The sequence below is a fragment of the Bacteroides sp. CAG:189 genome (assembly GCF_000432295.1).
GTDB lineage: Bacteria > Bacteroidota > Bacteroidia > Bacteroidales > Bacteroidaceae > Bacteroides > Bacteroides salyersiae.
Map to the genome: position 1 here is coordinate 1 of NZ_HF991126.1, position 57,671 is coordinate 57,671.

Genomic DNA, 57,671 nt, shown 5'->3' on the forward strand with positions numbered 1-57,671 from the left:
AAGTTACCCGGCTTTTTATCTTTACAGATGGGTGACAGTTTTAACCTTAAATGCCATGTCATGGATTTTAAAGTGAAAAGTCAGCTATTGCCATTACTCTTTTCCGGAGGAATGGCAGCTGCGCAGGCACAAACCGTTTTACAGCAAGATACTCATATGTTTAGGGAGGGCGATGTCATTCTTAAACAGGAGGTACAGTATAAGTCTCCGGGGCGAAGCGGAAAAAATGTTGTTTGGGATTTCAGTGAGTTAACTCCGTTGGAAAATGAATATCGGGAATCTTATGACCGAATGGACAGTTTGTTTACCTGTTCTGGAATGAATGCTACTTATCAGTATCGTTTTTCCGGCGATTCATTGCTATGTGTCGGTTATTTTAATCAATTATTACAGGTGCGTCATTTGCTTCCCGAATTAATTATGCATTATCCTTTGACTTATTCGGATTCTATTTGTTCTTTTTATTACGGAGAAGGAAAATATAGTCATACATTGAATTTGGCTGTCTATGGTGAAACAGTCCGTAAAGCGGATGCGGAAGGGATACTGTTTTTGCCTGACGGTGAAGTATTGTCTGATGTCTTGCGTGTCCATGAATCTGTCCGGACAGGACAGCGCATAGCTTCTTCTCCGGCTATATTGAGTTTTGGAGAAACGTCTTCCTATTCGAAAGATTCACTTATTTATCATCTTACTCATGATAGTATTACCTGGCGGGTAGATGCTTATCGGTGGTATGCTCCCGGTTACAGATATCCGGTTTTTGAAACTGTACAGACTTTTGTTTGTGCTTCCGGTATTCCTGTCCGGCATTTTCAACGTTCTTATTATTATCCTGTGGAGGAACAGAAATATTTGTCGGAGGATCGGGTAAACATGGCCGTTCGTGAGACACTTGCCACGCAAGCAGAAAGAGACGAAGAGGAACTTTATACAAAGAAAAAAAGCTTTGGAAAAAAATCGGGAAATTACGCATATAACAGTTATTTCTCTCCAGATGGAGGACTGCTAAAGATAGATATTCTTCTTGATGGTCCAAGCAGTGTGGATTTGTTACTTTGTTCCTTATCGGGCATTTGTTTGTTTCAGAAAACCTTGTCGGAATGTGATGCCGGTATGTATCAGGAAACATTTGATTTAACCTCTTTACCATCAGCAGATTATTTATTATCTGTTATTATTAACGGTGAAGTTAACAGTGAAAAGATATTGAAGAATAGATAACCTGTAAATGTATTATGAAGACATGCATGCTTTTCCTCTTATTTGTTTTTTTATATTGGGGTAATGATATTCAAGGACAGACGCAGGAGATTGTTTTGAAAAACTATACACCTTCTCCGGAAGCGTATTCATTGATGGAGTATTCGGAAATTCCCGTATCTTTATATACCGGAGTCCCGGATATAAGTATTCCTATTTATACTATTCGTGTAGGTAATTATAGTTTGCCCATATCGTTACGTTATCATGCCTCAGGGATTAAAGTGGGGCAGGAAGCCAGTCGGATCGGTTTGGGGTGGAGTATTCATGCTGGTGGAGCTATTTCCCGCTCTGTTCGTGGTTGGGATGATCTTAAGGGGTATTGGACGCAAACGGATACGATTCCGAACGAAGATTCCGAATATATTTGGTATTCGGTATATCATGATCGGAAAGATTACGAACCGGATATTTTTCATTATAATTTTGATGGATTTTCCGGTAAGTTTTATGCGAATAAGGGAGCGGGAAGTTCAAGTATAGTACCCAAATTTCTTCTGGCAGACCCGGAGGGAAATCTTCGTATAGAGTATCAAGGAGATGAAATGGATGGGAGCTTTGTGGTGGTTACTCCTGAAAATGTGAAATACGTTTTCGGTATCCGGGAAACAAAGGAAAGTTATGGAATGGTGTATGGGGAGGCAATTGATGAGCATGTAGGATCATATCCGGGTAAGGCTTCCGCTTTTGAGCCGGATCATTTTGATTCGGAGACACGGACAATATCTTCGTGGCTGCTCACTCGTATCGAGTATCCGACCGGTGATGTCATAACCTTTGAGTATGACATATATTTCGATTCTTATTTAAGTCCTATAAATCATTCGCTGAAGGAACTCAGGATGATATCAGAGGATCTTTTTTCGAATCCGGGTATTACTTGGAATGAATTTCGAACAATGAGACCTGAATCCACGACTTCCGTTTCTATGGAGTTGACGGATTGTGAACCTGTGTTGAGAAGGATTGTGTGGAAAGACGGTTCTTTAGATTTGGTACCCTCGGACGATGTACGTCTGGATATTCGTGTCCCGCGTGGAAATACTTCTGCTAAACGCCCTAAAAGACTGGAAAAGATTCTTCTTTATGCAAAGAATAAATCGGTTCCCAACTTGTCTTACACATTTCACCATTCCTATTTTGAGGGAAGGGGATCAAGTGGAAAAGTTGGAGATAATACGGCAAAGTATCTGACTCACCGTTTAAAATTAGATTCCGTTTCAATACAAGGAACAGGAGAAACAAAACAAAAATATCGCATGGAATATGAGATGTCCGATGCATTGCCCATGAAAAATAGTTTTTGTTGTGATAAATGGGGGTATTATAACGGGTATGATAGTTCTAAAGAGGTATTTCCCTTTGTCCCTTTTGTGGCTCGCAAGGATTACTATCATTACGAAAGAGAATGGAGAACAGAGAATGGGAAACAATATTGTTATATTTATCCAATAAAATCTCAGGTTTGTATTAAGGAAGGAGAAGAACACCTTGCAGGCCCTAAGGATATGCGTGAATCAAATTCACTGTCTCGAACTTGGATGTTGACCGGATTGGTTTCTCCTTTAGAGGGAAGGACGGAGTTTCAATATGAACCTAATCAAGTGTGGTCTCAATATGAATATGAATGGCAAGTGGAAGATTCTGCCCAAGTGGTTACTCTTGTAAAAGATTATAATGAGACTGAAAAAACAGTTAGTTTTGATTTTCCTTTCGATGGGTACATAGATGTAGTTTGTACGTATGACGGTAAGGGAGAGGGATATGGTTATGAAGTGGAAAAAAATACTTGCTTGTTTGAATTGGATATGCCTTCTTTTCATCAATATGGCCTTCCGGAAGGACTTCAGAATACAGGCAGCAAGATACATGAGCAATATACATTTACAACCCGTTTGAAGTGCCTTGAGAAGATGAAAAGCGCCACTATCACAGCGAGGACGGCGGAGTGGGGGCGTCTTACTATTCAGGTGAAACGATATAAAGGCCGTTGGGTAAATCGTGAACCTTTTGTCGGAGGGGTACGTGTTGCGGAAATAAAATCTCCCTTATCTACACGTAAGTTTGTATATCGGGATCGGGCAAGAGGACTTTGTTCGGGACTTCTTCACAGGAATGCTGAATATTCTACGACCGGTATACTTGATGTCGTATCCTCTATAGGGACTAATAATATTGTTGGCCGTTATCAGTTTATTGAATATAATTCGTCGGCGGTTCGTCCTTTAGAGAATCCATACAATAGTTATTTTATGGGATACACGGAGGTGAGTGTGACGAAAGAGGATAAGAGCAAGAGTATTTGTGAGACGAGTAATTTTTATAATTTGGCGGAACCTGCTTTGGTTTACTGGAAAGACCCCAGTATTCCGATGCCGTTAAATGGAAAATTGTCTTGGCAAGGAGTCTTGGCAGATGGGAAAAGTTTATCTGCCAAATCTTATAAATATGACAAACGGATGATTTTTCGGTTGAAAGGTTTGCAGGTTGATGAGAATGGACATGGATATGGATATAATGTAGAAGGTTATCACATTCCTTTGCTGAATTGTAGTGAATCTTATTATAGTCATATTCCTGGCAAAGAGAACAGCCTTTCTTTCAACAAATATACGACTTATGAGTATAATTCTTCTAATTTTTTAGTGAACAAGTCGACGGTTACGCAAACCGGACATCCGAAGGAAGAGCATACGATTCGTTATTTTATTGATTATCCTAACTACAATGACGGTATTTTTCAGCAGAATAATCTGGTAACTGTTCCCATTGAGGAATCTTTCTATACGGATGGAGTTCTGGTCAAGCGGTTGCATCACCTGCATTATAAGGATTCTTATATAAAACCGTGGAAGGAATATGCGCATTATAATAAAGAGGGATATTCGTTTCCACCTGAGTTTACTGGAAATGTGGACCAGAACTTGGGAGTGCCGGAACTTATTTACTCTTCTTACAGTGCTAATGGGCAAGCGGTTTCGGTGCAAACCCGTCAAGGGCGCTCTGTTGTATTGATATGGGGATATCAGGGACAACACATCATAGCCCAAATTGACGGGTCTTCATTAGAGGAGGTGAAGTCTTAGGGGATTGTTCCCGACTTGATTGCTTCTCGTGAGGAGCCGACGGAGGAAGACTGGCGTTTGTTGAATCAGTTGCGGAGCCGGTTGCCTAATGCACAGGTTGTGACAACCCGGTATGAACCATTGGTAGGGATTGTTTCCCAGACTGACGCCCGTGGAGTGACTTACCGTTATACGTATGATGAATTCAACCGGCTGTGCGAAGTGATAGAGACAGGAGAACAGGAACATGTATTACGTAAAACAGAGTACAAATATGCGACGGAGTATTAATCATTCCCTTTTTCTCAGGTGCATTTTGTCTTGCATCTTCATTTCTTTTCTTTCCGATTTTTGTGGACAGTCGAATTATGTCCGTACCTATGTCCCTAAAGAGCCGGTCTCTCCGGGTATTTCCTTGAATGAAAGCAATGCGTTGGTTAGTACAGCCTATTACGATTCGGGTGGACGCTTGGTTCAAACGGTGCACCATGGCATTACGCCCTCTGGAAAAGATATGGCTGATCTTATTGTGTATGATCATGTCGGGCGTTGCCAACGGGAGTGGCAATTATTGCCTTTTGACAGTTCGGACGGTTCTTATAAACAGGCATCTGCATTCGATTCTTCTCCGTATAAAGACCATTACCATGTGGACTATGAATACGAGCCTTCTGTCTGGAATCGTGTTACAGCCGAAATAGGGCGTAATACTCCCGGGCGATCTGTTACAACGGAGTATTTATTGAATGCAGGTTCAACCGGTTTCCTTTGTGTGACTCATTATACCCTTTCTGGTTTTATGGTGACGAGAAACGGAAATTATCCTGACGGTAGTCTTACTTGCGTGAAACGTACAAACGAGGATGGTGAAAGTGATTATGTTTTTACAAATGCTCACGAAAAAGTGGTCTTGGAACGGCATGTCGGTTTGGATTATACATATGACACTTATTTCCTTTATGATCGTTTCGACCAGTTGGTTTGTGTTCTTCCTCCCGCAGTATCTGAGAATTGGGAGTCATCTGCCGGAAGTTATGTGTTGGCTTCCGGTAATCTGCTTGATCACTATGCGTACTTTTATGAATATGACTATTTTAATAATTGTATTTCTTCAAAGCTGCCCGGTGCCGGTTGGTATTATAAAGTTTACGACGGCGACCATCGTATGATTCTCAGTCAAAGCCCCAACCAGCGTTTCCGCAGCGAGTGGAGTTTCTGCAAGTACGATCTTTTGGACCGGATCATTTTGGAAGGCACTGTTCGGAATTCCAACTCACATCATGAGTTGGTGCGTAGCTATATGGATACACTGGTATGTGAATCCTATGATGGTACAGGTACTTTCGGTTATACAAACCGCTTTCCTCTCGGGGAATCTCCTCGTATCACGAAGGTTTCTTACTATGATACGGAATCTTTTCTTTTTTTACCTCTTTTCCATTCTTTGAATGTGGTTCGCCCTCAAGGCACTTATTCCTCTTGTCAATCATTACTGACCGGTTGTTATTTATCATTGAATGATGGAGAGGGTACCGGTGAACTCCAGTCTTTCAGTTACGATAAGCGTAAGCGTCTTATAGGGAGTAGTATCTACAATGCTGTCAGCCGTGCTACTACTTATACTTTTACCGAATATAATGAACTCAACGCTCCTGTCCTCATTAACCGGCGTTTTGTGAGTCCTGACGGAACCTGCCTTTCGGATATGTCTTATCATTATGATAACGGTGGTCGTGAGACGGCTTCTGCTCTTACAGTATCTCTTTCTGACGGTCGGACTAATCAAAGCCGGACTTTCCCTTCCCGTGAGCTTACCTATGACGAATTCTGCCGTCCGGTTTTCGAGCAGATCACTTCTGGCGAACGGATCTCCACGGTCTATCGTACCGACGGTAAATTGGGCGGTTTGGAAAGCGCCCGTTTTTCGCAGACATTGCATTATTCGGATGTGCCTTCTTGTTTTTGGAACGAGTATTTTAACGGGCGCATCTCTGCGGTTTCTATTCGGCAGCTGGACAATAGTTACCGCATGTTTTTGTCTTATGGAGACCGGCAATCCCTGTGCGATATGGCTATGTATACTTATGACGGTACCGGTTATTTACGTTTCAAAGAGAGTATGGGCTATGACATTATGGGAAATATTCGTACTTTGACCCGGCAAACGCCATTGGGAGATGTCAATGTGCTCTCTTTCGAATATACCGGCAATCATTTTAAGTCTTCTTATGACCATAGTTCCTCCCGTTGGCCGGATGCTTATTCTTTTCTTTATCATTCGTGGGAACCGGAGGGGGCTTTTGGTTATGATGATAATGGTAATGAGACTCGGAATCTTGCACAAAATGTGGAGTATGCACATTATAACAACCATAATTTACCGGACAGCGTCTGCTTTCCCGGAGGTAATACATTACTGCTGGATTATCTTTCGGATGGTCGTCGTGTTCGTACGAATACCAAAACTTACCGTACAGCCCTTATTGTCCCTTTGGATGATTTGCAACTTCTATCCGATCCTTCTTCCGAGACGGAGGAGGTGCGGGATGGCGATTTCCTATTTCGTGACGGCCGCCTTTCTAGACTTGAAACTCCCGGAGGATATGTTTCTTTGCGCAATGATACTACAGGTGAGAAGCGAATTCGAGGGTATTATTATATCAAGGATTATTTGGGCAGCGTTCGCTTGACTTGTGATTATGAGACAGGAGAGGTGCTTCAGAGCATGGAATATCTCCCCTCGGGAGCTATTTTCCGTAGAACAGGTTATGATATTCAGAATCGCCGGTTTTGTGGGAAAGAAGAATTGTCAATGCATGGTTTCAACATGTATGATTCCGGTGCTCGTCTGCAATATACACTCGTTCCACGATTCTCAACGATGGATCCTTTGCTGGAAAAGTATTATGATATAAGTCCATATGTTTATTGTGCGAATAATCCGGTAAGGTTTATTGATCCGACAGGCATGATATGGGAAGACCCACAAGAAGCGGAACGGCTAAAAAAGAATATAGATAATAGAATTACTTCTCTTAATAAAGACATAGTTAGAAATCAAGATAAACTTGACAAAGGAGGTTTGAGCGAAAAACAAATCGGTAAACTTGAAAGCAGAATATCAGAAGCCAATAACCGTATATCAAACTTGAATACAAGTAAGGCAGACATTGATCTATTGGGAGCAGATCAAAGCAATGTGTATGCTTTAAGCTCAATTAGTGGTGGAAAACATAAAGTGCGTCAAGGTAGCGATGGAAAGGTTTATATTGAAACTTCTTCGGATGCTCTATCCATACATGAAGTCACGCATGTTCGACAATCATTGGATGCAGGAGGGTTAAGGTTTTCCACTAATGGAGAATTGCTTAATGCAGGAGTCGGTATAAGAAGTGTATCAAATATGGAAATTGAAGCCTATAAAATGCAATACTCCTATGATAGGTCTTTCCCTGGTAGTTTAAGAGGAAGGGGATTACAAGGTATAGATGTACATTCTGTGGGTGGTATAACAAATGACGGAAAACATGTTTATCCGGTTATTTATCAATATTCTATTGACTTGAATAAATTCTTTAAACAGCAAAAAAAATTAATAGGAGGAGGGAAGTAATATGAAAGTACGAGCTTTATTGTTTCTTTGTATTTGTTTTAGCCTTTATGTGTTTGGACAAAAAGATATATCAGGAACTTATTTTAGCAAATCTGGAACAAAAATAGAAATAATAGGAAATAATTTTAATTACATTGAACCTCATATTTATACTCCTGTTTGGTATAATGATACATTGGCAAAATGTACTTTTATGTGGGTTGATGCTAATTTTATTGAATTAAACTCAACTCCACCGAATGTTTTTGGACTTAAAGGATTAAAAGTAGTTCAATTTTCGGATTCTACTATAAATGACAGTATCAAAGTTTCTTTTTTAATACCTTATCAAAGGGGGAATCTTAAAATAAATGTGCATACTAATACTTTTAAAACATTTGATTTAATTTACTCCAAGAGTAGTAGAGAGTTAATGCTACCTAATAATGTTAAATCAATAACATTTTATATTGTACCTGAGCATATAATACCTCATACTTCTGATGGTCTATTTTATGGTATAGTTGGATTTGATCCATTTCAAGAGTATCAAATAGAAAAGAACATTAACCATATTTCGATAGAAATCCCTGCAATAGATGATTCTTTTTTTGAAAAATATTATGTTAAAGGCGATTACGCTAAAATATCGAAAGACACCATTACTTGGAAAGGGGAAGTTTTTATATTCAAAAATCATTAGTGCCCCATTAAAATTGGGACAAATTAAAAATTAAATAAACTTGGCCCATTTGGTCCGAATCGTTCTTTGTCATTTTGAAATTTAGTTTTATCAAAGAGATCTCTCGGATGAGTTTTATCAGTCAATGAGATGCTCAATATTTGCAGTGTTTCGTATGTACTTCTATCCAGTTGTATATCGTGTTGAACGATTGCCACCAAGCAGTAAGTGGGTATTGCAGCATATATCTGTATTCGAACAGCGTTCTCTGTAGTATCCTAAAATATTTTGACTTCAAGGTGCTGCTTGAGCCATTTTGAAAACTGCTCTACCTGCCAGCGATTTTTATAAAGTTCGGCAACTTGAAGAGCAGATATATGCGTGGCATTGGTTATGAAAACGAATTCCCTTTTTTGTTTTTCATCCCAATATTTAATCAGTCTAAGTGGCTCTGAATAATATTATTTAGGATAGAATCCAACCAGAAGTACACTTGCGCTTGAAAGCACATTCTTGGGTAGCCTACGCTTCCATTTGATGGATTTGTATTGGAGGTTCTTTTTTGCTTTGGCAACAAAGTAGGCTTCAATCTGATGAATCTTACATAGCATCTTGAAGTTGTTATAACCGTGATCAAAGATGTAATAAGAACCTGATTCATAAGGATTGTCAATCATAGTTTTAGAATCGTGTACGGATGCTTCCGTGATATGAAAGAAGGCAGGAATCTGTGTTTCTACATCATATAATGTATGCACTTTGATATCCCCTTTCTTCTTGCGGAATTTAGCCCACTAAAAGACTGAAAGACACAAGTTAATAGTTGTCGAATCGAAAGCATAAACGTTGCCACCAAGTTTGAAAATATGATTAACACGCTTTTGTCGTGTTTCACTAACCAGGTAGTATGCGTATTCTTCAAAGTATGATAGTCTCTATCTTGATTTGCTCTTGCTAACGATGACTTTGATATGTTTTTTACCCATTCCTAAATGATAACATTTGGAATGATGAGCTTCAAGAGCAACTATCAAATCTCGCAGACTTTCACGATTAGAAAGTTGACCGAACATCAAAGTAAGTAGTTGATTCCAGCAAGTGAAGTGTTTCACATAACGATTCCCGTGATACTTGTCGACAATGCGTCGAAACTTATCTTCGTTCAAGAATGAGATAAATTGGGAAAACACATATTTCTCTTTATTCATTGCAGTTTTTATTGGGATGCAAAGGTATAAATTGAAATCATCGCGCTTTGAAAACCTCTGTAACTAACTAAATTTCAAATATTTCAAAGAACAATTTTAGATTTTAATGGGATAGCAATGAAAGGAAATATCAAAAAATGTAACGGTAAAGAATTATCGAAATGCGGCAGTAAAACAGGGCTCTACCATCTATTTTGATTTGAATTCCAAATCAACAAGATCAGGCCTCAGACCTCCTGTTATTGGGCTTGCTCATGAATTGGGGCATGCGGATGATTTCTCTCTGTATCCACAAATCGGGCTGATACATGAGGGGATTGGGCAAATAGTGGAATGTTATTCAAGTAAAGCCAAAATATAGAAAAGAAAAATAGGCGATAGTTCATATTTCAAGGCTTTATAAGGTAAAAGAATCTTTGTCTTAGCTACTTGTAAAGTTGGTGCTTTTTATTGGAAATGAGGGGGGAAATAAAGAGAAATATAGATTGTTTTAATTGAGAACTGTCATTTGATACGATTATAATCGAAAAAATAGTATAGTTGCAGGAAATGTTGGATTATGGATAATAAATGAAGTTCATCCGGATAACATACTATATATAATAAGGGATTCTTGGAGTTTGATTTTATCGAGAATTATAAAGAACTGAAAAAGTTATATCTTATGGATGTTTTGTAGTTTGGAAGTATCTCTGATTTAAAATAAAAGGAGTTAGAAAACGAGTCTTTGATGGCAGACTAATGGTTTTCTAACTCCTTTCTTTTGGGGATTTTAAATTATTTATTCATTCATTTTTCTTTCGTTATCAGATAACTTTCTCCAGCTACCGTTTTTATATCATATAGATAAGTTTTGGGCTGCACGGTCGTATTGATTGGAGCATCGGCGGCAATCAGAGGACGACGTATCGGTTGACTTTTCAATAGTGAATTGTCACATTCGGAACGCTTTACCGGTTTTAATGCAATTCCGTTAAGTGATAACGGGGTGGCAGTGCAAATACGTAGAGTTCCTCCTATGGATGAGGTGATACGGGCTGTTTGGAGTTGGTTGTCTTTCCAATTCAGTTCTTCTACTGTAAATCCGCCACGGCAGCGAAGCCCTTTTACGCTTCCTTTCTTCCACACATCGGGTAGTGCGGGTAGCAAATGTACACTACCGGCATGACTCTGTACCAGCATCTCGGAGATTCCTGCCGTACAGCCAAAGTTACCGTCTATCTGGAAAGGAGGATGGGCATCGAACAAGTTGGGATAAGTTCCTCCGTTCTGTCCTTTTTCGTCGGTAGTAGGGTGGAGTTGTTCGGTAATTAGCTTATAAGCATGGTTTCCATCGAGAAGCCGTGCCCAAAAACAGACTTTCCATCCCATAGACCAACCGGTGGAATGGTCTCCGCGACCTTCGAGTGTGCGTTTGGCTGCTTCAAAAAGGATGGGGGTGTTTTGGGTGATCTGGCGTCCCGGATACAATCCCCATAAATGAGATGTGTGGCGATGACGGTCTTTCGGATTATCCCAGTCTTCCATCCACTCTTGTAGCTGTCCCCAGCGTCCCACTTGCATAGGAGCTAAGTTTTGAACGACTGTTTGCAGACTATCCATGAAAGTGGATGATTCGCCCATCAAGGATGCGGCTTCCAATGTGTTATGAAAAAGGTCGCTTACCATTTGGTTATCCATAGTAGCACCTGCCACGACGACAAAATCGCGTTTCCCGTTTACCGACGGACGGTTTTCGGGAGAGTAGGAGGGCGATACTACCAACCAGTTGTTTTGTGGCTCACGTATCAGGAAGTCCAGATAGAATTCGCAGGCACTACGCATCAGTGGATATACTTCGGCAAGGTAATCGCGATTGCCGGAGAACAGGTAACGATCCCATAAATGCTGGCAGAACCAGGCATTACAAGTAGGCCAAATACCATATCCCGGACCGTCTACAGAACCGGTGGAACGCCAGATGTCCGTATTGTGATGAAGTGTCCATCCCCGGCAGCCATACATAGCGGCACTTTGCCGGCCTTGTTCGGCTACCTCCTTTACCAGTTGCAGAAAAGGTTCGTGCATTTCTGTCAGGTTGGTCGGTTCGGCAGGCCAATAGTTCATTTCCACGTTGATATCGGTGGTGTATTTTCCATCCCAAGGGGCACGTAGCTGATAGTTCCAAATACCTTGAAGATTGGCGGCTTGTCCACCGGGTTGGGAACTGCATATTAGCAGATACCGTCCGAATTGGAAATACAGAGCGGCCAGTTGCGGATCAAAAGCCGAAGCGAATTCATGCACCCGTACATCGGTCGGTTTGGCAGCTTGTGCATTGCTGCCCAGATCGAGAGAGACACGATTGAACCACTTACCGTAAGTAGCGCAATGGGCTTCTTTGGCTTTCAGATAATTCTTTCCGGCATTTTTCAGATAAGTTTGAGCGGTTTTCCGGGCGTCGCCTGATATATCTTTATAGTTTATGAAGTTGGTACCTATCGATACATAGATGGTTACACTATTGGCATTACGGACCCGGAGTAATGTGTCCGAAACGGATTCCATGTGTCCGCCGTTCCGTTCGATACGTGTCAGTGCGGTGAACTGCACTTTACCTTCGATGCCTTCGTGGTCATTGGCTTTTCCATCCATTTGAAGCTCTTTCCGGGAGGAGATGCTTTTAGTGATATTCTCTTGGTAAGGCGTACTGTAACGAACTGTGAAAGAGAGTTTCCCTTTTTCCGAGGCCGTCAACCGGATGATCAGTAACTGATCGGGGAAAGAGGTAAATGCTTCCCGGGTATAGGTCACTCCTCCGGCGGTGAAGCGGGTGGTGGTGACAGCTTTTTCAATATCCAACTCACGATAATAATTGGAATAACTGCTGATTCCTTCGAAGTCGAGATGGAGGGAACCTACCGTTTGATACGGCATACCGTTGGCTGTCTGCGAGCAGATATTGGGACCGCAAAGTGCTTGTGCCTCTTTGTTTCGGCCTTCGAAGATCAATTGCCGAATTTGTGGTAAGGCTTCTTTGGCTTTCGGGTTGGTATTGTTGTATGGCGAACCTCCCCATATGGTTTCTTCGTTTAATTGAAATTCTTCATGTATCGGATCACCGTAAACCATAGCTCCTAAACGTCCGTTTCCTAATGGAAGGGATTCCACCCATTGGGTTGCAGGCCGGTCATACCATAGTTTCATTCCAGTTTCCTGGGCTTGTGCACTGTTAGCTGATAAGACAGTGAAACAGGCAATAATCAGTTTTTTCATGTTTTTATTGTATTTGTATTTTTATCGATTGTAAATCCTCGGTTCTGGAACTGCCACCATATAGTACTTCGTATTCTCCCTTCATGGAATGCATGGTATGGGTGCTGTTATCAAACCATTCGAAGGCTGTGTAGGGCAGTTCTATCTTTACATTCAGGCTCTTATCTTTGGCAATTTCCACTCTTTTGAAAGCACGCAACGTTTTTGTCGGTCCTTCTGGGTCATCTTCCCGGCGGAGATATACCTGTACTACTTCTTCACCGTCTCTGCTGCCGGTGTTGCTGACAGGAATGGTAAGCGTCATTTTTTCTCCTGTTGAAATACGCTTTTTATCCGCGCGGGCTTTACCGTAAGTAAAGGTGGTGTAACTGAGTCCGTAACCGAATGGGAAAAGAGGTGCTTCTTTCATATAGCGATAGGTGCGGCCCTGCATGGAGTAATCTTCAAAATCCGGAAGTTGCTCCATATTCTTATAGAAAGTGACGGGAAGCCGTCCCGCAGGATTATAATCTCCGAAAAGTACGTCGGCAACGGCTGTTCCTCCTTCCTGTCCGGGATACCAGGCTTGCAGAATGGCATCACAGTTTTCCGTTTCGGGAGTCAATGCCATGGCCGAACCGGAGAAGTTGACGAATATGACTTTCTTTCCGGCTTTCTTCAGTGCTGCCAATACATTGCGCTGAACGGCGGGAAGTTCGATATCGGTCCGGTCGCCTCCTTTGAATCCGGCGGCGGAAACTTTCATCTCTTCTCCTTCGAGCAATGGAGAGATTCCTCCTGCAAAGATTACGATTTCCGTATCTTTCAACTTTTCAAGTGTTGCATTCATATTCAGAGGAATATCTTCCACCAAGTCGAAATTGAAATAAGCGCCATCCTTTATTTGTTTGAACTCAATGACGATTTCATAGCTTTTTCCGGCTTGGGCCTGTAAAGTATATAAATTTTCCGGGTTTTTGATATTACCGGTCTTGATTACTTCTTCTCCGTTGATATTTACCCGGATATCACCGTTTGTCTGGAAACGGAAAATGGCATTACCCGACTTTTTCGGACGAAATACAGTCTGATAACGGCCGGTAAATCCGGTTAATTCTATCCCTGGGGCAAATGCAGTGGCACCTAAGGTCGTGAAACGAAAAGGAGTAGAAAGCTGAACGGTTGCATCCACTTCTCCTTTAAAGTCCGGATTGTTCCAATAAGTAGCGGTAAAACCTGGTTTTGCATGGTAACTGCACTGGTTGAACAGGCTATTGAAAGTAATATCATCAGTCAGTCCACACACAGGTTCGTAGATGAGCTGCGCAGCCGGTAGTTTGGATCGGAGGGCAGATAGAAGTGTACTTGTATGTGACGGAGTTCCGTTGTAATTTCCCCATTGCATTACAGAATCGTTTGCATTCGGGCCTATTACGGCTACTTTGGCATGTTTGTCGAGTGGCAGTATATTTTCTTTGTTTTGCAGGAGCGTCAGGGTTTCGTGTGCTATTTGCAGAGCCAGGTGACGGTGTTCCGGGCAGTCTACAATACTGTATGGAAGAGCCCATGGATGGGATTCTTCCATTTCTCCCAGTTCAAAACGTGCTTTTAGCAATCGTTTTACGGAAATGTCTATCTGTTCTTCACTGATGATTCCGGCTTTGACGGCATCTGTCAATTTCCGGTAATTGCTGCCGCATTCCAGGTCTGTTCCACTTAAGACGGCATCAGCCGATGCGTGGGCGGCATCCGGATGGGTATTGTGCTTTTGGGCTCCCCAAAAGTCGGAGATGGCGCCACAATCAGAAACCACAATTCCGTTGAATCCCCATTCGTCCCGTAGAATTTGTGTCAACAGGCGGTTACTTCCACAACAGGGATCACCTTCAAAACGATTATAGGCACACATCACCTCCTTCACATCCGCTTCTTGTACTAAGGTTTTGAATGCCGGTAGATAGGTTTCCCATAAATCTCTCGGAGCAATGTTCTCGGCATTGAAGCTGTGACGGTTCCATTCCGGACCGGAATGGACGGCAAAATGTTTGGCGCAAGCATGTAATTTATCGTAACGTGCGCTGTCCGGTCCTTGCAATCCTTTGACTACTGCCACTCCCATGCGGCTGGTCAGATAAGGATCTTCACCATATGTCTCCTGTCCGCGTCCCCATCGTGGATCACGGAAAATGTTGACATTGGGGGTCCACATGGTCAGTCCCTGATAACGCTTGTATTGTCCTTGATCATTGAATGTACGGTTTTTTGCTCTGGCTTCGTCAGATACGGCGGTAAATACTTTCTGAACAAGAGAATCGTTGAAGGAGGCGGCCATACCGATCGTTTGAGGGAAGACCGTGGCCAGTCCGGCACGTGCTACTCCGTGCAGAGCCTCGTTCCACCATTCATAAGGCCGGATACCCAATCGGGGGATACCCGGTGAATTGTTTTGCATGAGCGATATCTTTTCTTCCACAGTCAGACGTTGCAGAAGATCAGTTGCTCTTTGTTCCGGGGTCAGATCCGGATTTTGATAGGGTAATTGGGCCGAAAGGGTAGTTCCCAGTCCGACACCTAACATTAATACGGTTACCTTTTTACATAAAATATGCACAAACGTGTGTTTCATGATTGATTCTTTAATTATGTACGTTATGAATTCAGTTTGCAATAGTACGTACTTTTTGCCGGATATCGGGGGAATATCCGGTAGAAAAAGGGGAAATGCGTTACTATTGCTTCTGTTTGTCTTTATATTCTGTTGGTGTCACTCCCATTTGTTTCTTGAAGCATTTGCTGAAATACTTCGGGTCATTGAAGCCGGTCATATAGGCTACTTGGGATATGTTGAACCTGCCACTGTCGATCAATTGCACTGCGCGTTTGATACGGATATCGCGTATGAAATCTACAGGGGTCAGGCCTACTATTGATTTTAGTTTCCGATAGAATACCGTACGGCTCAGTAGCAGTTTATTGGCAAAGTCGTCTATGGTAAGTTCCGAATTGTCCATTTGTTCCTCCATATATTCCATGACTTGTTGCATAAACTCTTCGTCAAAGGGTGTGATTTGCGGTTGTGACGGTGTCAGCTCCTGTTGCCGGTCGGGGAGTTGCTTTCCTTTTGCCAGATTGGCCAGATAAATCTCCTGCAACATTTGGCGTTGTTGAAGTAGTGAGGTGATCCGGGTTTTCAGGTAAGTGGCACTGAATGGTTTGGTAATGTAGTCGTCGATACCTTGTTCCAGTCCGGCAATGCGATCGTCCAACGATGACTTTGCCGATAACAGAATAATGGGTATATGACAGATATTACGGTTCTCTTTAATGTTTTTCACCATGTCGAGCCCATCCATGACAGGCATCATAACGTCACTGATTATTAAATCGGGTACTTCCTGCAAGGTTTGTTCCAATCCGTCCTGTCCGTTGCCGGCTTCGATTACGATGTATTTATCAGTCAGTATATTATGTAGGAATGTACGTAATTCAGGATTATCTTCCACAATAAGGATGGTGAGGGCGTCCTTATTGTCCGATTGTTGGTTGCTGGTTGGGGAGCTTGCTACCGGTTTCATGTCGAATGTATTCTGATCTGTTGCAATTGCAGCCTGATAACTGTCGGCCAGGATAAATTCCACTTGCGGGTCTTGTTCTAAAATATCACGTCTGGTGGGAAATTGTACGCTGAAACAGCTGCCATTACCGGGCTGGCTGGATACTTCTATTATTCCGTGGTGTAGTTCTACCAACTCCCTGACTAATGATAAACCGATTCCTGACGATGGTTGTAATATGTTATACCTGGCCAGTGTCTCGAATCTTTGGAAAAGAGATTTCTGCTTACCGGGATCGATTCCTATACCTTCGTCTATCACGGATATGGTTACGTTTTCCGTATCGGTAGTGATGCGTACGGTAACTGCTTTCCCCGAAGGGGTGTACTTGAATGCATTGGAGAGCAGATTGAAAAATATTTTCTCAAATTTATCACGATCTATCCATATATATAGCTCTTTGCAATCGGTATCTACTTTGAAGTCAATCTGTTTTTCTTCGGCAACCAATTGGAAGCTGTCTGTTATTTTACGCAGCAGGGCGATAATATCGCTCTCTTCTACCAGTAATTTCATTTTTTTATTCTGTATCTTCCGGAAGTCCAATATCTGGTTTACCAACCGTAGCATGCGTTCTGTGTTTTTATGCACTAAAGTCAGATGTTCGCGCGCTTTGGACGAAAGAGGTTCATTTTCCAGTATTTCTGTTACCGGACTGGCTATCAGTGTAAGTGGTGTTCGCAGTTCATGAGAAATATCGGTAAAGAAACGAAGCTTGATATTTGATAATTGTTGCTCAAGGTCTACCTGATGTCTTAAGCGGTAGATATAGAATAGGATATATACGATGGTACAGGTAAACAGGATAAATAGGACGACATAAAGTCCCCATGCCCAAGCCGTTTCCCAGAAAGTAGGCGATACTTTTACTATTAAAGTACGTGTGTTGTCTACCCATACTCCGTCACTGTTGGTTGAGCGAACTTGAAGCCGGTATTCTCCGGCCGGTAGGTTAATGTAGCTGGCAGAACGGTTATTGTCTGCATCGTTCCATTCATGTTCCAAGCCCTCCAAACGATAAGCGTATTGTATTTCTTCCGGTGCTACATAGTCGAGGGCTGCAAATTGGAAGGTGATATTTCTTTGGGAAGGATTTAACACCAGTTCTTGCAGATCGTCAATCCCCGTAGGAGACGGGCTACCCTGTATCTTTAAACCGGTGAAGACGATAGGGGGGACATAGTCGCTTTTTTTCATATCGGAGGGACTGATTTCAATGAATCCTTTGTCTGTCCCGAATACTAATTGCTGTTTTGCATTTAAGGAGGGAGCTGCTTCGGAGAAGTTGAATTCTTGTTGTAGGAAATTACTTCCATAATTCTCAAACGTTTCCAGTTGCGGGTTGAAGCGGGATAACGTGTTTTCCGACACGATCCATAGGTTCTTTTCCGTGTCTTCGATAGTGGACAGTACAAGATCCGAGGCTAATCCGTCTCTGATGGTATAAGTCTTGAATTCTATGTCGCTATTGAGAAGATTCCGGGAGAGTACCTTGCTGACTCCTCCGGTGAATGTCGATATATATATCGTTTTTCGGCTGTCTGTATAGATGTTGATGACATCATTGCTGCCCAGACTGGATGCTATACCCGGGTTGCGTATATTTTGATGGAATTTGATTTCTTCCGGTTGTTCAAAGTTGTTGGAGAATGTCAACAGTCCTTCTGTTGTGCCTGCAATGATCACTCCTCCGGATACTTCGGTAATGCATCTGACTTTCATGAAATGGCTGGTCGGAAAGTTTTTTAATTCATTGTTGCTGTGTATGAACCGGATTTTACCATCTGTAGATTTAGTCAACAGATTAATTCCTCCGCCAAAACATCCGATCCAAATCCGGTTATGGCTATCCTGGCAGATGGAATAGACACTGTTATTGCTTAAACTGTATTTATTTTCCGGTTGGTTGGTAAATTGCTGTATGGAGAAATGAGTTTCGTCTTTTTTTTCCAGTCGGAATAAGCCTTTCTCTTTACCTCCCATCCAGATAATTCCATCTTTGTCTTCCATAAAGCAGTAAATGTTATCCGGGAATATCACCATATCTTTGCTTATGGTTCCTTGTTGGTTCAAGTATCCCTGTAATTGTCCATCGGGGGCATATATACGGATTGTTCCTTTTTTAGAGGCTACCCAAAGGCGTTTTTGCTTATCTCGCCATAATCCACGTACTTCCAAACCGTAGTCTATAGGAGTATGCTTGTAAGAGTAAGGAAAGAAAGACACCTTTTCTACTCCTCGTATACCAGTAAACCATAGATTTTTTTGTCTGTCCGTATAGTAGAAACGAACATTTGGGGTAAACATGGAGTTAGGATTAGTAGGATCTGTATAAAATGGTTTTAAGTGTTTTTCAGCACGATCATAATAACAGAAATTTCCTTTATGAGGAATCATCCAGAGTACACCTGCTTTATCCTCAAAGATAATATTACGGTTGGGGCGTCCATAGTTTATAATTTCTTTTGAAGGAGTTGCAAGATGTTGCTTTTCACCGGTATTTAAGTTGAGACGTACGATTCCCGGGGTGTTGGAGAATATCCATAATTCACCTTGCTTGTCTTTATAGATAGAATATGCGGTGTTTGAGGTTTGAGTTACTGTTCGTATATCGATCTGTTTGAAACTTTTTTGTTCGACATTGAAGATAACAATTCCTTTGTCTGTGGCAAGAGCTAAATCGTTATTTCCAATATTATGTATTCCGTTGATTACCTGTATATCGTAAGGAATTTCTGCAAATCTTATCTTTTCTGTTTGCATGTCATAAATCGCCAGTTTGCCGGAAGTCGAAGCAAGGAATATCTTCCCTTTCATCTCTTTAATATGATAGAAAGGAAAGTCGCTGTCAGCTTTCTTTTGGCCGATTACCGTTACTCCCTTATCAGTCAATATCCATTCATCTCCTTCAGAATCCTGATAAACACTGAAGATCTGATCTCCTTTTAAAGTCTGGTTGAAAGAATTGTAGAGAGTGATTCCTTTTCTTTCTTTACAAAGTTTTTCGTCTATTCTGAAATTGTATCCTTTGTCGCAGGCCACCCACACGACTCCTTTGGGCAGCACATAAGTTTGGTCTACAATATTGATATGCCGGGTTTCTTCTTCAATGGGGTTCAGAATATCGATAAACTTTTCTTCTTTCGTGTCGAATAAGAAGATATGGCCGTCGTAGGTCTGGCACCAGATATCTCCGGATCGGCTTTCTGCAATGAAGGTGATCCGATTGTTGCTCAACATGCAACCGTCTCCAGGAAAAGCCTTGTAGTTTTTGAATGTATATCCGTCAAATTTGTCCAGACCATTCCAGGTGCTGAACCAGATAAATCCTTTTTTATCTTGTAATATAGTAGTGACTACTCCCTGAGCCAGCCCATTGTTCACCGTAAAATGTTCTATCTGGCAAAGCGGCTGCGCGATAGTTGTAAAAACGGCTATAAGCAGAACGATGACGAGAAAGATTTTTTTCATAGTATCTTGTTTTGTGATTTCGTATCACAAAAATAAGGAAAACACCCTATATAAAATAACAGTATCCTCTTAATAACTTAAAAATACCCTCTTTTGCCCAGTTTTTCCACTGAATCTTCCTCTATGAAGCACGGAAATTCCTCATGTGGAGTAATAAAAGAATGTACTTTTGCCCTTGTAATCAATAAATATTTGTATGTCGATGAAACATTTATTTCTTTGCATGGCATTGTGGTGTTTGACTACTGCCGTGACCCATGCCCGTACTTTTGATATGAAACAGTTGGGAGCCGATCTTACAGGCATAAAACCTTGTACCGATTTAATAAACAGAGCAATTGATGAGGCTTTCGCCGAAGGGGGAGGGACGATCTATTTTCCGGCGGGTACTTATCTGACTGCTACCATACGTATGAAAAGTAATATTACTTTGGATATAGAGTCCGGTGCCACTCTTCGTTTTTCGGATCGCTTTGAAGATTATCTTCCTTTTGTGAAGATTCGCTGGGAGGGAACGGTAATGAATACATTGTCGCCATTAATTTATGCCGACAATGCCGATAACCTGACGATAACCGGAAGAGGTACTCTGGATGGAAACGGGTTCAAATGGTGGGCTTGGGAAGTCGATACCCGTCGGTTGATAAAGGAGAACGGAGGAAAACTGCCTTCTCTGAACAAGCTTCAGCAAATGTGGGTGGACGCTAATAAGGATTTGGAAATCTCTGATTACTACAAACCTTCTTTGGAGCGCCGTATGTTCCGTCCGCCTTTCATTCAGTTCTTTGAATGCAGTAACATCGTAATAGAAAATGTGAAGATTATCAATTCTCCTTTTTGGACCATTAATCCTGCATTCTGTGACAACATAACGGTTCATGGCGTAACGATCAATAACCCTTCAAAGAACCCCAAAGGTCCCAACACAGATGGTATTAACCCGACTTCTTGTAGCAATGTGCGTATCTCTGATTGCTTTATCAGCGTAGGAGATGATTGTATTACCATAAAATCGGGACGTGATGCTGATGGACGTAAATATGGGAAACCTTGTCAGAATCTGACAATCACTAATTGTATCATGCTTTCCGGGCACGGTGGAGTTGTGATTGGTAGTGAGATGTCCGGCGGGGTGAAGAGAGTGGCTATATCCAATTGCGTTTTTGATGGGACAGATGCCGGTATTCGTTTGAAAGCCTCCCGTGGTCGTGGTGGAGTAGTAGAAGATATCCGGGTGGATAATATCGTGATGAAAAATATCGGCCGGAATGCATTTATCTTTGATTTGTTTTATGATAAGCTTTCCAAACCGGAACCGGTGAGCGAACGCACTCCCGTATTCCGTAATATTCATTTGAGTAATATTACAGGTTCGGATGTGAAGCAGATCGGTTATATAAAAGGTATTGAGGAGATGCCGATAAACGAGCTTTCATTCTCAAATATAAATATGGAGGCGGAAAAAGGGTTTAATGTTGAAACAGCAACGAATATCCGTTTCTTCAATGTGGACTTTGCCGTATCCGAAGGGCCGTCGCTCACTTTCAGAGAAAGTAGCGGAATTACATTGGAGGGAGTCCGTTCGAAGAAACCTATTCCCGGACAGGCTGTGATTGAAGTGGATAAAGCGGAGAATGTTCAGATAAATAATTGTTTTCAGATACAATCGGTGAAAGATTTCTTCAGGGTGACGGGGAAATAAGTAATATCGTAATGTGTAAATGTGCCAATTGGCTGCGTAGGGATAAACGTATACCATTGGCACATTCTTTTTTCATTTCTAAGTTATTGTATTGGCATATTGCCGCATTGACACAGTATCCTCTCCATATATCCGTTATTTCCGTTGCGTGTATCGTATTGATGTGCCAGTCCTTCGGCCTGTTTATAGAAATAATCGCGCAGTTCTGCAACCTGATAGGTACATTCTGCATTATAAAGAGGGAATTCTTCGGGTAACCCGAGTTTCACCTCCGGACGTGATTCATATTTCAGTGCTTCCGCCATATCACATCCAAAGCGGTATTTTTTATACTTACTCGTTCTTAAGCTCCAGGGAATACAGCGTTCTACATATTCCCAGCCTCGTTGTGGGTTTGTCATGAAGTAGTATGTGATGAAATTGCCCAGATAGGGTAATAGGTATTCATCCTTTTCACGGCCTGCCAAGGCTTCTTCGGCACGTGCGCACATATCGGCTGCTATTTCTGCTTTTCCCGCTTTTTGCGCATAGTAGGATAGTTTGAGGAAAGCTCTTAAGTTAGCTTCGTAGCAGGTTACTTGTTTGCTGATAAGTGGTTGGGCACGGTGATAGGCTTCATCAAATTTTCCGGTTTCCAAATAGATGTCTAACAGGAAGTTCAGTTCGCAGGCTTCGCACATCATGTCATCCAACTTTTCATTTTGCATCTTGTCGGCATATTCTTTGGCTTTATCGTATTGTCGCATTCTCGTATTTTGTACAGACAATAAGTGATAATAAGAACGTGCGGAATATCCGTTGCGTAGAATACGGGTTTTGAAGTCTTCGGCAATGGCATCTACCTGTACTTTAGGGATTTCCGGAAGATCGAAAGCACAACCCCATATCCATTTGTATTTCCAAAGAATGTCATCTTCCTGAATAAGGTCTTTATTGTTTTCATAATCATCCAGTATACGTGAGAATACGGTGATTTCTTCTTGATCTTCGGAGAGTTGATTTAGTTCGTAAATGAGATCTAAACGCATTTCTACCGCCCATTGTACGTCATCATTTTCATCCGCTATGCGTATGGCTTCTCTGAGTAAAGAAGACTTTTCACGTGGTGAAAGGTTGCCATTCTCTACTTGCAACAGTCTTTTTTGTATTTCAAGTGTGTACTTCATGGGATTACATTAATTTAAGAAGTTGATAAATTCGTTCATTTTGGTAGTCATCAGCTCGCTGAGTGAATGGTTGAAGAGAGTCATTTCCTCACTGTTGACCGGATAACGTCCTTGCAACAAGGCTTGTACATATAGTATATATACGATATGCTGGAAAAGTTTGTTATCTGCTTTTATTTTCAGTAGCGTCTGTACCATTTCATTGTCGGCATTGAATGTCAGTGTAGGTGGTGTCTGCTTTTGAGGGTTGATTGTTCCCAGTACGGCTGCCAACGGGTTATTGGCAGCTTTGGTATTGGTTTCTTTCTCTTCAGCGACGAAGATTACCGGAGTATCTGCCGGAGTGAAATGTTTAAGTTTGCAGATACATCCGAAACGTTTCAATAATTCGCCGGCTTTCTTTTCGAAATCCTTATGTTCTTCGTTGGCTTCTACTTCTGCAAATTGTTCGAGCAAGCGGGCCGGAGAAACTTCTTCCAGTGTCAGTCCGGGAAAGAGACGGGCAGATTTCTTTAATAGTGTTTCATCAAATGTATATGCGGCATTGACGACCAGCCAACCTTGTGCTCCGGCAATACGGCGTACTTGTCGGAAATCTTCAAGATTACGGGTGTAACGGATTACATGATCAGTTGCGCGGATATTTCCGAAGTTTCTCATCCCTTTGCTGGTTTCAAATGGCAGATAATCCATGAAAAGCCGGAGTAACTCATTGTCTTCCGCAGCAATGGCTTTGATATGGAAATAGTGTACATCGAGAATTTTATTGAATATTTCCCGATTGTTACCGACCAGTCCTTTTAAATACTCTTTTATGGCAGTTCCAATCTCTTTTCGGGCATCTTTCAACAGATCATTGCTTACGAAAGATTCGCGGGAAGCAGTGGACTGCAAACCGTCGGCATTGACTAGGCATCTGATAAAAAAGGCCCAGGAAGGTAGAAGATTACAGTCATCTTCACTCAGCAACATACGTTTCAAATAAATTTTATGAGAATTACGTGTTGAGAATTGAGTGCGGAACGGAAGTATGTAAAGTACTCCGTTTACCTTACCGTTTTCTGTATGGATATGAAAGGCGTCTAAAGCGGAAGATTGAAATACTTTGGCTCCGTGTTCGAGTAACTCTTTACGGGATGCTTTCGGATTCAGCCAAACGGGAGAGGGGGTATTAACCAATTCTTCTTCTTGCCGATGCAGATAGATGGGATAGGGCAGTATTTCTCCATAGTTGCGCAGTATCTTTTTGAATGTTTCGTATTCAAAAAGGTGGGCCCATTCTTTTTTCGGAACCAGAATGACACGTGAACCTATCGGCCATTCTTCATTGGGAAGAGTTGTCTGATAAGTACCATCCACTTTACCACACCAGCGAACCGCTTGCTTATCCATTGCCGAGCGACTTTCTACTGTGATTTCATTGGTTACTACAAAACATGATAGTAAACCGATGCCGAAACGGCCGATGTAGTCGTCCGCATCGGGAGTGTCACGTTTGGAACTTTCACCGATGACCGTAAGAAAACGGTATACTTCCTCTTCTTTCAGACCGATGCCGTTATCTTGAAAAACCAGCGAACCATCTTCATTGAGGTATACGTCGATTCGTCCGGCATAATTTTCGTCGATATTTCGTAGTGCGGTGATGGCGTCCACACAATTTTGAAGTAGTTCGCGTACAAACGTGTTGGGGTTGCTGTAAATGTGTTCCGATAGCAGGGCAATCATCCCCTTTAGATTGACCTGGAACAGATTGTTATTTTCGTTCTCCATTGTGAGATGTGTGAATCTTATCGTTTTCGTCTTCCTGTAATTTTCAACGCTTTCTCGTTGCCGTTTTCTGCTGCTTTCTCGAACCATTCCATGGCTATTTCATCGTTTTCTTCTACACCGTTACCGCTTAGGTAGGCATTACCGAGTTCGAATTGCGCTTTGTCACTATTCATTTCTGCGGCTTTCAACAGCCATTGCAATCCGGTTTCCGCATCGGGTGTGCAACCCTCTCCGTACATTAACATTTTTCCTAAGTAGTAGTAAGCGTGAACACTTTCCCGACCGGCTGCATCATTGAACCAGCGAAATGCTTCCTGTAGGTTTTGCTTGACACCTACACCGTTATAGTAGCAGAGCCCCGTGCGATACATGCTCATTGTGTTACCGTTATTTGCGGCGAGGGTATAATATTTGAATGCTTCCGTCTCATTTTCTTCCACTCCGATACCCATTTCGTAACAAATGCCTATTCCTTCACTGTAGAATTCTTGTTCTGCTGCTTGTTTGAAATAGACGAATGCTTTTTCGGATTCGTTGAGTTTGTCGTAATCGTACAGATAGTATTCTCCCAACCGGAGCATAGCCATAGGACTGTTATTGGCAACTGCCTTTTCATACCATTCCACTGCTTGCTTGTTGTCTTCCATGCATGGGCCATATCCGTAGAAATAATAGTCTCCCATTTTGAATTGGGCATATGCATAGTTTGTTTCGGCTGCTCGGGTCATATATTCTACGGCTTTGTGTGGATTTTCTTCTACTCCGTATCCGTTTTCATAAGCCAATCCCAATTCTGTAATACAACGGGATTCATTATTCTCTTCTCCTTTGTGATACCATTCGAGTGCTTTGTCGGGGTCTTCCTCTACTCCGACAGCGTTTTTGTAGCAACGGCCAACTGCAAACATCGCATCTGTATCTCCCGCCTCGGCAGCTTTTAGATACCATGCAAATCCCTCTTCGGGTTTGGCTTCGCCCAAGATACCTTCACTTAAATAAAAGCCTGTGCGATACATGCCATAAGGATATTCCTGTTCTGCGGCTTTGCTGAACAGTTCGAAGGCCTGTTCGTAATTCCGTTCGTTTTCTTGAAGAAAGCCCAACTCCACCATTGCATAGGCAGAACCCTGTGCAGCAGCTTTCTCGTAATATTCTTTAGACTTGGCTTCGTCTGTCACTCCGGCATATCCATTAGCCAGATAGAGGGCTGCACGGCAATAACCGTCATTATTTCCTAATGCGGCTGCTTTCTCATAGTATTCCAATGCCTTTACATAATCCGGATTTTCAGATAAGCAACCGCGTTCATACATCCATCCGATGCGGTATATAGCGCTTCCGGAACCCAGTTCGGCAGCTTTCTGTAACAACTCATGGGCGCGTCCGATATTTTCTTCTACCAACTCTCCATTGAAGTAGACCATTGCCAGGCTTTCGACTCCTTGTACGTAATTATCTTCTACACAACGTTCAAGACAGTATAAACCACGTTCCACATTTTGATATTCATCATTGTACAGATAGATTAAAGCAAGTTCGTAAGCACTGTATGATTCACAATAAAGCATTCCTTTTTCCAGCCATTCAATTGCTTTGGGGATATTGGTCCAGGGGTCGTCTTGATAATAATATCCCAAGAAGTTGGCAGCCGACCATACTCCGGATTTCCAGGCGCTTTCCCATAGTTTGAATGCTTCTTCCGGCTTTTTTCCTAATTCCGGATTCCGCATATACAGGGTGCCTAAGCTTTTCTGGACGTAGAAGTTCGGAACAATAGCCAGTGCTTTTTTGTAATATTCCGCCTGCTCTGCAGTTTTTGTTTCATCGTTGTCGAGTTCATCGCCTATGACAGCGTATATGTGGGCACGCATTCTGTCTTTTTCGGAGAGTACTTCCAATAATTCCTGACGAAGTTGTCGTGCCTGCCCTTCATTACCGGCGTAATTCTCGATACATGCCTGATAGAATTTTTTCCAGCGCAAACCTTCCGGAGTTGTAAGTTTGGCAAAGATACGTTTACCTTCTTCCTGATCCGGCTGACAATAATACCCCATGTATTTCCAGAAAGCAACAGTGGCTTGGGCATGTTCGTCTCCCATCCCGGCTGCTTTTTCATAGTATGGCAATAATTTTCCAGTATCACGTAGTCCATAACGTGCTTCAGCGTATTGGGAACCTTTTTGTGTCCATCCCGCACCGTCAAATTCTCCTACTCGGTCACAGGTTTCCTGTACTTTTTCCCACCAGAAAGCATATTCTTCTTCATTAAGGTCTACCTCTACATTGCAATCGTAGGCTTCAAATATCAGGCGGAAGAAATCGGCTGTTTCCTTTTGGCTCTCTTTGCGATCTAATGCATATTTGCACACGGCTAAAGCTTCCCACCAATTGTCTGGGTTCATTAATAGCTCATGGGTATATTTGCCAAACCATTCGGTTGCAGATTTTCCGGATGTTTCAATTCTGTCGAGTATTTTTTCAAATCGTTCTTTAATGGCTTCCATATAAACTGATTTTTTATGATTTTGTCGCAATGTACGAATATTGCCGGATTGTAACAAAAAAGACTATGAAGAAAATAAATAAAAAAATCCCCTGACTATAACTAATCAGAGGATTTTTACTTACGCTTTTCTAATATTATTCTGCACTCATATACCAACGTGGGTCACCGGCACTATTCTTGCCATCAAAGGATGAATCTTTAATAGTAAAGTTACCGTTTTCCGGATCCGTAAATAAGTTTTCGGAAGTGTTGTTATACTCATACGTGGGTTTGAAAGCATTGCTACCGAATACAAAGTCTGCCGTGAAATATACTCCCGAAATGGTCGGGGTAGAATTGGATCTGATACCTTTTGATGTAGAAGTCCATACTCCTTCAGTTAATACACCTGAACTAACCTTTGCAAAAATCGAGTTGGAAATATTAATTTCCGGGGCGATGTTTTGGCAATCCAAGAGATATCGGGTAGATCCGATAATATTATAGAAGGTACAATTATCTATTTCGATACTCGTCATGTTGGAACTACGGAAGTCCATAACATTATGTAATGCAGAATTGATGGTTGTATTTTTTAAGCTAAAATGTTCAACGGTATATTTAGCATTGTTCCAATAGAAACAAGGGAAATTTTCTGAACCTTGATTATTTATAATACAGTTATCTATAACTACATTGCTGATACTAATTGAGGCTTCATCTTTTAGGCGAATAATAGAACGAGCATAATTATCAAAAGTACAGTCTTTGAAAGAGAGTGTACTCAAGTTGGATATATTTCCTTCATTAACCAAGTAGACACTTCCTGTATTTACAAAAGCAACATTTTCGAATGATACATAACTATGATTTCCATCTATTTCAATCGTTTTGTTTGATTTTATAGTTGGCTTTTCTCCACCAGCTGCACCAAAGAATGTAACAGATAATCCATCAGGGATTACTATACCTGTCATTTCACCAGTGGTTTCATCAAGTGTTTCCCAAACGAGCTCCATTCCGGCTTCCATAATGTAGGTTACACTACTTTCAGATGCTAATGCATTTATATCTTCTTGAGTAAGCGCGTCACCTTGGTAGAGATACTTCTTCACATTGGCGCTTGGAGTGGGATTAGTTGTAGAAACTATGCGGGTGCCACGAGGGTGGGTACCGTTATAAATAGTGAACTGATAGCTGGTAGATGCTTGTAGTTCTGAGATTTTAACAGAACCTTCTGCATTACTGAGATCAATTGTTTTTATTTCACCTAAAATAGAGTTTCCATTTTCATCTATACCGGTCACCTGTGCATATTCAAGGTGAGTCACAGCCAATGTGGCATCCCATCGTAAGGTAATGAAGTCTTCACCTTTGTCTTTGCTTCCTACGGTTTCGAAAATATTCTCACTCTTTGTTTGAAAAGAGAATTTCTCAAGATAATTCCAATGAGAGTTTCCTTTTGTTTCGGAACATCCCATGATACGGATATAGTATTTGGTGTTACTATTCAGGTCTTCAAGGGTATAAGGAGATTTCTTAATGTCTTTATTTGTTCCGTATACGATTGAATTTTCACGACATTCTTCTGTTTTACCGTATAATGAATCCGTACTTACTTCAATGATATAATAGTTGGTTCCGGGAGTAGCTTTCCAGGTAACTTCAGCAGTAGTGGTAGTGGCGCTAACACTAAAACTACCGGGACTGAACAGTCGATCGTACTGGCTGTCCGTCTCCCATTCGTTGATATCCGTACAAGATATTATTCCTGCAGTGGTCAGGAGCATAAAAGCTCCTGCCACGATTTTATTTATTATATGTTTCATCTTATTCATTAGATTTTAAATGATTAATCCGTAAATCCGTAAGAATTGTGCAGAGTTCCGTTTGATGCGGAAATTGTTGTAGAAGCGATAGGCATTAAATATCGATTCTTCACTGAAGCATTTAAGCCGCCATTTATTTTAGGAAGATAATCCAATAGATTCTTTTGAGTGGCATCTGTTAATTCTGCTCCCCAGAAAGCTTTATTTGAATATGTTTCATCGTTCTTTAATTCTTCCTGTTCTTCGGCTGTCGCATACCACTGCACTGTAGACATGTCTATGGTACCACCGTCTTCTTTATATTTGAAATATAATTTAGCCGGATATTCCGATAATTGTCTTTCATAATCAGCTTTCATTTTCTCTGTTCTGTCGTTCAAGAGATTCCAACGGATCAAGTCGTATTTACGATAGCCTTCCCCTACTAATTCCCATGCATTTTCTTGAACGATAGCATCAAAGAATACATCTTTATCGGCCGAGATGTTATTTATGTATGTTTCGGCGGCAGCTTTGTCGGCATCGCTGAATGCACGTCTGTGTACCATTTTCAAAGCTTCGCGTGCTGTAAGACCGCATTCTCCCGTTACATCTGCTCCATGGAGTTCATTCATTACTTCGGCATACATCAACAGTACATAAGGATAACGCATTTTGGTGACGTTAATTCCCGACATCCATTTTGCATTACCGGTATTGATTGCCACGGTACGCCATTCTTCACTCATTTTACGGATATCCCATTTTGCAAGATAGATTTCGAAAGGTTTGTTTCCGTCGAAGCTTTCTACCATTTTTCCATCGGTTTCTTTTAGTGTATAAGGTGCGCATGTCAAGTCACGACGTAAGTCATTGTGGTCAAATGACCAGAAATACGGGGCACATACTTTCATCTTACCGGATGAATTACCTTTTTCGCCGTATTTAGAAGAAGCGCCATTGATACGTACTCCGACAGTATAGCCTAATTCGCCCGATCTACCCAGTCCCATTGGTATTTCAAAAATATTCTCACGATATGTTTCGTCTAATTTGAGTTTATTGACCATATCCCAATGGTTTTCAATAGATGGATTCAGTTGATGTTTACCAGAACCGATAACTATATTCAAATGTTTGAGTGCTAATTCATATAATTTCTGGCGTTCTTCAGTTCCCGGACGTTGTGTCGGATAAGCCGCATCGCTGTTGGGGGCTGTTTCATAACCAGCCTTAGCACTCTCGCGAATGGCCCATCCCGCACGTGTCAAAGCGATATTTGCTAACAAAGAGTGTGCATATCCTTTAGTGACGTGTTCTGTAGACACTGAGCCTGCCCATGACAAATGTTCGGCTGCATCTTCCAAATCGTTTATCAGGTAATCCAAAATAACATCCCGGTCTGTCTTAGCCAAGTAAGCATTACTTAAATCAGGCTTTGATGATTCCATTTTCATAGGCAAATCACCGAAGTTGCGGATTAAATCAAGATAAAGCATGGCGCGAAGAACTTGGGCTTCAGCTTTAATACGTTCTGCTTCTGTCTGTGTAGAACCACCGGCAGTGATCAGTTCACTATTGTTTATGCCGTCCACTACGATATTAGCGTATTCGATTGCACTGAACATGGCATCCCAAGCCTTGGATAAGTTGGCCCATCCTGGATTTTGATTATAGTTCATATTACCACGCTCACTGGAAGTGTTGCTTGCATCGGCACCGAAACCGTCTACTAATTCGTAATCAGAATTCAAACACCATACAAAGGCGAAATACTGTGAATAAGTCTGGTCGTTGGTTAGGCTACCATATACTTTGTTCAATACATTATTGGCATAATATATAGAGTTGAAAACAGTTTCTTCTGTTAATTCAGATGGTGAACGTTGATCTAAAAAATCGGAACATGAGGTCATCATATTTAAGGCTACACCACCAATTAATAAGGTTTTAAATATCTTTTTCATTTTAGTTTTCTGTTAATGGGTTAGAATGTAACATTGATACCACCTACGAAAGAACGGCTTTTCGGATAAGCTGCGTAATCAACTCCCGGGCACATTGCATTCTTTTTACTTGAAGTATCTACTTCCGGGTCTGCACCGCTATATTTGGTAAAGCAGAAAAGGTTATATCCGGTCAGGTAAATACGTACGTTTTCTATCCATGCTTTTTTAACGATTTGTTTAGGTAGCGTATATCCGATAGAGATATTGTTTACACGCAGGAATGAAGCATTTTCTACTGCATAATCAATCAGTTGCATGGTTGTAACAGCAGCAGGATGATACATATTGGCACCTTGGTTTAGTTCATTTAGGCGGGTGATGACATTGTCTATGCCGCCATAAGTATTGATGGTGCTATTAGATGGATTTCCTATATTCAAGCCGTTTGCCGGGTCGATCCATGTGTAACGATTGCTCAGATCGAAATCTGAATTCAAGTTATAACCAAGTGCCGAACCTGCGCGGAAAGCAGTTGCGAGTTTAGTACCATTGATGATTTTATTTCCGATGGAATAGTTGAAGAATGCTGTAAAGTCGAAGTTCTTCCAGTTACCGGAGATGCCGAAACCTCCATTGATCGGGGCGATGGTATTACCTAATTTTTGCTTAATAGGATCACCGTTCTCGTCACATTCTACTTTCAAACCGCCCGGATAATATTTACCTCCGGTTATTGTTGTTGAATTGTCTTTGATTCCATCTCGTAGCTGCCAACCGCCACTACCCCAAACTAATTCTCCGTTAGGGTTGTTAACCGCATCGTATGCCGTGTAATAACCATTGGTTTTAAATCCCCATATTTCACCGAGGCTACCTCCTTTTTCAACGCGGTAATCTTCATATTTGGATATAGTTGATCCGGACCAGTTAGAGCTTTGCCATGGGTTGTCGATGGGTAGTTCGTCAATACGGTTTTTATTCCATGCGATATTGAAGTTGAAATCGAGATTGAAGTTCTTGTTTTGTACCAATATGGCATTCATTTGCAATTCGACTCCCTTATTGGATGTTTTACCAAAGTTCTGGTATTGGTAAGAGTAACCGGTATTCGAAGGTATTTCGGTTTTCATCAATAGATCTTTTGTCGAATTCCAATAAGCATCAATGCTACCGGATATACGATTGTTTAAGAAGCCGAAATCAAAACCGAGGTTACGTGTGATGGTTGTTTCCCATTTTAGGCCCGGGTTAGAAAGTGTTGAACCATGTTCCAGCATCGAGTTGAACTTTTCATCGAAATACGGCCCCTTTGAAGTGGCTGCTGCCATGGAATATGTTGTATACATCAACCCTGATCCAATTCGGTTATTACCGGCTGTACCATACGAAAGACGGAGTTTTAAGTTGGACAACCAGTCTCTGCTGCCTTCCATGAAGTCTTCATCCATAATACGCCATGCGACTGCTGCGGATGGAAAATATCCCCAACGGTTACCTTTGGCAAATTTTGCAGAACCATCGGCACGCATTGTTACGGTCAGTAAGTATTTATCCATCATTGTATAGTTAAGACGTCCGAAGAATGAAAGCATGTTATCTTCAGCTCCTAATGTACTTTGAACAGGATGAGTTGTGCCTGCCGCTCCCATATTGGCAAGCACTTCATCGCGTGTCATTGTAGATGGAAATGCGGTTGCTGTATTGATGTGCTGGTCTTGTCTACTGCTTTGAACTTCATGACCTAACAAGACATTGATACGGTCGCGTCCTTCGAATAATTTGCCGTCATAAGTCACGGTATTGGCATTTCTCCAGTTTTTGTTGACTACGCGGGTCAATACTACCTGAGGCATACCATTGTCACCCAATGATGAGTTTTGTACGGCTGGCGATTCCCATACCTGGTCGGTATCTACTCTTCTCCATCCGTAACCGAATTCAGAACGGAAAGTCAGTCCTTTAATAGGAGTCCAGTCCAATCCGGCATTATAATTTTGCTTGAAATCGTATTTCTTTTTATAGGTTGCATCCAGACGTTCAAGCGGATTGTATTGTCTGGTTGTATTACTCTCATCATCATCGTCGTTTGATGAATCTATGGGGTTGATGGGGCGGAAACGTACGGAATTGGCAACGATAGAATTGGCGGCATTCGACTCATTCGTGTCGGCTCCACCACTCAGACCGTTGATTTTCGTATTTGTCAGACGAGCATTAAAGTCCAGTTTAATCCATTTGTTCAGTTTGGTATTAATTTTGGCATTAATATTATCTTTGGCAAATCCGGAGCTACGCATGATACTGTTTTCTTCATTACGGGCGTAGGAGATGGAGTATTTGGTGTCTTTCGTACCACCGCTGACACTTACATTATATTGTAATTGGTTTCCGGTATTACCAAATATCTGGTCTTGAAAATCATTTCCTTCTACGGATTTCCATATTTCAAGGTCATCATAATTACCATAAGAAGTAGATCCCATTTCATATTGATAATATGCGTAATTATACGGATCCATCGTTTTGGTCATTTTGGTTACTTGTTTCCAACCGTAAGACGCTCCGAAGTTTACTTGAGTTTTACCCTCTTTACCCGATTTGGTAGTGATTATAATAACACCGTTGGCTCCTTGTGAACCGTAAATGGCAGTTGAGGAAGCATCTTTTAGTACGTCAATGGATTGAATGTCGCTGGGAGCGATATCACTGATACTGTTTACGGGAAAACCGTCGACGATATACAACGGAGAGTTATCTTGAGAAAGAGAACCTCCACCACGTACACGGATTTTAATATCGGCATCAGGAGAACCTTCTGTTGTGGTGATACTAACACCTGCCAATTTTCCGGTTAACGCTTCAGAAGCACTGGAAACAGGAATCGATTCTAACTGTTTTGCACTGACAGAGGCTACCGAACCGGTCAAGTCTTTTTTCTGTACTGTACCATAACCGATAACAACCACTTCGTCCAACGCTTGGGTATCATCGTGTAAAGTTACATCGATTTTGGTTTGTCCTTTTAAGGCTACATCTTGTGTTTTCATACCGATATAAGATATGACAAGAGTTGCTTTGGCAGAAGTTTTTAGAGTGAAATTACCATCAAGGTCGGTAATTGTACCGTTTGTGGCATTACCTTTCTCTACGACAGATGCACCGATGATGGGTTCTCCTGTCGCGTCTTTCACATTACCGGTTATTGAAACCGTCTGCGCTGAAACGCTGAGCGATAAGGCTGCAAATAACATAAGCAGCAGGGCGCGCATGTTTTTCACTTGGTTAGACATTCTTTGCATGTTTACTTTTAGTTTATTAATATAGATTGTTTTTCTTAACTACACCCACGTTGAGTGTTAATTCATCGCTACAAAAGTATACGGATGTAAACAAGTGGATGTGCAATATTTGTTTTTACGGTAGTATTTTTTGTTTTAAGACGAAAAGTATTACTTAATCAACTGTTTACAGAACCAATTGTTGGTTATGATATCCTGCTCTTTGGTACGCCAATGTCCCGTGTCGTGGGCTATGAATAACTGTTTGGGAGCAGTGATGACATTGTAGGCCGAATAGGTTGACGTGGGAGGGCAAGTAGGGTCATTATACCCCCATGAGTAATAACCGGGAGCTTTGATGAAACGGGCAAAATTAACCACATCATAATAACGGGAAGTGGCTACCTTTTCCGGTTTATTGTTCAAATTCTGATTTTGAGGGGCGAACATGGCAGGCCAACCTCCGGCACGGCCATGAAGATAACCGGTCAGATCGCATAGAGCCGGGTAGAAAGCTACGAGTGCTTTTACACGTGTATCGAGTCCGGCGGTTACTATCGCTAACGCTCCTCCCTGGCTACCACCGATGACACCTAAATTTTCTCCGTCATATTCGGGCAGGCTGCACAGAAAATCGAGTGCACGGACACAACCTGTATAGACGCGGCGGTAGTAATAACAGTCCTTGTCATCGAGATGGTAAAAAGCATAGTTATCCAGTACACCTTTGCTTAGATTGGGATACAAATCGTCCGGTAAAGTTTGCGGGATTCCATGAATACCGATCGCAAAAGTAATCATTCCTTTTTCCGCCAATGCCATTTCTGCCGGTTGCTTTTTTACACCGGCTCCGGGTACACGCAAAACTGCGGGATACTTGCCACTTTTTTTAGGGATACAAAGGATGCCGTAGAGGTAAGTTCCTTTTTTGTAGTGTTGCAGGCGCACATGGTATACATTGGTTTCCGGAGTACATTGTTCCGGTAGGAGAGTGATAAGAGGTGCTATCGGTATAAGGGCCGTTTCTGCTTTGGCACGTTCCCAAAATTCTGTAAAATCTTTGGGGAGTGTTGTTGTCGGTTCCAGTTTGTCAGGACTAAAACCGATATTTACATAATTGGAATACACAATGCCGTCTACTTCCGTGCGGCATAGACAGGTGGTGAAACCGGGTGTTTTCATCGTTCCTGCCTTTACGGTCAGAAAACCTTTTTCCATCCGGCTCTTTCCGGTCTGTACGGGCGGCATTTTTTCAGGACCTATTTCATAGGTCAGAGGAATGTTTTTCAAGGCTACGTTTCCACGTATTACCCGGATGGTGAACGATGCTTGTTCGTTAGTGCGGTAAGTCCAATCGTCATGATCGGGAGTGATTTCGATACGGACATAGTCTTTGATGTTGCTTCTCTGAGCAGTAGATTCCGTATGATAACACAGGAGGATTAGAGAAAAAAGGAGGAGGATACGACTCTTTTTCATGGCATGTGGATTTGTTTTAAATGACGGAACAAATGTAGAGGAGTTTCTTGAGTCTATTGTGGAAATAATGTTTCTTTTAGCGTGTATATGTACCAATTATTCTACCTTAAAATGAAAAAGGAGCACTATCTTTGTCCTATCCGATAATTTGATAAGAAATAAATGAGATGAAGAAAGGAATCTGTTTATGGTTGATTGCGGGGGTCATTCAATGCGCTTCCGCGCAGAGTTTTCATTCGTTATGGAAAGATAATATGCCGAATAGTAAAGGCATTACAGTAAAAGATAGCATTGCCAACGAACGGGTATATCAGGTAGGTACACCGGGTGTATATGTGTTTGAACCGTCGATAGCCGAAAACAAAGGAACCGCTGTACTGATTATTCCCGGTGGGGGATATGCCCGCTTGGCTTATCAGATTAGCGGATGGCAGTTGGCGAAGTGGTTCAATACTTTTGGAGTGACAGCCTTTGTTCTTAATCATCGTATGCCTCAGTCGCCCGATGTAAAAGTGAGTTATCAGGCACCGTTAGAGGATGCACAACGGGCAATGAGATATATCAGATCGCACGCTGCGGATTATGGTATTGATGTGCACAAGGTAGGGGTAATGGGATGTTCGGCAGGTGGGCATCTCTCTGCTTGTCTGTCTACTTTTACTGAAGACTGGGGGTGTGGAGGCGATACGCTGGACAGGGAATCTTTCCGTCCGGATTTTACGATACTTATTTCTCCGGTGATTTCAATGGGAGAAGTGGCGCATAGAGGAAGTCGGGATAACCTGTTGGGTAAGAATCCGCCGGTGAAGCTATTGCATCAATTTTCTTGTGATGAACGGGTGACGAAGCATACGCCTCCTGCTTTTATTGTTCATGCTACCAATGACGGTTCCGTTTCTTCGCTTAATAGTATTCTTTATTATACGGCGTTGAAACGTGCTGATGTGAAGAAATCTACTTTACATATCTTTCCGGAGGGAGGGCATAGTATTGCTTTGCGCAATAATCCGGGAACGACCGCTCGATGGCCTGTATTGGCGGAAGAATGGTTGCAAGAAATAGGAATGCTGGAGAAGTTTTAATCGTTTCACAATCATGAGACACTCGTCTCACGGTTGAGCGACGAGCGTCACACAGTTGTGAAACGAGCGTCTCATGATTGTGAAACGATTAAAAAGAATAAGTGTTTTAATGACAATGGATAAGAGTTTTAGCGACAGAGCAGCTTTATCTCTTCTGCATTATCTACGATATGATCCGGATGGAAACTTTCCAATTCGGTACGTGGGCGAAATCCCCAAGTAACACCGCAGGATGTCACGCCTGCATTGATTGCAGTCTGCATATCTACTCCTGAGTCTCCTACGTAGAGGGTCTCTTCTTCTTGTACTTTAGCTATTTGTAATATCTCTTTCACTATGATCGGATCCGGTTTCACCGGTATGCCTTCGCGTTGACCGAATACGGCAGTGAACTTGATATTCGGAAAGTAGTGGGCGATCAGTTTTTCCGTAGCTGCCTGATATTTATTAGAGGCAACTGCCAATTGCATACCGGCTGTTTGCAATGTTTCCAATAATTCCGTAACTCCGGGATACGGGCGGCTTTTATCCGCATTATGCTGGTCGTAATAAGGCACAAACTCTTGGCGGACACGGAGTACATTCTCTTCTGTTTTCTCTCCGTCGGGGAGCGCACGTTCAAAAAGCTTGTTGATGCCGTTGCCCACCATGAAATTATATTTATCAGGTTCATGGATGGGGTATCCCAATACTTTCAGGGCGTAGTTCGTACTATTGGCCAAATCGGCAATTGTATTTAGCAATGTTCCGTCCAAATCGAAGATAACGAGCTTTTTCATTGTTTTCTGTTTTTATAAATGTTCTGCAAATGTAGAAAAACAAATATGCCCCTGCAATAGTTTTCTTTTGCAGGGGCACGAATTTGTTGGCTGAAACTTATTAGAAAGAGTACTGTAAACTCTCTTTTAGATTATTTCTTTGTTATACGGAACCAGTCGACATCAGCCCATCCACCATCATTGGTAACTAAGGCAGGACGAGTACAGAACATTCCTACTTTGGTTCCGATCCATTTTCCTTCTTTGGCTTGGAACGGTTTACCTAACTTTTGGAACTTTTTGCCATCAAGGCTATAACTGAAATCGCACATTACCAGCAGATCGTGTCCGCCTTCACTCTTACCGAGCTTTTTGCCGTCACTGCTGAATTTTACTTTCAGGTACACCGTACTGTCTTTCAGGTCGATTGCTTCGTTTACTGTTTCCGGCGTTCCTTTATCTGCCTTTTTGCAGCTTACTTGTGAAAGTACTAATCCTTTGTCTGTATTTTCAAGGATTAGGCCGGCATAATCCATGCCCATTACTACAAGCCCGGTACGTTCGCCTTTGTATTTGGTGGTCGGTTTGAAAGTTAACTTCATAGTGGCCGTAAAGTTATCGGATGGAGTCTTTTGGAGTAAAACGTTGGCTACATCCCAAAGATTCTTATATTCTTTTACTACCGGGTAAGAGTAAAGGCGTACATAGCTGTGATCGCCTGCGTAATAAGCCCATTTCTCATTGATATTGGCATGCCATTGCCACTGCGGAGAGAGGGTATATCCATCGAATTCGTCACTTTCTTGCGGAGTACAGATAGGATAAGTTTTTCCTACATTGGGCTTTTTATATGTTAATACCGGTTCGCCACAGCCGTCTCCGTCTTTATCGATGCCGATAACGGGCCAGTCATTCACCCATTTCATCGGTTGCAAGTGTACGATGCGGCCGTATGCTCCTACATCCTGGAAGTGCATAAACCAATCTTCACCGGTCGGAGTATCAACCCATGCTCCCTGGTGAGGTCCGTTGACCGGGGTATTTCCTTGAGCTAAAACGGTTTTCCACTCATAAGGACCGTAAACATTCTTTGACCGCAGCACTACTTGCCAACCTGTAGGCACTCCGCCTGCCGGGTGAAAAATATAATAATATTCACCGCGTTTGTAGAATTTGGGGCCTTCACAGGTTTCGTGGGCTTCGTGTCCGTCGAATATGATTCTGGATTGTGTGATGGCTTTTGTTGCGTCTGAATTCAGTTCGCAGATAGAGATAACGCTTTTGAGTCCGGCACGGCTGCCTGCATAGGCATGCACGAGGTATACTTTACCGTCTTCATCCCATAAAGGGCATGTGTCGATAATACCTTTTCCCGGTTTTACGAGTACAGGCTCTGACCAGGGACCTTTCGGATCACGTGCTTTCACCATGAATGCGCCTTGATCGGGATCTCCCCAGAAGATGTAGAACTCTCCGTTATGATGACGGATGGCCGGTGCCCACACGCGATTGCCATGTTCTGGGCGTTCGGGAGTTTCGATAGGAGAGAGGGCGTAGGGAACGGCAGCACCGATGATCGTCCAGTTGACTAAGTCTTTGGAATGGAGAATCTGCAAACCGGGCAAGCAGTTGAAACTGGATGAAGTCATGTAGAAGTCGTCTCCTACGCGACAAGCATCCGGATCGGAATAATCTGCATAAAGAATCGGGTTCTTGTAGGTTCCGTTTCCTTGATCTGCAACCCAAACTTCGGATACGTAGTTCTTTTGTGCCGTAGCGGAGAGGGTCATAAATAGGCAAAGGCCTAAGGTCTGTGCTAATTTTTTCATGGATTGTTTTTTATTATTAGTATGTTATCGAATTCCTGATTGCAAATATAGATGTTCCGGGTGAAACCGGAGGTGAATAATCGATTGCTTTGGTGTATTTATTGTGCATTGTTGTGTAATAATTGTAATAAAAGAAGGCCCTGCTCATGATAGAGTAGGGCCTTCGTATAACTAACTGTATTGCTTTAACGAATGTTATTCGATACAAGCTTTGGTTGTTTCTACTGAACCGTCACTCATTATTCTTTTTATGATGTTCAAACCTTTAGCGGGTTCATTCAATCTCATACCTACTACGTTGTAGTATTCGGTAGCTACCACTTCTTTGTTGACAGCAGAATCAGTGATACCGGTAGCGCCGCCTTCCGGAGTAAACGTGAAACCAAAGAATCCCAGTTTAGAACCTGTACAGAATGTAGTATAGGTTTTACCTGCTTTTACGGGAAAACTATAAGTTCCATAATATTTATCTACGACAGTTATGCCATCATACCCTTCCATAGCTACTCCATCTTCTAAAACATAGAATTTTTTGTTAGCATTTAACACAACAGCAATCTCCATTGTACCATCTTTAGTAACAGCGAGATTATAAAGTGTACCAATTGTAGGGACTTCGGCACCTGCTTTGTCAAAAGCCAGGCCTGCTCCATCTACCGGATTTGCTTTTCCGGATGCATAAGCTACATATAAAGCTCCCCCGTCAATATCACTACTTGTTTTCATTGCATAGGTGTCGTTACCGAATGTAAGTTTAACGCCATCAACGGAGGTAATTTCTGTTTCGCTTGTAATTACGTCACTTTCCTGGACTGCATAAGTCTGTGCATTAACTGTAAAAGTTGCGGCTACGAAAGCCATCACGAGAAGTAATTGTTTCTTCATAATAATAATTTTTAAGTTGTACAATATGTTTTTATTCTATTTATTGCACAAAATTACGAAGCATATCCTCCCGCGATGGGTAATAATTGTCTAATAGGGTGGATAAATTGTTTTATTGCTTGATTGTAACGACAATAGGATGTTCCAGTCCTTCTTTCCACTCACGTATATAGGCAAACCATGCTTCCGGTGTTTTATAGCCGAAAGTTTCCTTCATCGAAGTAAATGTGGTATGATAAGAAAAATAGTTGTCTCCTTTGGCTGTCAGCGTATAGAGATAATTGGGCTTGTCTTTCACTTCTGCTACTACATATTTTTGAGGAATACAGGTTGCGAGCCCTACGGTTTCTTTGGCATATTTTACCGTATCGTTCACCGGCCAGTCTGTCCCCCAGCAGCCGATAAGTCCTTTATGATCAGAATAAGAAACCGATCCTTTAATGTCCTGTATACCGGTACAGAAGATTTCATTGTTGAGCGGTTCCTCGAAGAATGCTTCTATTTGTAAGTCGCGATGTCCGGCATAAAGTGTATAGCGGGTGGTCATATTCAGTTCCGAACCTTGATACTCCCAATCGGTTACTTTGATTTCTGCGATAGTGCGGACAGGTCCATAAGCAATGATACTCTCTGTCAATGTACTTACCGGTTCTATGTGCATAGCTTTCTTGCCGTTCCAGCCTTTTAGTGCACCCACACCACAACTGCCGCTTACACGCAATACATCGTCACCGAAACCGCGTGCCAGTTGTTCGTCGGTAGGATAGAACTGTGACTCTTTGATTTCAAAACCCTTATTGAATTTTCCGTAGATATCTACTGTCTGCTTATGATCGAAATAGAGACGGTAGGCCACCAGTTCCGATTCGAAAGCCGGGCCGTGATGATGCATTTGGTTGTAGATGTTGACATTGCCGGGGATGGTGACCGAATGTACCGGTACATGTTTCCCCTTTTTGTCGCTTACTAACATCTCTGCATATACTCGGGGCTCGTATTTTTTATCACTTTTCTCCGATGACAGATTGATTTTTAGCGTTTTCTTTCCTTGAGCGGGCAGGTTGATGACAAATGCCAGTTCGTCTGCGCGGCGATCTCCGTTCAGGTCGTCGAGTTGTGAAGGGATTTCCGTATTGCCGTCCATAACGGTAGCGGATTTGATACGGAATCCGGCATTGAGTTCATTCAACTTGATAACTACGGGTTCATCGCTTTTTGCCCGGTTCCAAGGATTGCTGACTTCTACAGTAAGCGTCTTTTCATTTGCCTGTGCCAGTGTCGCTAACGGGCATGAGCAAAGGAAAAACAGGGGGATAAAAAGGTTTCTTTTCATATCTTTCTCTATTGTTTTATGATGAGTAAATATTCTTTCTTGTTTATTTCTCCGCAAATGTAATCTAAAAAAAGCAGACAGTCCTGTCAATAATGATCAAAGGACTGCCTGCTTTGCTGTTATAATATGAAAATGTGGTTTATTTGAAGTTCAGATTCGTCCCTTTGGCATCTGCCTCTTTATAGGTCTTACCGTCAACTTTGATCTTTTTAGCGTTCTTCATTTGGAGTGTATGTCCGCCTTTCTTCTTCGTTTCGATACGGATGTTTTCCAATTGCACATCTTCGGCCTGGCTGATGACGGCACCTTCAGCAGCCTCGGTAATGACTACATTCTTTACAGTTACATTCCGGATAGGCATTTCCGGCAATCCATTGAAGAACATGGCGCGTCCGGAACCTTTGCAATAAACATTCGAGATGTGAATGTCTCTGAATGCCGGAGTCTCTTCTGTCACAGGAGGAACATCGGTTTTGGTATTGGCAGCACGCTCTTCTTCAGTCTCTTCACCCGGACCTTTACCGCCGTAGAACAGGTCGAACAATAACGGTTCGTTCGGGATATTGATCATGTTGATGTTGTTGATATAAATACCTTCTACCACGCCACCACGCCCGCGAGTACTTTTAAAGCGTAAGCCGACATCGGTTCCCATAAAGGTACAATCGGTCACATAGATGTTTTTTACACCACCGGACATTTCACTTCCTACAACGAAGCCACCGTGTCCGTGCAATACTATGTTGTTTTTGACCAATACGTTCTGGCAAGGTTCTCCACGGCGGCGGCCGTCAGCGTCTTTTCCCGACTTGATACAAATCGCATCGTCTCCGGCATCAAACAGGCTGTTGATAATCAGTGCGTTTTTACATGATTCCAAATCCAGCGCATCTCCGTTTTGAGAATACCAAGGGTTGAATACCTTTACATTGTTTACGGTAATATGTTCGCATGAAAGCGGGTGCAGACACCAACTGGGGGAGTTCTTGAATGTCACTCCTTCCAACAGCACCTTTTTACTTTTTACGATATTGAGCAGTACGGGACGGAGCCATGGACGGATTTCATTCCATTCTTCATCGGTATTGATGCCTTCGGGGACATTAAAGTCTTTACATGCCAATGCACCTTTCAGAGCGCCGGCTGTGGGATACCATATTTTCCCTGCTGAATCGGTTACCCCCCCCGATTTTACAAGTTTACCCCATTGGGAAGCAGTCAGTTTGTCTTTTTTTACCGGTCTCCAGCTATCCCCCGCACCATCGAATGTGCCATAACCTGTGATTGCGATATTCTCCGCATTGCGTGCTGAGATCGGCGATTGGCAACGACGGGTTTCCAAGCCTTCAAATGAAGTATTTATAATAGGATAGGCTTCGAAATCATCGGTGAAAAGAATCAGTGCATTACGCTCTGTATATAAGTTTACATTGCTCAAGAGTACGATAGGGCCGGTCAGCCACAATCCTTCCGGAATAATTACTTTTCCTCCGCCTTTGGCATTTACTGCTTTTATGGCATTGTTGATTGCTTCCGTGTTGAGAAACTTTCCATCATTTTTGGCACCGTATGCAACAATGTTCACCTCATAGTCGGGGAAAGTAGGTTGCTCTACAACGGGCATTTCGAATGGAAGATCGTTATAAATACTGTTGTCTATTAAATTTTCTTCCTGAGCGCATATTCGATTCCCGGAAAGGAAAGGCAGGCATATCGCCGTTAGCAACAGGAGTTTTTTCGTTAATGTGTTCATTTAAAATTATGTTTCTATGGATTAATACTAAAGGGTTATTTACTTCCGATAAATAAAGAGATTTATTATCCTTTGGCAGATTACTCTCCCGAGCCATCTACCGGAAGGGATAATAATGATTCATGTTAACCTAATTCTAACCTTAAATAAATATTATGAAAAAACCTCTTAATTATCTGATGCAAATATAGACGTGAAAATTCCCTTAGATGTGTATAAACTGTTGGTTTAGGTGGATTTTTTGTCATTTTAGTCTTTTCTTTGCACACTTCTCGTGTTTTTATGCAGAAAGTTCCTATCTTTGCAACCTAATTTAACTATTTTAAAAGGTATGAGTTACAATTTGTTGAAAGGAAAAAGAGGTATTATCTTCGGTGCCCTGAACGACCAGTCTATTGCCTGGAAAGTAGCGGAGAAAGCCGTAGAAGAAGGTGCAACTATTACATTATCAAATACGCCCATGGCCATACGTATGGGTGAAGTAAATGCTCTGGCCGAGAAACTGAATTGCGAAATAATCCCTGCCGATGCTACCAATGTGGAAGATTTGGAGAATGTGTTCAAGACATCTATGGATGTATTGCATGGTCAGATCGATTTTGTTCTTCATTCGATCGGGATGTCTCCTAATGTGCGTAAGAAACGTACGTATGACGACCTTGATTACGGAATGTTGGAGAAAACATTGGATATCTCTGCTGTTTCTTTCCATAAAATGATTCAGGCTGCCAAAAAACTGAATGCGATTGCAGATTACGGATCGATTGTTGCTTTGAGTTATGTAGCCGCACAACGTACATTCTACGGTTATAACGATATGGCAGATGCCAAAGCTCTGTTGGAGTCTATTGCCCGTAGTTTTGGATATATTTACGGACGCGAGCATAGTGTACGTGTGAATACGATTTCTCAATCGCCCACATTCACTACTGCCGGATCGGGTGTGAAGGGGATGGATAAGCTTTTCGATTTTGCAAACCGTATGTCTCCGCTGGGAAATGCTACTGCTGACGAGTGTGCCGATTATTGTATTGTGATGTTCTCTGATCTTACCCGCAAGGTAACGATGCAGAACCTCTACCACGATGGCGGTTTTTCGAGTGTCGGTATGAGTCTTCGTGCTATGGCTACTTATGAGAAAGGCCTCGATGAGTACAAAGATGAAGACGGAAACATCATTTACGGATAATAATTATGAAACTGCGGAATCCTCTTCTCCTTATTATATTATGCATGCTCGCCGTTGCCTGTCGGATGGGTACGGGAGAGAACAGGTTGTTGCATAATGAAGAGAAGGGGATTTCCGTTGTTCGGTATGATCAGTTGTTGAACGAATATGTTCGTTCCAATAGCTTTTCTGCTCTGCAAAAGATGAACATGGAATATCGTCAACCTACCAAGATTCTGATTGAAGAGGTGCTTGGGTTAGGACAAGTGAGTGACGATACCATTTCTCAGAAACTTAAGACATTTTATTCGGATACTACCTTGCTTCGTCTGATGGCCGATGTGGAGACACGTTTCCCTAATCTGGACGAAGTGGAAAAAGGCTTGACGAAAGGTTTCAAGAAATTGAAAAAAGAGGTTCTTGAGATAAAAATACCTCTTGTTTATTCGCAAGTATCCGCATTTAATGAGTCGATAGTCTTGTCCGATACGTTGCTGGGCATTAGCTTGGATAAGTACATGGGAGAAGATTATGCTTTGTACAAGCGTTTTTATTACGACTATCAGTGCCGTTCTATGCGTCCCGATCGTATTGTTCCCGATTGTTTGGTGTTTTATCTGATGAGTAAGTATGTTTTTCCGTTTCAGGAAGGGACTTGCCTGCTCGATATGATGTTGCATTCGGGAAAGATAAATTATGCTGTCCAGATGCTATTAGGGTATCGCTCTCCGGGCGAAGCGATGGGATATGCAGAGAAAGAAGAAGCATGGTGCAGCGAGAATGAAAAGAATGTGTGGGAGTATATGTTGAAGAATAAACATCTCTACGTCCGCGATCCGATGATTGTGCGCAAGTATATGAAGCCGGCACCGTTTACCGCCTTCTTCGGTGAGAATGCACCGGCATTGATTGGAACCTGGATGGGGACACGCATTGTATCTTCTTATATGAAACACCATAAAGATGTCAGCTTGCAGGATTTGTTGCAGATGACCGATTATCATCATATGTTACAAGAATCCGGTTATAAATAATGTGCCAATTTAATAATGTGCCAATGTGCCAATTGGAGAATGAAAAAATGAAAGAATGAAGAAATTCACCAATTGGAAACATCAGCAAATTATTATTTAATTGACACATTCCGTCTTGTTTTATAGCGCAGCCAATTGGCACATTGGCACATTAGTATATTGGCATATTATTAAATTGGCACATTGGCACATTAATCAATTATTTTTATGGAAACAGCTCTTTATCTTATTCCCGTGACTTTGGGAGATACCGCTATCGAATCCGTATTGCCGTCCTATAATAAAGAAGTTATTTTGAATATCCGCCATTTTATTGTTGAGGATGTCCGTTCGGCCCGTCGTTTTTTAAAGAAGGTAGACCGTGAGATCGATATCGATGCCCTGGCTTTTTATACATTAAACAAGCATACTTCTCCTGAAGATATTTCCGGATATTTAAAACCATTGGCGGGAGGAGCTTCTATGGGAGTGATTTCGGAAGCCGGTTGTCCGGCCGTTGCCGATCCCGGAGCAGATGTCGTAGCGATTGCCCAGCGTAAGGGGCTGCGTGTAGTTCCGCTGGTGGGGCCTTCCTCTATTATACTTTCTGTAATGGCTTCCGGATTTAACGGACAGAGTTTTGCCTTTCACGGTTACTTGCCTATTGAACCGGGAGAACGTGCAAAGAAAATTAAGTTATTGGAACAGCGTGTATATTCCGAGCATCAGACGCAGCTTTTCATTGAGACACCTTATCGTAATAATAAGATGGTAGAGGATATTTTGAACAATTGCCGTCCGCAGACGCGGCTCTGTATTGCTGCCAATATCACCTGTGAAGGAGAGTATATCCGAACCCGGACGGTGAAAGAGTGGAAAGGGCATCTTCCCGAGCTTTCTAAAATTCCCTGTATTTTTCTCTTATACCAATAACGTTTTTCAGGTGTTCGTATTCTTCTTCAAAACATTCGCTGAAGAACTTGTGTCCCAAGTTTTGTTCTACCTGTTGAAATTGCCAGAGTTTTCCCCCTTTGAAACGTGGGTCACAAAGGATGGAATCATCTTCTACGTCCAGAACAAAAAGATAGACAAGGCGGTTGGTTACTGAGTTTTCAAAGTGATACATGATGCTGAAAGTAGGTTTCAGTCCATCGGCTTTTGGGAAAGTATTGCGTAATATTCTTCGACATCCTTCCGCAAGTGATTCTCCGTAGCTAAGATAACATTCCATCGGTATATCTGTTTTTCCTTTATCCAGAATGGCTGTTTGCGGACGGTTACATAAGAAAAGCATGCCGTGTGAGGCTACAGCGATACGGATTACCGGGTTGATATAGGTGTTTTTGTAATTAAGGGCTTCCATCGCCATCGTCTTTCCGATGACATCTCCCTGAGTGTTGACAATAGGTACATATTCCGTGTGAGCCATTAATTTATTAAAATAATGGATGCCTATCTGATTGAAGATGATACATAAAATGAAAATAGCGGGAGGCATGAGGTTGAATATGACCCATCCTGTCGTCTTTCCCATCGGATGAGAGAAAAATATGGCCAGACTGATGATGATAAAATGCAAAAATCCCAATATCAGTATGATGTGTGCCGATACGATAGCTGATTCCGCACCTTGAGCAAACATTCGTTTGCTGCAGATATCTTTCTTTTTCAGGAAATAGTTGATGAATCTTTTTTTATGCAGGTAAAGGCTTAACATAGGGATGAGTATGCTGACCTCTAATGTAAGCGGAAGTGCTCCGGGGGGGACATAATCTCCCGGGATAAGGGCGGCCAATGTGAGTAACATCAGCATAAATGTCGAAATGTAAAGAATAAAATTAGGAATCCGTACACCTTTACGGTGCATTGAATAGTATGAGTATAGCATTCCGATACCGGTTCCGATATAGATTGCTGTGTCTTGCGTTATAAATTCACATAATATAATGGAGATAATAACGGGGAGGTATCCCAATGACATATTAAATGCGGAAGATAATATTCCTTTATGATTCATTTTAGTGTACATTTTGCCTGTTTCCTATAAAACAAACAAGGGGGTATTTATGTTTAGATCATTTCTTAATATGTTTTTCTGCGTGATAAGATGAGCGTACGAGCGGGGCGCTCTCTACTTGTTCGAAACCTTTCTCGAGTCCGGTCTGTTTGTATTGGGCAAATTGTTCAGGAGTAACGTATTCCTCTACCGGATAGTGTCGGCGAGTAGGTTGCAGGTATTGTCCGATAGTGAGTATGCTGCATCCTGTTGCCAGAAGATCATCCATCAGTTCTTCCACTTCCGATGGGGTTTCTCCCAGTCCGACCATGATGCCGCTTTTGGCGGTAATACCGCTTTCGGCTATCCGACGAATTACTTGGAGACTGGTTTCATAGTCGGCTGCGCTTCGCACCAATGGGCTGATGCGGCGTACGGTCTCCATGTTGTGTGATATGATTTCCGGATTTGCGGCGATAATCTTGTCTACCAATTCCATTCGTCCTTGAAAATCGGGTATCAACACCTCAATGGTAGTATCCGGGTTTATCCTTTTTATTTCAGTGATGGTACGCGCCCAGTGTCCTGCTCCTAAATCCGGAAGGTCGTCCCGGTCTACTGAAGTGACTACTGCATGAGAAAGTTTCATCAAGGCTATGGATTCTGCTACATGAGTCGGTTCGTCAGCATCCAATGGAAGGGGGCGACCGGTTTGCGTATTGCAAAATTTGCAACTACGGGTACAGATATCGCCTCCTATCATAAAAGTTGCGGTTCCTTTTCCCCAGCACTCTCCCATATTAGGACAGCGTCCACTGCTACAAATCGTATGCAGGCAATGGTTCTCTACGATACGTTTAGTCTCCGTGTAGCGTTCATTGGCGCCAATGCTGATCTTCAGCCACTCAGGCTTTCTCATTTGAATTATGATTTATGAATTATGGGCTATGAATGATGATTTATGGATAGCACTTCTGTATAATCCATAAATCATCATTCATAAATCATAACTCTTTAAAGGTTCTTTAAAAAGAAATTGGTTAATCTCGTGTATAGATGCTGACGGGTATTACCACCATAAATTCCATGATTACGGTTGGTATAAACTTGCATATCGAATTGTTTGTCCAGTTGAACAAGATGTTCGGCATATTCGGCACAGTTCTGGAAGTGTACATTATCGTCAGCCATTCCATGTACGAGCAAAAGGTTGCCATGGAGTTTGTTTGCCCGTGTAAAGGCGGATGCGGCTTTATATCCTTCGGCATTTTCTTTGGGAGTACGCATAAAGCGTTCCGTGTAGATCGTATCATAAAATCTCCAGTCCGTAGGGGCGGCTACTGCTACACCTGCTTTGAAAACCGGCGTACCTTCACTCATACTCATAATTGTCATGTATCCGCCATAACTCCATCCCCAGATTCCGATACGTCCTTTATCTACATAGGGCAATGTTCCTAAATATTTGGCGGTTTCCACTTGGTCTTTGGCTTCTTTTACTCCGAGGTTCAGGTAAGTGTTTTTTTGGAACTCTGCCCCGCGACCGCCTGTTCCGCGTCCGTCAACACAAGCGACGATGTAACCCAAACTGGCCATATAGGTTTCCCAACTTACATTGAAGTTATCCAAAACCTGTTGTGAGCCCGGTCCACTGTACTGATACATCAACACCGGATATTTCTTAGATGCCGAAAAGTCTGCCGGTTTCATCATCCAGCCGTTCAATTCTACTCCTTCCGTTGTTTTAAATTTGAAGAATTCTTTTTTCGGTAGAGCGATCTGTGCTAATTTTTGTTTCAATGCATCGTTGGTAACCAATGTTTTCAAAGGTTTCCCTTCGTTGTCATTGAGGGTGATGACTGCCGGTGTATCGAGATTGGTATATGTATTGATGTAATATTTCATAGTCGGGCTGAACAATGCACTGTTCATACCGGCTTTTTGGGATAGTTTTGTTTTTTTTCCTTTGCGGTCTATTTTATACACGGCCTGTTGCATCGGGCTCTCTTCATTGCTTATAAAGTAGAGACTGCCGTCCGCCTCATCATATCCTAAGAATGATTTTACTTCATAATTGCCTTTGGTAACTTGTTTTATCAGATTGCCTCCCATGCTATACCAGTAAAGGTGGGTATATCCGTCTTTATCACTCAGAAAACTGAAGTTTTCGGGATAAAATTGAATATTGTCGAATACATTCTCATTAATGTAATAAGGTGATTCGTCGCGTAATACCAATTTGCAGACCGTTGAACGCGGATCGGCAAAGTACATATCAAAACGGTTCTGGTGGCGATTTAATGTCATTATGGCCAGTTTGTTGGCATCTTTTGTAAAACGGATACGCGGGATATATCCATCGGCATCCAATGGTAACTTCACTGTACGGGTAACTTTCGATTTGATATCGAACGTGCGCACTTCTACTTTGGAGTTAGAGTATCCGGCTTTCGGATATTTATATGCATATTCTCCCGGATAGTCTTCTAATACATTGATACGTGGTGCCTCACCGGCAAATAGGGGAAATTGATACTGAGGTACTTCCGTTTCATCGAAGCGGATGAAAGCAAGCATAGAATTGTCTGCACTGAATTCTAAGGCTTGATTAAAGCCGAACTCCTCTTCGTATACCCAGTCGGGAATACCGTTGAGCACTGCATTGGGTTTGCCGTCTTCCGTCACTTGGCTTTCGCTGTTGCCATAAAGGGTTTTTACCAGGAAGATATTATTGTCGCGTACGAAAGCGATCATGGTACCGTCCGGTGAGAAGACGGGGGCTTGTTGAGGTCCCCCGTCAGAAAGCCGTTCAATAATGTTGTTTGTCGTCACTCCTTTCTCATTACGTTTCAAGGGGTATAAATAATGTACGGCTGTATATGAACGCCGGTAAATGGGCGTTGTCTCGGTTGCGATAAGCAGCTTTTCCCCGTCCGGTGAAAACTGGTAACCATCGAAATTCTTGAAATCACATTCCCGGGCTTTGGTTACATCGAAGATGACTTCTACCGGTTCTCCTGTTTTGAAAGAGTATTTGGTGATTTGCGTACCTTCTTCATTCATTTGTGTATAATGCTCTCCGTCGGGCATCGGCACTACGTTACGAATATTTTCCGCACGGTATTTTCCGGAAGTTATATCTTTCAGGTCTAACTTTTTACTACTTTGCGCCATACCACTCAGACAAATGAGACAGAGCAGGAGAGACAGGGTTATCTTTTTCATTCTTTCTTGTTTTTGAACTTCTTATGTCTGCAAAGTTAGTAATAAACTGAAATACCTCAAAAAAAGGAAACTCTTTTATAGAGTTCTTATGATCATCCTTCTTGAATTAACATTGTTAACGGGATATTTAACGCACTTATATCTCTATTTGTAGAAGTATATACTTTGTGTATGCAGGAGTTTATATTTTTATGAAGTAAAAGTATGTATTTAACGCAATGTAAAGTGTATAATTTTATATAGGGAACTATATATTTGGTTTGCTTGTTGATTATTAGGTAGTTATACCGTGATCTGCTCTTCGGATCCGATCTCTTTTTTATTAAGGAAAAAATTGGTACTTGCTGATTAAATAATTATTGTCTCTCTTTTTAACGGGGCTCAGTCCGGTATTCATCGATTTTGTATCGTATTTGGTCGGAAAAACCTTTCTTTTGGAGGTTGAACAGCGTATCTTTGTCCTGTAATCAAATCGAACGTATCATCGAATTTATAAATTAAGAGAATTATGGAAAAGAAATCTGCTACGCCTTCGGGTTTCACGGGAAGGCAATTAATGGCTACTATTCTTATAGCATGTGGTGTTTTATTGTTGGGACGTAATTTGGGAATTTTCCCCAATAGGATATTTCATATTATTGTATCCTGGCCGATGCTTTTGGTCGTTTTGGGAGCTTATTCTTTCCTGCGCAGACAGGCATTTACGGGCGTGGTTTTGTTCGCTATCGGACTTTGTTTCATTTTGCCGCGACTCGGATGGTTGCCGTGGGGGCCGGCGAATGTGAGCGCTGTGCTTTGGCCTGTGTTGTTGGTATGTGTGGGAATCGCCTTTTTTTATCGTCCGCAGTGCAGAAAAAGAGAAAGGAAGATACAGAGTGAAACAGATTTCACTACCCGGCAACATCATTCCGGTGATGGCTTTGTGCGTTCGGACAATGTGTTTGGCGGTGTGAAGCAAGTAGTGCTCGATGAGGTCTTTAAAGGTGCGGAAATCCGTAACAGTTTTGGGGGGACCGTGCTTGATTTACGGCGCACGAACATCGAACAGGGTGAGACGTATATTGATGTAGAGTGTAATTTCGGAGGTGTGGAGATATATGTTCCGTTGGATTGGCGGGTAGATTTGCAGGCCAATGCTTTCTTGGGCGGTTGTGAGGATAAACGTGTGCCGGGGGTGAATATCGATCAGAGTCGTAGACTGGTAGTTATTGGGAATGTTTCTTTTGGAGGAGTAGAAATTAAAGGTTAATTAAATAAAATGCAAGCACATCCGATTATGGATTCTTCCCGGCGGTGGATATCTGTTTTATTATTGGTAGCGGCCGCGATAGGGATATATACCGGTTTGTTGATGACTTATGCAGGTGCCGGTTTATGGCCGGCATTGACAGATGGTACGGTTTCTGTCGTACTGTTTTGCGGTTTGGCATATTTGTCATGGTTTGCTATCGGCATTGTATCGTCGGTACAGACGGAGATTGTCGTATCGGTATTGGCTATACTGTTTTGGCTGGCCGGCGGGTTTGCTATGCAGGAGTGGATTGAGCTTATAGGAACAACTGCCTATGCTCCCTTTGTGGTAACCGCTCCTTTCAGGGGTTTATCCGGCATTTTGTGCTGGATAGTGATAATGATGTGGTATAGATTGTTGGCTTTGCAGGCAGGACAATCCCTTTCTAAAGAGGAGGTGATGCCGGAAGAAGAGGAACCGGTCAAAGAAAATAATGTCGAAGAGACAGAACAACCGGTGGAAGAGTTTCTGAACCGTATTACGGTAAAAGATGGAACACGCATTCATTTAATAAATACGGAAGATTTGCTTTATGTGCAGGCGTGTGGAGATTATGTTACTCTGGTTACTCCTGAAGGGCAGTACGTAAAAGAGCTTACTATGAAATATCTGGAAACTCATTTGTCGGCGGCCGGATTTGTGCGTATACACCGTTCGACTATTGTAAATGTAACGCAAATCTCTCGGGTAGAACTTTTCGGCAAGGAGAGTTACAGGCTGTTGCTGAAGAATGGTGATAAGTTGAGAGTGAGTCTTTCCGGTTATAAATTGTTGAAGACAAGATTGGCACTATAAACAGTAAAGTTTCGTTTTTTTCTTTTTCGTCTCCCCGGATTTTCTTATGTTTGTTCCTCATAAAGAAGGAACAGCATGGCTCAACAATTTTTATATAATGAATTTCCGCTATTTCTGAAGCGTTATTTCCCTTATAAGGTACAGAAGATATCTCTGAATGCAGGTTTTACCTGTCCTAATCGTGACGGTACTAAAGGGCAGGGGGGATGTACTTATTGCAATAACCAGACTTTTAATCCGGAATATTGCCGGACAGAGAAAACGATTAAGGTACAGTTGGAAGAGGGAAAACGTTTCTTTGCCCATAAATATCCTGAGATGAAATACCTCGCTTATTTCCAGGCTTATACTAATACTTATGCCGGGCTGGAGAGCCTGAAACGAAAATATGAAGAAGCGTTGAGCGTTGACGACGTTGTCGGACTTGTGATCGGTACCCGGCCGGATTGTATGCCGGATGAACTTCTCCAGTATCTTGAAAACCTTAACCGGCAGACATTTCTTTTAGTGGAATATGGAATCGAGACAACTTGTGATGAAACACTGAAACGTATCAACCGGGGGCATACCTATACGGATACGGTGGAAACAGTGCAACGCACGGCTGCCAGAGGCATTCTGACTGGCGGACATGTTATTCTCGGGCTTCCGGGAGAGTCTCACGACGACATGGTATCGCAAGCCGGAGTACTTTCCGAATTGCCGCTTACCACCTTGAAAATGCATCAGCTTCAATTGATTCGTGGCACCCGTATGGCTTATGAATATGAGCAGAATCCCGCTGGTTTTCATCTTTTTAATGATGTGAATGAATATATCGAGCTCGTAATAGATTATATCGAACACTTACGACCGGATATTGTGCCGGAGCGCTTTGTATCCCAATCTCCCCGTGAATTACTGATAGCTCCCGACTGGGGATTAAAAAATTATGAATTTACCGCCCGTGTTCAAAAAAGAATGAAAGAAAGGGGGGCATATCAAGGGAGGATGTATAAATTTTCAGAAAAAAAAGGTATATTTGCCGGACAATAAATTGATGTTTGGCAATGAATGATTAGCGGTTAGTGATAAGTGACCGACGCCGAAAGATATTTGACCGGCTTGCTAATTACCTGTCGCTAACCGCTAATCACTAATTTAATAATAATAAGATGGAACAGAAGACAAGAATAAAAGGAAATGTCCACTATGTGGGAGTGAATGATCGTAACAAACATCTTTTTGAGGGGATGTGGCCGTTACCATATGGGGTTTCGTATAACTCTTATCTGATTGATGATGAAATGGTGGCTTTGGTTGATACGGTAGACATCTGTTATTTTGAAGTATTTCTTCATAAAATAAAGAAAGTAATAGGTGATCGTCCTATAAACTACTTAATAATAAATCATATGGAGCCGGATCATTCCGGATCTATCCGTTTGATAAAACAGCATTATCCCGATATTGTCATTGTCGGTAATAAACAGACTTTTGGAATGATCGAGGGTTTCTATGGCGTGACAGGTGAGCAGTATCTGGTGAAAGACGGTGATTTCCTTGCTTTGGGGAAACATAAACTTCGTTTTTATCTTACTCCGATGGTGCATTGGCCCGAAACCATGATGACATTTGATGAAACGGACGGAATTCTTTTCTCCGGAGACGGTTTCGGTTGTTTTGGTACGGTAGACGGTGGTTTTCTTGATACTCGTATCAACACTGATCGTTATTGGGATGAAATGGTGCGTTATTACTCCAATATTGTAGGAAAATATGGAAGCCCTGTACAGAAGGCATTGCAGAAATTAGGCGGGCTGCCTATCTCTGTTATCTGTTCTACTCACGGTCCGGTATGGACAGAAAATATCCCGAAGGTAGTGGGTATTTACGATAAGTTAAGCCGCTATGCAGCCGATGAGGGAGTGGTAATCGCTTATGGAAGTATGTATGGCAATACCGAACAGATGGCAGAAGCCATTGCTGCCGAACTGTCGGCACAGGGTATCCGGAATATTGTCATGCATAATGTCAGCAAGAGCAATCCTTCTTATATTTTGGCCGATATATTCAAGTATAAGGGGCTTATTATCGGTTCGCCGACTTATAGCAATCAGATTTATCCGGAAATCGAGTCTTTACTTTCTAAAATACTTGTCCGCGAGTTGAAAGGACGCTATTTGGGGCTTTTCGGCTCTTTCACTTGGGCAGGTGCCGCAGTGAAGCGTATGGCGGAATTCGCCGAGAAGAGTAAGTTTGAGGTAGTAGGCGACCCGGTAGAGATGAAACAGGCGATGAAAGACATTACCTATGAGCAGTGTGAAAATCTGGCTCGTGCGATGGCCGAACGTTTAAAAAAAGACAGGGGAGGCAATTGATAATTAATAATCAAGAAATTAATAATTGAATCAACCTATTTATTAATCTAATAAAATTAAGAACAATGAGATTAATCATTCAGCCGGACTATCAGTCCGTATCTCAGTGGGCGGCACACTATGTTGCTGCTAAAATCAAAGCTGCTAATCCTACAGCAGAAAAACCGTTCGTTTTGGGATGTCCTACCGGTTCTTCTCCTTTGGGTATGTACAAAGGCTTAATCGACCTGAACAAAAAAGGCATCGTTTCTTTCGAGAACGTCGTTACTTTCAATATGGACGAATATGTAGGTTTGCCGAAAGAACATCCCGAAAGTTATTATTCTTTTATGTGGAATAATTTCTTCAGCCATATCGATATCAAACCGGAAAATACCAATATCTTGAATGGTAATGCCGCTGATCTGGATGCTGAATGTGCACGCTATGAAGAAAAAATCAAGTCTTATGGCGGTATCGATCTTTTCATGGGAGGAATCGGTCCGGACGGACATATTGCTTTCAATGAACCGGGGTCTTCCTTGTCTTCACGTACCCGTCAGAAAACGCTGACTACGGATACAATTATCGCTAACTCGCGCTTCTTTGATAATGATATTAACAAAGTGCCGAAGACGGCTTTGACAGTGGGTGTGGGAACAGTGCTTTCTGCCAAAGAAGTGATGATTATTGTAAATGGTCATAACAAAGCCCGTGCCTTGTATCATGCAGTGGAAGGTGCCATCACTCAGATGTGGACAATCAGTGCATTGCAGATGCATGAAAAGGGTATTATTGTTTGTGACGATGCGGCTACGGTAGAACTGAAGGTAGGAACGTATCGTTACTTCAAGGATATTGAAGCTGACCATCTGGATCCGGAATCATTGATTTAAGAAAATGAATAATGAAAGGCAGGGCCTAATAATGGATAATTAATAATTAAAGAATGAAAGGCTGCGCGGTGAGTACATTCACATAGCGCAGCCTTTCATTCTTTAATTCCTTAATTTCTTAAATCTTTCATTCCCTAATTCTCCTCAAGCCTCCCCTTTCCCTGACGGACAATCTCCGGAGTATCTTCCGTACAGCTTACTATTGTTGACGGTTCTATTCCTCCTATTCCTCCATCGATTACGAGATCTACCGTCTCCCCGAATTTTTCGTCGATCAGTTCCGGATCGGTCATGTATTCCAAATCTTCATCTGCCTCGTGAGGGAGCGTCGTTGTCATGATAGGCGCATCGAGCAGCCGCGCTATTTCACGGATGATATGATTGTCCGGCATACGGATACCTACCTCTTTTCTATTCCGGAAAATCTTAGGCAGTTTGTTGGTTCCGTTCAGAATAAAAGTGAAAGGTCCGGGGAGGTTCCTTTTCATCAGCTTAAAAGTGTTGTTGTCTACTTTCGCATATTCACTGATACTGCTCAAATCATAACAAATGATAGAGAGATTATTTTTTCGCGGATCAATGTTCTTGATACGGCAAATGCGTTCGATTGCACGTTCTTTCAGTCCGTGACAACCAATGGCATACATCGTATCGGTAGGATAAATAATAAGTCCTCCGTCATTTAAAATATCCACTACCTGTTGCAAGTCTTGTGGATTATTGTTCTTTTCGTAAAGTTTCAGCAGCATGATGTTGATAATCACTAATCACTTATTGTTATTTCAGTTTCTTCTTTAAGAAATCCAGTGCCTTTTCAGCGGCCTTTTCTTTGACTGCCTCTTTCAGCTCTTCTTTATTGCCTGTGGCCGCAGAGTCCAGTCCCAGTTTCTTTCCTAATTCGCTGACAGCTTTGTCTGCTACGGTTTCTACTGCCTGATTTGCCATACTTTTGGTATCGATGGATACTTTAGGTGAAGTAAACGAGCCACCGATTTTCAGGTCAAGAGTGGTCAGCTTGGCAAGGTCGCCTGCAGAAGCCGGAAGTTTGATTTTACCGGAATAGTCTATTGTCTGATCCAACCCCGTACTGCCGGATAGATTCATGACATAATCTCCGAGTTTGATATCAAACGGTTGTGTAGCCACTCTTCCGTTTTCAATGGTGAAGTCCAATGTCATGTCTTTCACTTTCATATCCTTCAGATCGGGTTTCTTCACTGCTTCGGCAATCTGGTCTATCACTTTAACGCCGCTCAAGCTGAGATCTTTTGTGGAAAGGCTGCCATTACCCTGCATGGTTTCCAATACGGGACTCATGGAGGTATCCAGCACCGTTTGTACTTTCATGCTGCCGGAGAAGTTTCCTTTCAGATTTTCGAAGATCGGTGCAAGTTGTTGTACCATATCCAATTCTTTGTATACTTGTGCAAAACTCAGGGCATTTAGTTTGAAACCTGCATTCATTTCCGGTTTTGCCACGTCGGTGGTAGAGTAGTATCCGTTCATGACCACGTTTCCTCCCATTGTGTTCATGGACAG

Annotated in this window: 36 protein-coding genes and 1 pseudogene (1 of these 37 running past the window's edge); 15 read left to right on the forward strand and 22 right to left on the reverse strand. The window is 42.1% G+C overall.

Annotated elements, in window-relative coordinates:
- From QVP90_RS19220 to QVP90_RS19240, 5 genes are all read left to right on the forward strand, one after another.
- Positions 1–1,224, forward strand: a 1,224-nt coding sequence (locus QVP90_RS19220) for a hypothetical protein (RefSeq protein ID WP_288204935.1), incomplete at its 5' end; no start/stop codon positions are given.
- Positions 1,225–1,238: 14 nt separating this feature from the next.
- Positions 1,239–4,349: a hypothetical protein gene (locus tag QVP90_RS19225; protein WP_021937338.1), complete on the forward strand. Its 3,111-nt coding sequence runs from the start codon at positions 1,239–1,241 to the stop codon at positions 4,347–4,349.
- A gap of 15 nt (positions 4,350–4,364) precedes the next feature.
- Complete coding sequence (locus QVP90_RS19230; protein WP_264380777.1) at positions 4,365–4,619, forward strand: RHS repeat domain-containing protein; 255 nt, start codon at positions 4,365–4,367, stop codon at positions 4,617–4,619.
- The gene (locus QVP90_RS19235) at positions 4,603–7,941 is read left to right on the forward strand and encodes a DUF6443 domain-containing protein (protein ID WP_021937339.1); all 3,339 of its coding nucleotides are present in this window, start codon (positions 4,603–4,605) and stop codon (positions 7,939–7,941) included. The genes QVP90_RS19230 and QVP90_RS19235 overlap by 17 nt, the downstream gene beginning before the upstream one ends.
- Position 7,942: 1 nt before the next feature.
- Complete coding sequence (locus QVP90_RS19240) at positions 7,943–8,623, forward strand: hypothetical protein (RefSeq protein ID WP_021937340.1); 681 nt, start codon at positions 7,943–7,945, stop codon at positions 8,621–8,623.
- Between the two features lie 257 nt (positions 8,624–8,880).
- Here the strand turns inward: QVP90_RS19240 and QVP90_RS19245 are convergent.
- From QVP90_RS19245 to QVP90_RS19265, 5 genes and pseudogenes are all read right to left on the reverse strand, one after another.
- A pseudogene (locus QVP90_RS19245) lies at positions 8,881–9,360 on the reverse strand (IS4 family transposase).
- 177 nt (positions 9,361–9,537) lie between these two features.
- A complete protein-coding gene (locus QVP90_RS19250; RefSeq protein WP_005925476.1) occupies positions 9,538–9,810 on the reverse strand; it encodes a DUF4372 domain-containing protein in 273 nt (90 codons plus the stop codon).
- A 789-nt stretch (positions 9,811–10,599) separates the two neighbouring features.
- Complete coding sequence (locus tag QVP90_RS19255) at positions 10,600–13,065, reverse strand: glycoside hydrolase family 95 protein (RefSeq protein WP_021937341.1); 2,466 nt, start codon at positions 13,063–13,065, stop codon at positions 10,600–10,602.
- 4 nt (positions 13,066–13,069) lie between these two features.
- Positions 13,070–15,622, reverse strand: a complete 2,553-nt coding sequence (gene xyl3A, locus QVP90_RS19260; protein WP_021937342.1) for a xylan 1,4-beta-xylosidase — start codon at positions 15,620–15,622, stop codon at positions 13,070–13,072.
- 151 nt (positions 15,623–15,773) lie between these two features.
- Positions 15,774–20,129: a hybrid sensor histidine kinase/response regulator transcription factor gene (locus QVP90_RS19265; protein WP_021937343.1), complete on the reverse strand. Its 4,356-nt coding sequence runs from the start codon at positions 20,127–20,129 to the stop codon at positions 15,774–15,776.
- Positions 20,130–20,331: 202 nt separating this feature from the next.
- Between QVP90_RS19265 and QVP90_RS19270 the strand changes: the two genes are divergently transcribed.
- Positions 20,332–21,831 carry a glycoside hydrolase family 28 protein gene (locus QVP90_RS19270; RefSeq protein WP_021937344.1) on the forward strand — a complete coding sequence of 500 codons (1,500 nt, stop codon included), beginning with the start codon at positions 20,332–20,334 and terminating at the stop codon, positions 21,829–21,831.
- Between the two features lie 83 nt (positions 21,832–21,914).
- Here the strand turns inward: QVP90_RS19270 and QVP90_RS19275 are convergent, their stop codons facing one another.
- The 7 genes from QVP90_RS19275 to QVP90_RS19305 form a co-directional block, all read right to left on the reverse strand.
- On the reverse strand, positions 21,915–22,997 hold the full coding sequence (locus QVP90_RS19275; protein ID WP_021937345.1) for a hypothetical protein: 1,083 nt from the start codon (positions 22,995–22,997) through the stop codon (positions 21,915–21,917).
- Positions 22,998–23,006: 9 nt separating this feature from the next.
- Positions 23,007–24,770: an HSP90 family protein gene (locus QVP90_RS19280; protein WP_021937346.1), complete on the reverse strand. Its 1,764-nt coding sequence runs from the start codon at positions 24,768–24,770 to the stop codon at positions 23,007–23,009.
- Positions 24,771–24,787: 17 nt separating this feature from the next.
- The gene (locus tag QVP90_RS19285) at positions 24,788–27,274 is read right to left on the reverse strand and encodes a tetratricopeptide repeat protein (RefSeq protein ID WP_021937347.1); all 2,487 of its coding nucleotides are present in this window, start codon (positions 27,272–27,274) and stop codon (positions 24,788–24,790) included.
- Between the two features lie 136 nt (positions 27,275–27,410).
- The gene (locus tag QVP90_RS19290; protein WP_264380778.1) at positions 27,411–29,084 is read right to left on the reverse strand and encodes a fibronectin type III domain-containing protein; all 1,674 of its coding nucleotides are present in this window, start codon (positions 29,082–29,084) and stop codon (positions 27,411–27,413) included.
- 23 nt (positions 29,085–29,107) lie between these two features.
- Entirely contained in the window at positions 29,108–31,030 is a 1,923-nt protein-coding gene (locus tag QVP90_RS19295) for a RagB/SusD family nutrient uptake outer membrane protein (protein ID WP_005925451.1), read from the reverse strand.
- 20 nt (positions 31,031–31,050) lie between these two features.
- Positions 31,051–34,311 carry a SusC/RagA family TonB-linked outer membrane protein gene (locus tag QVP90_RS19300; RefSeq protein ID WP_005925448.1) on the reverse strand — a complete coding sequence of 1,087 codons (3,261 nt, stop codon included), beginning with the start codon at positions 34,309–34,311 and terminating at the stop codon, positions 31,051–31,053.
- A 150-nt stretch (positions 34,312–34,461) separates the two neighbouring features.
- Complete coding sequence (locus tag QVP90_RS19305) at positions 34,462–35,769, reverse strand: acetylxylan esterase (protein ID WP_021937349.1); 1,308 nt, start codon at positions 35,767–35,769, stop codon at positions 34,462–34,464.
- A 167-nt stretch (positions 35,770–35,936) separates the two neighbouring features.
- On the opposite strand from QVP90_RS19305, the gene QVP90_RS19310 reads away from it, so the two are divergent.
- Positions 35,937–36,851: an alpha/beta hydrolase gene (locus tag QVP90_RS19310; RefSeq protein ID WP_021937350.1), complete on the forward strand. Its 915-nt coding sequence runs from the start codon at positions 35,937–35,939 to the stop codon at positions 36,849–36,851.
- A 128-nt stretch (positions 36,852–36,979) separates the two neighbouring features.
- On the opposite strand, the gene QVP90_RS19315 is transcribed toward QVP90_RS19310, so the two are convergent.
- The 5 genes from QVP90_RS19315 to QVP90_RS19335 form a co-directional block, all read right to left on the reverse strand.
- A complete protein-coding gene (locus QVP90_RS19315) occupies positions 36,980–37,630 on the reverse strand; it encodes an HAD family hydrolase (protein ID WP_005925439.1) in 651 nt (216 codons plus the stop codon).
- Between the two features lie 131 nt (positions 37,631–37,761).
- Positions 37,762–39,438 carry a glycoside hydrolase family 43 protein gene (locus QVP90_RS19320; protein ID WP_007478618.1) on the reverse strand — a complete coding sequence of 559 codons (1,677 nt, stop codon included), beginning with the start codon at positions 39,436–39,438 and terminating at the stop codon, positions 37,762–37,764.
- Positions 39,439–39,633: 195 nt separating this feature from the next.
- A complete protein-coding gene (locus QVP90_RS19325) occupies positions 39,634–40,323 on the reverse strand; it encodes a hypothetical protein (protein WP_021937351.1) in 690 nt (229 codons plus the stop codon).
- 112 nt (positions 40,324–40,435) lie between these two features.
- Positions 40,436–41,656 (reverse strand): DUF4861 domain-containing protein, encoded by a 1,221-nt coding sequence (locus QVP90_RS19330; RefSeq protein WP_021937352.1) that lies wholly within the window; start codon positions 41,654–41,656, stop codon positions 40,436–40,438.
- A gap of 139 nt (positions 41,657–41,795) precedes the next feature.
- The gene (locus QVP90_RS19335; RefSeq protein ID WP_005925427.1) at positions 41,796–43,409 is read right to left on the reverse strand and encodes a glycoside hydrolase family 28 protein; all 1,614 of its coding nucleotides are present in this window, start codon (positions 43,407–43,409) and stop codon (positions 41,796–41,798) included.
- Positions 43,410–43,740: 331 nt separating this feature from the next.
- Here QVP90_RS19335 and QVP90_RS19340 point away from each other — a divergent pair, with 331 nt between their 5' ends.
- The 3 genes from QVP90_RS19340 to QVP90_RS19350 all read left to right on the forward strand — a co-directional run bounded on the left by QVP90_RS19340 (position 43,741) and on the right by QVP90_RS19350 (position 46,523).
- Positions 43,741–44,598, forward strand: coding sequence for an enoyl-ACP reductase FabI (locus tag QVP90_RS19340; protein WP_005925424.1), 858 nt, complete (start codon positions 43,741–43,743; stop codon positions 44,596–44,598).
- A gap of 5 nt (positions 44,599–44,603) precedes the next feature.
- Positions 44,604–45,611 (forward strand): gliding motility protein GldB-related protein, encoded by a 1,008-nt coding sequence (locus tag QVP90_RS19345; RefSeq protein WP_021937353.1) that lies wholly within the window; start codon positions 44,604–44,606, stop codon positions 45,609–45,611.
- 207 nt (positions 45,612–45,818) lie between these two features.
- The gene (locus QVP90_RS19350; protein ID WP_005925418.1) at positions 45,819–46,523 is read left to right on the forward strand and encodes an SAM-dependent methyltransferase; all 705 of its coding nucleotides are present in this window, start codon (positions 45,819–45,821) and stop codon (positions 46,521–46,523) included.
- Here the strand turns inward: QVP90_RS19350 and QVP90_RS19355 are convergent.
- The 3 genes from QVP90_RS19355 to QVP90_RS19365 all read right to left on the reverse strand — a co-directional run bounded on the left by QVP90_RS19355 (position 46,489) and on the right by QVP90_RS19365 (position 50,811).
- The gene (locus QVP90_RS19355; protein ID WP_005925415.1) at positions 46,489–47,607 is read right to left on the reverse strand and encodes a hypothetical protein; all 1,119 of its coding nucleotides are present in this window, start codon (positions 47,605–47,607) and stop codon (positions 46,489–46,491) included. The two genes, QVP90_RS19350 and QVP90_RS19355, sit on opposite strands and share 35 nt — an antisense overlap.
- A gap of 58 nt (positions 47,608–47,665) precedes the next feature.
- Entirely contained in the window at positions 47,666–48,505 is an 840-nt protein-coding gene (lipA, locus tag QVP90_RS19360; protein WP_021937354.1) for a lipoyl synthase, read from the reverse strand.
- A gap of 95 nt (positions 48,506–48,600) precedes the next feature.
- Positions 48,601–50,811, reverse strand: a complete 2,211-nt coding sequence (locus QVP90_RS19365; protein WP_021937355.1) for a S9 family peptidase — start codon at positions 50,809–50,811, stop codon at positions 48,601–48,603.
- A gap of 508 nt (positions 50,812–51,319) precedes the next feature.
- Between QVP90_RS19365 and QVP90_RS19370 the strand changes: the two genes are divergently transcribed.
- The 5 genes from QVP90_RS19370 (at position 51,320) to nagB (ending at position 56,132) form a co-directional block, all read left to right on the forward strand.
- Positions 51,320–52,060 (forward strand): LiaF transmembrane domain-containing protein, encoded by a 741-nt coding sequence (locus QVP90_RS19370; RefSeq protein WP_007478605.1) that lies wholly within the window; start codon positions 51,320–51,322, stop codon positions 52,058–52,060.
- 9 nt (positions 52,061–52,069) lie between these two features.
- Positions 52,070–52,897: a LytTR family DNA-binding domain-containing protein gene (locus QVP90_RS19375; RefSeq protein WP_021937356.1), complete on the forward strand. Its 828-nt coding sequence runs from the start codon at positions 52,070–52,072 to the stop codon at positions 52,895–52,897.
- Positions 52,898–52,972: 75 nt separating this feature from the next.
- Positions 52,973–53,932: a TIGR01212 family radical SAM protein gene (locus QVP90_RS19380; RefSeq protein WP_021937357.1), complete on the forward strand. Its 960-nt coding sequence runs from the start codon at positions 52,973–52,975 to the stop codon at positions 53,930–53,932.
- A 119-nt stretch (positions 53,933–54,051) separates the two neighbouring features.
- Positions 54,052–55,257 carry an FprA family A-type flavoprotein gene (locus QVP90_RS19385; RefSeq protein WP_005925397.1) on the forward strand — a complete coding sequence of 402 codons (1,206 nt, stop codon included), beginning with the start codon at positions 54,052–54,054 and terminating at the stop codon, positions 55,255–55,257.
- A gap of 65 nt (positions 55,258–55,322) precedes the next feature.
- Positions 55,323–56,132, forward strand: a complete 810-nt coding sequence (nagB, locus tag QVP90_RS19390; protein WP_005925393.1) for a glucosamine-6-phosphate deaminase — start codon at positions 55,323–55,325, stop codon at positions 56,130–56,132.
- Between the two features lie 134 nt (positions 56,133–56,266).
- Here nagB and QVP90_RS19395 read toward each other — a convergent pair whose 3' ends face one another.
- Both QVP90_RS19395 and QVP90_RS19400 read right to left on the reverse strand, forming a co-directional pair.
- Positions 56,267–56,881 (reverse strand): L-threonylcarbamoyladenylate synthase, encoded by a 615-nt coding sequence (locus tag QVP90_RS19395; protein WP_025819215.1) that lies wholly within the window; start codon positions 56,879–56,881, stop codon positions 56,267–56,269.
- Positions 56,882–56,909: 28 nt separating this feature from the next.
- Positions 56,910–57,671 carry the final stretch of an AsmA family protein gene (locus QVP90_RS19400; RefSeq protein WP_021937358.1) on the reverse strand. 1,752 nt of this gene lie beyond the right edge of the window, so only the last 762 of its 2,514 coding nucleotides appear in the window; its start codon lies beyond the right edge, outside the window; its stop codon occupies positions 56,910–56,912.

Coding starts and splice junctions, on each gene's coding strand:
- QVP90_RS19320 (WP_007478618.1), bottom strand. CDS start 39,438: ATGAAAAAATTAGCACAGACCTTAGGCCTTTGCCTATTTATGACCCTC.
- QVP90_RS19345 (WP_021937353.1), top strand. CDS start 44,604: ATGAAACTGCGGAATCCTCTTCTCCTTATTATATTATGCATGCTCGCC.
- QVP90_RS19295 (WP_005925451.1), bottom strand. CDS start 31,030: ATGAAAAAGATATTTAAAACCTTATTAATTGGTGGTGTAGCCTTAAAT.
- QVP90_RS19330 (WP_021937352.1), bottom strand. CDS start 41,656: ATGAAAAGAAACCTTTTTATCCCCCTGTTTTTCCTTTGCTCATGCCCG.
- QVP90_RS19395 (WP_025819215.1), bottom strand. CDS start 56,881: ATGCTGCTGAAACTTTACGAAAAGAACAATAATCCACAAGACTTGCAA.
- QVP90_RS19325 (WP_021937351.1), bottom strand. CDS start 40,323: ATGAAGAAACAATTACTTCTCGTGATGGCTTTCGTAGCCGCAACTTTT.
- QVP90_RS19375 (WP_021937356.1), top strand. CDS start 52,070: ATGCAAGCACATCCGATTATGGATTCTTCCCGGCGGTGGATATCTGTT.
- QVP90_RS19380 (WP_021937357.1), top strand. CDS start 52,973: ATGGCTCAACAATTTTTATATAATGAATTTCCGCTATTTCTGAAGCGT.
- nagB (WP_005925393.1), top strand. CDS start 55,323: ATGAGATTAATCATTCAGCCGGACTATCAGTCCGTATCTCAGTGGGCG.
- QVP90_RS19355 (WP_005925415.1), bottom strand. CDS start 47,607: ATGAATCATAAAGGAATATTATCTTCCGCATTTAATATGTCATTGGGA.
- QVP90_RS19250 (WP_005925476.1), bottom strand. CDS start 9,810: ATGAATAAAGAGAAATATGTGTTTTCCCAATTTATCTCATTCTTGAAC.
- QVP90_RS19265 (WP_021937343.1), bottom strand. CDS start 20,129: ATGAAAAAAATCTTTCTCGTCATCGTTCTGCTTATAGCCGTTTTTACA.
- QVP90_RS19365 (WP_021937355.1), bottom strand. CDS start 50,811: ATGAAAAAGATAACCCTGTCTCTCCTGCTCTGTCTCATTTGTCTGAGT.
- QVP90_RS19335 (WP_005925427.1), bottom strand. CDS start 43,409: ATGAACACATTAACGAAAAAACTCCTGTTGCTAACGGCGATATGCCTG.
- QVP90_RS19255 (WP_021937341.1), bottom strand. CDS start 13,065: ATGAAAAAACTGATTATTGCCTGTTTCACTGTCTTATCAGCTAACAGT.
- QVP90_RS19240 (WP_021937340.1), top strand. CDS start 7,943: ATGAAAGTACGAGCTTTATTGTTTCTTTGTATTTGTTTTAGCCTTTAT.
- QVP90_RS19235 (WP_021937339.1), top strand. CDS start 4,603: ATGCGACGGAGTATTAATCATTCCCTTTTTCTCAGGTGCATTTTGTCT.
- QVP90_RS19305 (WP_021937349.1), bottom strand. CDS start 35,769: ATGAAAAAGAGTCGTATCCTCCTCCTTTTTTCTCTAATCCTCCTGTGT.
- QVP90_RS19290 (WP_264380778.1), bottom strand. CDS start 29,084: ATGAAACATATAATAAATAAAATCGTGGCAGGAGCTTTTATGCTCCTG.
- QVP90_RS19315 (WP_005925439.1), bottom strand. CDS start 37,630: ATGAAAAAGCTCGTTATCTTCGATTTGGACGGAACATTGCTAAATACA.
- QVP90_RS19340 (WP_005925424.1), top strand. CDS start 43,741: ATGAGTTACAATTTGTTGAAAGGAAAAAGAGGTATTATCTTCGGTGCC.
- QVP90_RS19310 (WP_021937350.1), top strand. CDS start 35,937: ATGAAGAAAGGAATCTGTTTATGGTTGATTGCGGGGGTCATTCAATGC.
- xyl3A (WP_021937342.1), bottom strand. CDS start 15,622: ATGTTAGGTGTCGGACTGGGAACTACCCTTTCGGCCCAATTACCCTAT.
- QVP90_RS19270 (WP_021937344.1), top strand. CDS start 20,332: ATGAAACATTTATTTCTTTGCATGGCATTGTGGTGTTTGACTACTGCC.
- QVP90_RS19280 (WP_021937346.1), bottom strand. CDS start 24,770: ATGGAGAACGAAAATAACAATCTGTTCCAGGTCAATCTAAAGGGGATG.
- QVP90_RS19370 (WP_007478605.1), top strand. CDS start 51,320: ATGGAAAAGAAATCTGCTACGCCTTCGGGTTTCACGGGAAGGCAATTA.
- QVP90_RS19275 (WP_021937345.1), bottom strand. CDS start 22,997: ATGAAGTACACACTTGAAATACAAAAAAGACTGTTGCAAGTAGAGAAT.
- lipA (WP_021937354.1), bottom strand. CDS start 48,505: ATGAGAAAGCCTGAGTGGCTGAAGATCAGCATTGGCGCCAATGAACGC.
- QVP90_RS19225 (WP_021937338.1), top strand. CDS start 1,239: ATGAAGACATGCATGCTTTTCCTCTTATTTGTTTTTTTATATTGGGGT.
- QVP90_RS19285 (WP_021937347.1), bottom strand. CDS start 27,274: ATGGAAGCCATTAAAGAACGATTTGAAAAAATACTCGACAGAATTGAA.
- QVP90_RS19385 (WP_005925397.1), top strand. CDS start 54,052: ATGGAACAGAAGACAAGAATAAAAGGAAATGTCCACTATGTGGGAGTG.
- QVP90_RS19350 (WP_005925418.1), top strand. CDS start 45,819: ATGGAAACAGCTCTTTATCTTATTCCCGTGACTTTGGGAGATACCGCT.
- QVP90_RS19300 (WP_005925448.1), bottom strand. CDS start 34,311: ATGCAAAGAATGTCTAACCAAGTGAAAAACATGCGCGCCCTGCTGCTT.